Consider the following 57,671-nt stretch of genomic DNA (forward strand, 5'->3'; position numbering starts at 1 on the left):
GTGCGTTGCGGCACGCTTTGAGCAACTCGCAACTCGCTTAACATTGAGTCCTCTGCTTCGCTTAAGATAATCCGAATAGGAGCAGGCATAAATAATGGAAAACTCCGTTTAGAGAACCGCTCCCATCTTACATTTAATTAGTCCCAGCTACTTAGATATTCTTGTCCAGGTAGTAACAGGTGCATCTGGCTTTAAAAACCTCTTTTCCTAGCGAAAAGGGGTTTTCGTATTTTGTATCTCTATCGATTACCATAACCTCCCCGGCTCCTCGTTTCCTGCTTCCAGTGGCAAGGTGCGACCAAATAATTGCACAATGGAAGCAGTTTATTAATGTTGCTGCAAGACAAATGCCGACCTTACTGGCTGATGCCAAAAACTTGCTCGCCGACTTAATCGCTCGTTACTCACCTCAAGTCGATTATTTGGCAGTTCGGATAGAAGAAGCCGAAGGAACTGATATCTTTTTGCGCGGCGATAAGGTCGAAACCCTCACTGAAGGCATCTCCATTGGTGGACAAGTCCGGGCTTGTTACCAGGGCGGCTGGGGCTTTGCCAGCTTTAATCAGCTTTCTACCTTAGCAGACCGAATTGAAGAAGCGATCGCTGCCGCTCGGATTATTGGCGATGAAGAAACCCTGTTGGCTCCGATTGAGCCAGTACAGGCGACTTGCCAACTTCCCCTAGAAGGCAGCGATCCGCGAGAGATATCGCTGGAAACCAAGAAGCAATTGTGCGATCGCTACACTGAAATCCTCAAAAGCGCTAGCCCTTCAATCACCACCACCTCTGTGCGCTACAGCGACAGTTCCCAGCGAATTATCCTCGCCACCTCAGACGGAACGCTGATTGAGCAATCTTGGGTGGATATGGAAATGCGCTTTGCCGCCACTGCTCGGAATGGCGAAACCGTCCAAACCGGACGAGAAACAACTGGCTCCCGCAAAGCCTACGAAGACTTAACAAATTTGGACGATCAGGTTCGGAGTGCTGCTCTCCGTGCCGTGAACGCCCTCTCTCTGCCTCCTGTGAAAGGCAATACCTACACGGTCGTCATCGACCCCATTCTCAGCGGTTTATTTGTCCATGAAGCTTTTGGGCACCTTTCAGAAGCAGACATGGCTTATGAAAACCCGGATATTTTGGAAGTGATGACCTTGGGACGTCGATTTGGGCCAAAAGAACTGCAAATCTTTGACGGTGCTGCTCCTCCCGGTCATCGTGGCAGCTACTTATACGATGATGAAGGGACGCCTGCTACCACGACTCAGCTAATTAAGGATGGCATCTTAGTTGGACGCCTCCACTCCCGCGAAACTGCTGGAAAGCTGAGCGAAGCCCCCACTGGCAACGCCCGTTGTCTGAATTACCACTATCCCCCCCTTGTTCGGATGACGAATACTTGGATTGAGCGGGGTACAACGCCCGTGGAGGATTTATTTGCAGGGATCAAAGAAGGCGTCTACGCTCGTAACTGGCTGGGTGGTATGACGAATGGAGAAATGTTTACTTTCTCCGCCGCTGAAGCTTGGATGATCCGCGACGGCAAGATTGCTGAACCCGTTCGGGATGTGACGCTTTCGGGGAATGTTTTCAGCACCTTGGCGGATATTGAAGCAATTGGGGATGATTTCTACTGGGATGAATCCGGCGGCTGCGGGAAGGGAGGTCAGAACGGCTTGCCAGTCGGTTGTGGCGGGCCAAGTCTCCGCATTCGCAATGTCATTGTGGGAGGCGATGCAGAATAGTTAAAAATTAGAAATTTCGTCAGTGTCATGAAGTTTTCACGATTGGAATGACCTAAACCTCGGCATTCTTCCTTTCAAGAGACAGAGAAGAAGTCAAGATATAGGCGATAAAAAACTCATGACACTAACAACTCCCACATTTTTAATTTTTAATTTTTAAGTGCGTATCTACCTGTTTGAGCAAATCTTCAAGCGTAGAAGAATTATCTAAAACTACATCAGCGCGATCGCATTTCGCCTGAATGGGCATTTGGCTAGTAATCCTGGCTTGCGCTTGTTCTAAAGTTAGGCGATCTCGCTTGATTAATCTCTGAAGTTGATGTTGTTCGGAACAGTATACGACCCAAGTTTCCGTACACAGAGCCGTCATCCCCACTTCAAACAGCAAAGGCACCACCAACACTACAGTCGGATGCGAGTTGAGTGCTTGCATTTTTTCAATCATGCGATCGCGCACGTAAGGATGAATCTGTTGCTCTAGCCAACGCCGCTCTTCGGGCGAATTAAAGACAATATTGCCCAGCTTTCGGCGGTCAAGCGTCCCATCCGGTAGCAGAATATCGGCTCCGTAACGCTTAACAATTTCGCCGAGAATCGGCGAACCCACTTTTACAGCTTCTCTAGCATAAATATCCGCATCCAAAACCGGCAAATTGTAGTGACTGGCAAGATAATTTGAGACAGTTGTTTTGCCAGTACCAATGCCTCCCGTCAGACCAATAACGCGCATCATGAATTCACTTGCAACTGTGCCAAAATCAACTGTCCCGCAGCCCCATTATCTAAAGGGTTCGAGAAAAAATATCCCTGTCCTCGTTCGCATTGCAATGCCTTGAGTTGTGCCAACTGTTGAGCCGTTTCTATCCCCTCCGCCGTCACACTCATTCCTAAATTATGAGCCAACGCCACGATTGCCTTGACAATCTCTGCATCCTTGCCACCCGCTCCCATTCGGTTCACAAAAGAACGGTCAATTTTCAATGTATTAACGGGAAAGCGGTGCAGATAATTCAAGGATGAATAACCCGTACCAAAATCATCAATCGATAATTGAATATTTCGATCTCGCAATTGCCAAAGCAGGATGGCGGCAGCTTCAGCATTTTCCAGCAAGCAGCTTTCAGTAATTTCCAACTTTAAATAGTGTCCATCCAAGCCAGTCTTCCTCAAAATTCGGTCAATCTGCTCAATCAAATTTGGTTGCGAAAACTGCTTACCAGAGAGATTCACGCTAATTGCCAAACCCTGAGTCGTAGAATACTGCTGCTGCCAAACTTTTAGCTGACGGCAAGCTTCGTTCAATACCCAAGTACCCAAGGGAATAATCAGACCCGTATCTTCTGCCACAGGGATAAACTCGCTTGGGGGAACCATGCCACGAGTCGGGTGATTCCAACGCACCAGAGCCTCAAAAGCCTTAATTTTACCCGTCGCCAGCTCGACGATTGGCTGGTAGTAAAGTTGAAATTCCGTGGCGATAATCGCTCGTCGCAGATCCGTTTCTAACTGCAAATGTGCCACGGCAAGGGTATGCATGGCCCGATGGAAGACAACATAGCGACCTTTACCCTCTAACCGGGCATGATACATTGCCGTATCGGCTGCTCGTAGCAGGTCTTGCGGACGAGGCAAGAGGTTATTGTGAGAGGATGCAGAGGGACAAAGCGGCATAGGGGCAGATGCTTTCCGAACCGGCTCCCAGCCCTCTTGCCCCTTTCCGGCAAAGGCAATCCCAATGCTAGTCGTGGTGAATACTTCGCGCCCATCCAAGTTAAAAGGCGAATTCAGTTCCCCCTGGATCTGCTCGACAACGCGAATCGCATCGCTAACATCGTGAATATCCTCCAGCAGAATTGCAAATTCGTCTGTGCCAATCCGAGCTAGGGTGTCCGTAGGACGGAGGCAGGTCATCAGTTTGCCAGCTGTAGCGATGAGCAGTTGGTCGCTTACCAAGTGTCCTAGACTATATTTGACCATCTCGAAGCGATCCAAATCCAGAAACAGAACAGCAAATAAACTATCTTTGTATCGTTGGGAATGCTTAATCTGGCTGGCAAGACGTTCGAGAAATAAGGTCCGATTTGGCAAACCGCAAAGCGAATCGTAGAACGCATGGTGTCGCAGTTGCTCCTCGGCTTGCTTGCGCTCAGTAATGTCGTGGCAGTTGACGACAATCCCCTGCACCGCCGGATCGTTCAGGAGGTTAGTGGTGACTGCCTCGAAGATCCCCCAAGAGCCATTGCGATGCTGCACGCGATACTCACCGAGTCGCTGAGTCACATTGGGATTTTGAATCGAATTTTTCAGCCTTTGCTTAACCAGTAGCACATCCTCTGGGTGAATAAATGTCAAAGCATTTTTGCCTATGAGTCCATCGGGTGCGTATCCTAGAATCCGATTGACAGAAGGACTCACATAAGTCACTTGACCGCTGGCGTTAACAATGATGATGATGTCAGTCGCATTTTCGATCAGCGCTCGAAATCGTTGCTCGCTCTCTTGTAAAGCGGCGATTAATCTGGTTTTTTCCGCCTCAGACTGCCGCTTTTGGTCGCGCATTTGTTTGGCTTGTAGGGCTTGCGCTACTGCCGATCCTAGCCGCATCAGACGGTCTTTCAGTAGATAATCTGCTGCCCCCTGCTTCATGCACTCCACCACCACTTCTTCGCTCACCGTGCCCGTGATCACAATGAACGGAATATCTAAGCCGCGCTCTTGCAAAAGTTGCAGCGCTCTGAGGGCGTCAAACTGAGGCAAGCTATAGTCAGCCAAAATTAGCTCGATACCGGGATGCAGTTGGGCGAGGTAGTCGGCTTCTGTCTCTACACGCTGCCAGTCGGGTTTAAAGCCAGCCAAACGTAGTTCGTGCAAAGTTAATTCAGCATCAGCCAGGGAATCCTCAAGCAGTAAAATCTGGAGCGGAGCGGACATGATGACCTTCTTGTAAGCAAGGGAATTGAGCCGTGGGCGGGGTTACACCACTGTTCGCTTTTAGAGAGCGTGCAGTCTGAATTATGAGGTGTTGAGCGTAAATTTAATTGCGGTTTTTAGAATTTTTAGCCTCAAGAATGCTAGCTGCTAGCGGCTTGGCAGCTGGTTTAACAGCAGCCAGTACAAGCCTAATTGCTGCACTGCTTCGGTAAACTGTTCAAAGTTCACCGGCTTAACGATATAACTATTGACGCCCAACTGGTAACTTTCTACGATGTCGCGTTCTTCGTTTGACGAGGTGAGGATGACGACTGGAATCATGCGGGTTTGGGGGTCAGATTTGAGGCGTTGCAAGACTTCCAAGCCGTCTACTCTGGGGAGTTTGAGGTCGAGGAGAATGACTTTGGGGTAGTTTTCCGGATAGCGATCGCGATAGGCACCTGTCCGGAAAATGTAGTCTAAGGCTTCCGCACCGTCGCGGGCAACTTGAATGCGATCGCCAAGGTTGTGCTTTCGCAAAGCATAAAGTGCTAATTCTAGGTCGTTGGGATTGTCTTCGACCAGCAAACATTCTGCTGTGCGCTCACTCATGAATATTTCCCTCTGCCAGGGTAAAGTAAAATGTTGTGCCTTGGTTAACGCCTGACTCAGCCCAAATCCGTCCGCCGTGGCGATGGATGATGCGCTGCACAATCGCGAGTCCGACTCCGGTTCCTTCGTAATCTTCCGCACGATGCAGCCGTTGGAAGACGCCAAAGAGTTTATGAGCGTATCGCATATCAAAGCCTGCGCCGTTGTCTTTGACGAAATAAACGACAGTGGTTGAAAAGTCATTTGTCTCTAGTTCTGGGTCATTCGTAAATGACTGATGACGATAGCCAATTTCAATCTGGGCGACTTCCCGACCGCGCGTGAATTTTAGAGCGTTTGTCAGCAAGTTGACAACTACTTGCTTAAGTAAAGCAGGATCGCCTTCGCAGGCGGGTAAATTGCCGATATTTATTTCAAATTGGCGATTTTGCTGTTCGTGCCATAAGTCTGCCAGTACTTGACGTACCAAATCAGCGATCGCTACAGCTTGTTTTCTCAGTGGCTGGCGCGAAAGGCGCGAAAATGTCAGCAAGTCATCAATCAGTTGTCCCATTTGCTGAGCATTATCCCGCACCAGTTTCTGGTAACGTTGGGCTTCCGGATCGAGTTGTTCTAGATATTCTTCCAGCAAAATCCGCGAAAATCCGTTGATAGCACGCAAGGGCGATCGCAAGTCGTGAGAGATGGAATAACAGAAAGCTTCTAACTCTTGATTTGCAGCTTCCAGTTGCGCGGTTCGTTTGATGACTCGTTGTTCAAGTTCCGCGTTCAACTGTCGAATTGCTTCCTCTGCCTGGACTTTTTCGGTAATGTCGGTGCAGGTGCCGATCCACTCTCGCACATCGCCGTCTTTTGATAATACTGGAACCCCACGGACATTGAAGTAGCGGTAAATACCATCAGCACGCCGCAGCCGAAACTCAGTGTCATAGAGGCTTTTCGTTTGGATAGCGTTAGACCACTGCTCGGCAATGCGATCGCGATCGTCTGGATGGATGGCATCTAGCCAGTGCCAGCTTAGTATTTCTGCCTCGCTTTGACCCGTATAGGCTCTCCAATCCGGTTGATCCGTCACAACCTCACCTTGGGGGTTGGAAGTCCAAACCATCTGTGAGGTCGCCCGTGCCAAAGAACGATATCGTTCCTCACTCTGCCGCAACGCTTCCTCAGCCACTTTTCGTTCGGTGATGTTGCTGACTAAGGCAATAAATCCTTTGACTTCACCGTGTTCCCCAAAATGTGGCAGGTAAGTAGCATTGACCCAACGCATCCCTCCATATTCATAGGATATAGGGCTTTCGTAGGTTACTTCCTGCCCGGACAATGCTGCCTCGACATACGGCTGAATTGCCTGATAAGCCGAGTCCCCTAAAATTTTTCTAATGGGCTGTCCGATGACTTCCGCCTGAGATTTGCCGAACCATTGTTCGTAAGCCCGATTGTTAAAGTGATAGCACTGTTCCGAATCGACATAGGCAATCAGCACCGGCAAAGCATCTGTAATCAAGCGCAGTTGATCTTCACTCTGTTGCAATGCTGCCTCTGCTTGCTGGCGTTCCAGAGCAATTCCCGCAATTTGGGTCCCAATCTCGGTCAGATATAACTCATCCTGATTCGGTCGCCTCGCGTCGGGATGATACATTACAAAAACGCCTAATACCTTACCGTTACTGGAAAAAATAGGCGTAGACCAACAGCTTTGTAGTTGATGGCTTAATGCCAAATCTCGGAAATCCGCCCAAAGGCGATCGCTCTCAATATCTGAGACAATCACGGGTTTACCGAAATACGCTGCCTTACTACAGCAACCAAAACCAGGACCAATCGCGATACCATCAATCGCCTGAGTGTAGCTTTCGGGAAGGCTAGGAGCGACTCCATGTCGTAACTTGTTCTCTTTTTCGTCAACTAGCAGAATCGAACAAAAGCCCTCACCGGATTGGGTCTCGATAAACCGAGCCAAAACATCCAGAACATCACTCAGTGCTGCGCCAGTGGCAATCATTTCGAGTACCTGTTTTTGCCCGGCGATCAGCGCCTCAGCTTGCTTGCGCTCGCTGATGTCTATCATCGCGCCGATCATCCGCACTGGATTCCCCTTATCGTCATGGGCGATAAATCCCCGATTGATCGCTAAGGCATAAGAGTTGTCGGCGCGACGGTAGCGGTATTCATCCGACCAGATTTGTCTTCCACTGTCAATTGCAGCATGAATCCCACTGACAACCCGCTCTCTGTCTTCTGGATGTATATTTTCGTACCACCAACTGGCATCAAAACCTACTTCAGTTTCCGCATAGCCGAAGAGTTTTTGCAAGGATTCGTTCCACTCTACGCGGTTTGTCAGTAAATCCCAGTCCCAGATTGCATCGTTGCTGGCTTTAGCGACGAGGCGGTAACGGGTTTCGCTTTCCCGCAGCGCTTCCAGAGCGCGATTGCGTAGCGTAGCGTGCCGCAGGCTTTCGCTAATATTGGCGAAGATGCCAATGCTGCCGCTCATCTTGCCATTGACATCTTGCAGCAGGGCTGTCCAAAGGCTAACGTCAATCAAGGTGCCGTCTTTCTTTTGGCTGCGGAATTCCCTGCCACCGCTACCACGATCTCCTCCGCCCTGCAAGTCAGCCTGAAGCAAGGCATGGAACGCTTCCTGTTGATCCGGGAGGAAAATCGGCAACGGATAGCCGACAACTTCTGCCGATTTCCATTCAAAAAGACGCTCAGCCTCTGGATTCCACAGGGTGACGTTCCTATTAACATCGAGCGTCACGATCGCTAACGGTGAAGTTTCGATCAGGGTTTGCAGCGTTTGATTTGTGGTTAATAGGGCTTCTTGTGCCTGTTTTTGATCGGTAATGTCCCTCAGGGTGCCGGACGTACCGATAATCGTTCCGTCGGAAGCCAATGTTAATTTGCCGTGTCCTTCCAGCCAACGATAGTCGCCATTTGCACTCAGATATCTCGCCTGATACCGATAAGATTCTTGCTGGCGTTCAATGAGGGAGCGAAATTCTTCCAGGTGTTGTGGGCGATCGCTCGGATGAACAAAATCGATTAAATTCTTACCAATACTTTCTTCGAGGGCGAAGCCGGTAATTTCTTTCCAGGCGGGATTAAGAAATGTCCAATATCCGGCTTCATCAGTCTGGAATAGCACCTGTGGCAGGCTGTTCACCAAGGAGCGATATTTTTCCTCTTGCTCTTGCAAGGAGGTTTCTGCCGACTGGCGATCGCGCTCAGAACGTTCTAGCGACGCCGCCATCGTGTCAAAAGCACCCGCCAATTCCCTGACTCCGAAACCGTGAGTCACCCCGCTACGAACGCTCAAATCGCCTTCTGAGAGCTGCTGCATTGCCTTCAGGAGCGCCTTCACCCGACACAACATCAACACCTCGCTACCCACCCAAGTGGCAGCGATCGCTAACACGGCGACCAATCCCATGCCTGCTAGGTTGCGGTACAACTGCCGATCGGCAGCCGCAAAAGCGACGGTTTTGGGGATGCCCGCCAACACGTAGAGGTTGCAGCGATCGCCCTGATCTCTACAAGTGCCCTCCAAGGGCGCGATCGCATACAAGCTCGTTACACCATCCACGCCGGAAGCCTCCACCATGCCAGCCCTTTTTTGCGTCAGCATCGTTTTAACCAAAGGTGCTTCCGGTGCGGCTTGCCCGACCCAGGTTTCGGGGTTAGGATAGCGAGCTAAAATTATCCCTTTGCTGTCAATCAAGCGCTCTTGGTTAGCGGTAGCCACCCTAGCCATCTGTAGCGCCTCTGCCTGAATTTGAGTTGTTTGGTGTCGGCGTTCCTCAAAGTTTGTGTATATCAACGCCAATACCAGAACGACAACCAGCAGTACTAGGTAGGTGAGGTGCGATCGCAGTGAAACTGCGTATGTTTTTGCTTTTCGCAAACCCGGTTCAACAGAGTTCGGTAATTTTGATTGCGATCGCTTAGGCCAGCCCATTCTTCAACAATTTCCTTTTGTGCAGGAGCAAGGCTATACCCCGGTGAATGGCTGCCGCTTCGCTAAGGGCTTTTTAAAGCTTGGGGTGAGATGAAACATAATATAGCAATCCTATTTTAGTTTTGAGATGCTAGTGTTTCAGCTACCCAATTTTTTTACAAAAGTCGGGTATCTCGCTTCACAAATTATTTAAGACGACAATATATCAACATCAAACAGCAATTCAAGTAATATTATTTAGAAGTAAAAAAAGGCGATTGAGGCGGAGGGAGAGAGGAAAATATTTTTCCAAATCTTGAAATGCACTACTTCCCCATTTAATCCTTAGTTTTGCCTTCTGGTAATCTGTATAGCACTAACCGGCGAATCAAGGGTTCTTTATGATGACGCTGTCGTAATAAGATAAGTTTTACTAATAGCTTCCAGGCAGCAAAGGAAAATATAGTCGGGAATGCCATTTGAGACGCGATCGCCAATTTTCCTTGCCGAATCGCTAAAAACCCTGCACGCAGTTTGAAATAAGCTTGCCAGTCTTGAAGGTTGGAAATAGTAGATTGGTGTTTTTCGCTAACTAAAGCATAGATTTTTTCCATCACTAGAATATTTTTATCTAGTAAATGATTTTGGATCGGGGGCTTCTTGCTAAGAGATTGAGGAAAATCCGTTATCCCGAAAATCTTCCATGCAACTAGCGAAACGAAACCATTTACAGCCATTTTAATAGCGCTGAAAAATTCTCCCTGCTTGAAAGCAATCCGGCTACAGCGGAATTTTAGAGAGATGCGTAATTCTTGAAGCTGCGCTGTTTTAGACCGACTTTTTGGAACAATAGAGTTATGAATAGATTCCGAATAAGGAATCGACTTAGACAGCGAGTCATCGGTATCAGCTTGCTTTTGAGGCAAGAATAATTGCTGAGGATGCGATAGATTGTTAATTGCTAAAAGCTTCCATGCACTCAGTGAAAAAACTGCGGGAAATGCCATTTTGATTGCACTCAGGATTTTTCCTTGCTTAAGTGCCACCAGACTCCAATGTAGTTTAAGATAATCTTGAATATTTTTAATTGGGGGAGTTTTAGAACGGTGAGTTTCACTCACCAAAGCATAAATTTTCTCCTTCATTAAAATATTAGTATCCATCCTAATTTTAAGAGGAAATTTTTGATTATAAGCTCCAGGCCAAATTGTGCGATAAGCAAGGCACTGATTTACAAAAACAGCATCCCCAAACTGGGCAATTTTGATCCAAGAATCAATGTCATCAAAGTTCGCATCTAAGCGAGAATCCCAACCGCCTGATTTCAGAAAAGCCCAACGAGCGAAGACAACTTGAATGGGAGTACCAAAAGGGATAAGTTCTAGTAGCATCCCAAAATGAAGGTCTTCTTGGGGAATAGAGAAAGCTCTGCCAGGACCAATTTGTCTGGTTCTGTAAAGTTCGACCTCGTTGACATCAACCTGCGCCGCCTGACAAGAGGCAATGACAGCGTTTGGACACAGCGCGATCGCCCGATTCATTTCCTCTATAAAATTCGGTGCTAAATAGTCATCATCATCAACCGGCTTAATCCACTCGCCTTTAGCAAGTTGCACTCCAGCGTTCATCGTCGCCGAGTGACCCAGGTTAATCTGATTGCGGTGATAAACGAGGCGTTCGTCACCTTTGGCACGAAGCGCTGCCACTAAACCGCTTACATAGGCTTGGGTGCCATCCGAAGAGCAGTCATCCGCAACAATGACTTCACAGGGGAATGTTTGGGCAAGAGAAGTGTCAATTGCCCGTTTTAGCAAGGAAAGGCGATTATAAGTCGTAATAACGATGCTGAATTTCATCCCAGCTCCGCTTGGGATACTTCAGCCAAAGGTATCCTATCTTGATGCAAAAGAGAAGGTGGAGATTACTAGGTTTGCAAAGATTTATAGTACAGCGGTCAGCGAATTTTAGCTTTTAGAGGAGCGATCGCTCCTCCATAACCGCTTTAAAATCCAAAATTGGCTGACTAGATATCTAGTGGCTGGGCGCAAAGCAGTGGGACGTAAAGTTGCCATGCAACCCATAAGGAATATGATGCTTCAAGTGCAATCGCGCCACCGGGCCTCGATCGACGTGGGCGGCATCTAAAATAACGACATCAGAGCGGTGGTGAGAAGAGTCGTAAACTAACGTCAGCACCCAACCCTCATCTTCACGGGTAGCACCCGGACGAGGGACAAAGATCGGTTCGCTAACATAGCCTTGGGGTGCTGCACTCCAGAGTTGGCGACAATCTGATTCTAAATCCACCTTGAGGATAGCTTGGAGAGGCGCATTGCCCTCGGCAGCATGAGCTGCACCCAGATATAGATACTGATAAGGGCGTCCGACTCGTTCGGGATGAACGAAGGGAAACTCGCAGCAACGGCTTTCTAAAAGCCTCCGCCGTACCGTTTTATCTTTATCCTTTAAATTAAACTGGAACCGCCACATTTGTCCGGGGGATAGTGCCTGAAAGTCTACCTCCCGATAGTCTGATTCCGGCTCAACTTCTGGAAAAGACTCATAGCAAATTGAGTCAATACAAATTTCGTCCCCTTGCTCAAAGGCATTGGCATGGTGGAAGACAAAACCCGACTGAGTTTCAAAAATTTGCATTTTTTCCCCTGGTTGGGGGTTGCGGGGAATCACCACAATCCGGGTGAGTTGCTCCGCCTGGAACTTGACACACTCACCCGCACCGCGAAATCCCAGCAGGAAAGGCACCGGGTTGAAGGAAACGGGATTTTGGAAGAAGATGCAGTAATTGGGCGTAATCGCAAAATCGTGGATGAAGGCGAAGCCAGGAACGCTGTGAGAGTTCTGCTGCACAACTTTGCCAGCCGCGTCTAATTCATAGATGATGATGGTGCTGGAAAGACCCGGTTTAATGGCAAAGTTCACCAGGCAAGGGGCACCAGCCTGGCGATCGCATTTAGGGTCAATGCGAGGGTGGGCGGCAAAGGCGTCACCATTTTGCAAAACCCCGTCCAAATATTCTTTCCCCAGGGTTTCCAAGGTGTTGGGGTCTAAAAGATGAGGTTCGGCAGCTTCCCAAAGCGCCAGGAGTTTGCCCCCCCAGTAAATGACGTTGGTGTTGGCAATATTTTTGAGTTTCACATCAAAAGCATTGGCTAGCCAACCACCGGGCTTCTGGGTGCCAAAGACGCCGCGATAGAGAATTTTACCGGCTTTCTGTTCTTCCACATAGCCCTGTGTGCGGACAAAGCGATTGCGAAAGTGGGCGCGACCTTCTGAAAAGGCGATCTTGGCAATCATGCCATCTCCATCAAATGGGTGATGGATGCGTTGACCCTTGACATCTAGCAACCCGGGGCCATTCCGAAACAGCGTTCCTTCTAGTTCTGCGGGAATCTCCCCTTCAATGTCATCAATCCAATAATCGAATTCTTGCGGCAAAGATTCATAGCCCTTTTGCCACTTTTTAATGTGGTAGGGAAGTTGATCGGGCACCTCTGTGGGCACCGGAAAGCGTTCTGGTGTGGGTATTTGCATATTAAACGGTTCGGCTTAGAAAAACTCGTGACGCGATCGTGAACTAGGACAGACGTGTTAGCGCCGCTGCACGTTAAGTCGCACGGATGAATGATTTGTCGGATGGGATAGCGATCGCTACCCTATGCAGGTGTTGGGTTTCCTGGCGTCCCAACCGACGAAAATCTTCAATTTAATTGCATCCGCCTAGTGAGTGCAGCAGCTTTCTGATTCTCGTTTCCAGTCTGAAACGGGAAACGGAATCAGCACTGCCTACTCTCGATCCTTCCTCTTTTAGTCGGCGGGTTCGTCTACTGTGGGGATGAGTTCTGGAAGAAAGTCAGGAACAAAAGACCGTTCCCGATGCTGAATGGGGGCTGACTGAATATGTATGGCTGATGACGGTTGCAAGCTTGGCATCTCCCCAGATGGCTCGGTTTCCGGTTTGCCTGCGGGTAGCCAACCAATCAGTGGCAGCGGCAAAAGGGTTGATAGATTCGTAATCACGACCAACTGCCAGAGATGGTCAAAATTCCTTTCGGTGATGCCCAGCCAATAGGTGAGGACGGCTCCCAGTTCGTGGGACAATAACCCTGCCATATTTGTCACCGACATCAGCAGCGCAAACAAGGTTGCTTCCACTCCAGGCGGACATAGCCGCGCCGCAAGTACCAACAAGGGCATATAAGCAATCTGCCCCATCACCGTCAGGATCAGACTGTCTCCCAGGCTGAACCAGCGATCGTCGATGCCTAAAGAGCGGTTGGTATGAGTCACCAGCAGCAGCGTGGTCATTCCGAGTCCCGCGGCGATGATCGTTGTCCAGGTGAAAATGGTGCGAAAGGGGACAGCTTTGAGAAATCGTTGAAAAATTGCAATTCCGATCAGGGAGGCGAGACTGGTGACGAGACGTACCCGTCCCAAAAATTCTGGCTCAAATCCCAGTTCGTTGGTCGTGAAGTAGAAAAAGGCACTATCTGCGGTTGGTGTGGCTTGCAAAAGGAACAGAAAGGCGGTTGGTAGCCAGATTGATTTTTGGCTAACCGCTTTTCCCAGTTGTTTGATCTGGTTGGCAACGGTGGAGACATCTGGGCGATCGCTAATTGGCTCTTCTGCAATTAACCAAGCAACCGCTGACACGATTAAGGGGAAACCAGCGGTAATGGCAAAAATAGCATGGCTCCCGAAGTGTTGCAAAAGGAAACCGCTAAAATACGCAGTTACTAAGCCTCCCAGCGATGAGGCACCCCAGGAGAGGGATTGCAGGGAACCGGCATCACTCTGAGACTCTGCCCTGGCTCGTTCTACCACCAGCGAGTCTACAATTACATCGCTAACCGCTACCGAGAGGGACGAAAGCGCGATCGCCACTGTCGCCGCCCAAGCTGTATGCACAATCGTTGCCAGACTAAACCAGGAAATCGCTCCCAATAGTCCAGATAAAATCAGATAGGGTCGCCGCCGGTAGCCAAACAACGGTAGACCATCTGACAGAAAACCAAATAACGGCTTTACCACCCAAGGAATGGCAGCAATGCCCATCAAAGCCGAAACTTGAGCCGGACTTAGCGACAGTTCATCTTTGAGAAAAAAGCTGACTGCTAGACGCGCTAAACCCAAGATTCCCTGCACCAAATAGACCGTTAGAATGGCGCATAACTCAGGAGTCGGCTCATGACCAAAGAACACCTTTTTGATCGCGGAGTTCTTGATTTCGGACATACCAGAGGGGGAAAACTGCATTGATAACTTTTTTTAAGAAATATCAACATTCACCCTATGATAACCTCCCACTTTGGATGTGTTGTCTGTCCAAAGCCGGGATGATTCAGTGGTTGGTAGCCCTTAATTCCTTCCTCTCAAGAGAGTACAGATTAGGCAGGATAGGAACTTCAGAGGCTTCTAGGGAGAATGTGGAAATAACTGCATTCGGTAATCTTGTTGTGGGAAAGAAGTCGTCTATAAAGATTGACTTGTATAGGGTTGGCGATATTTGTAAGTCGTTTTCCCATCTCGATCGAACCCATTTCTAGAAATTAGCAATTTTTTCTTTTTCCATGATTCCTGACTGTTTACCCAGAATGAGGGGTATAGCCCGTCACTGTCCAAGTGCCATAATGTGGTAATGCAAAATCAGCAGTCGGTAAATTTACCAGTTTTCAATTCCCGAAATTAGCCCAAAAGCTACAGTAGAAAATGCTATGGCTCTGTCTTTGCCTCTGTTTCTCCCCATGTTAGCTCCGCTAAGGCTAGGGCGATGATGAAAGGCTTTTTTAAGTCCCAGACATCCACGCTATTAGATCTAAGCGATCGCCTCAAGATTGCGTTGTCGGAATTCACGGGTGTGCGAGTGGTCGCGATCGCTAGTCTTGTTGTGAGCGGGTTCGTTTTAGGAGTGCGTCATTTGGGCGGTCTACAACCTCTAGAACTCGTCGCTTTAGACCAACTGGTGCGGTTACATTCCGATCCAGGTCCCGACCCTCGGCTCTTAGTTGTGGGCATTACAGAAGGCGACATTCGCACTCAGAAACAATGGCCTTTATCCGACCGGACAATGGCGCAGCTATTGGCAAAGTTGCAATCATTGCAGCCTCAAGTAATTGGCTTAGATGTGTATCGGGAAATCCCGCAACAACCAGGAAATGCCGAACTTAAGGTGCAACTCCGGGAAAAAAATATCTTTGCCATTAAGAAATTTGGCGATACGGAGCTGGAACTGGTGTCGCCGCCGCCGGGATTTCCAGAGGATCGAGTTGGTTTTAACGATTTGCTGCTCGATCCGGATGGCGTTGTCCGCCGCAATCTATTGTTTGTCTCGGATGATACAAGCACTTATTTTTCATTTTCCCTACGGCTAGCGATCGCCTATTTAGAAAGTGTGGGCATCACACCAGAGTCCAGCCAACAAAATTCCGATCATATTCAACTGGCAAAAGCCGTATTTGTCCCGCTCCAGCAAAACTCTGGCGGGTATCAAAATATGGATGCGCGGGGCTACCAAGTTCTGCTGAATTACCGCTCCTCAAACGTGGCGCGGCAAGTTACGCTCACCCAAGTTTTAAAGGGACAGATTGACCCGAACTGGGTGAAAAATAAGATTGTGCTGATTGGCACAACGGCACCCAGCGCCAAAGATACTTTCTCAACCCCCTACAGCCCAGCCGAAAAGGAAACCGCCAAGATGCCCGGCGTCTTGGTTCATGCCCAGATGGTCAGCCAATTCCTTGACGCTGCCACGGGGGAGCGACCCCTATTTTGGTTCTGGGATGAACGGATAGAGGTGTTATGGATTGTCGGATGGACGCTGCTCGGCGCGATCGCGGCTTGGTGGTTGCGACATCCCGTTGTCTTAATTTTGGGCTGCGGCGTTGGGTTGGGGGTTTTGTTGGGCACCTGCTTCTATCTGTTTACTCTGCAAGGATGGGTGCCTCTGTCGGCTCCCGTACTGGGATTTATCCTCACCAGCGGAGTAGTTATCACCTACCGCTCTTATGATGCACAGCAGCAGCAACAAATTATCATGAAGCTTTTGGGACAGAATACTTCACCGGAAGTTGCCAAAGCTCTCTGGAAAGGACGCGATCGCTTGATCAAATCTGGGAAATTACCAGGAATTAAGCTAATCGCAACCATGATGTTTGCAGATATCAAAGATTTCAGTACCATTGCCGAACAAATGCCTCCGGAAGCTTTGCTGGAATGGTTAAATGAAATGCTGGATGTCGTCACCCACGAAATCATCGGCCATGAAGGCATTATCAACAAGTTTACCGGGGATGGCTTCATGGCTGTGTTTGGCGTGCCGATGGATCGCATCCACAAGGAGGAAGTCGCTCTTGATGCCCAGCGCTCGATAGAATGCGCTCTAGCAATCGGCGAAATTCTGGAGGAATTGAACCAAAACTGGAAAACTCGTGGCTTGCCAGTCATCCAGATGCGAATTGGAATTTTTACGGGTCCCGTCGTCGTTGGCAGTTTAGGAGGCAAAGACCGCCTAGAATATGGCGTCATTGGGGACAGCGTTAATACTGCCGCTCGCTTGGAAAGTTGCGAGAAACACCGCCAACCAAGCAACTGCCGCGTCCTGATCGGCAAGGAAACCCTGGTTCATCTTGATAACCAGTTTCTGGTTGAATCTTGGGGACCATTGCCACTGAAGGGCAAACAGCAAATGGTTGATGTCTATCTTGTTGTAGGGCGTCAAAGAGAAAAAGCGTCAGAAGTTTGATGAATAGCAAATTTTCTAAGAAACAGCGAGTGTAGATGCTCCTTTGACGTGTTCCGATTAATTAGGTTACAAAAATTAATGAATATTTTTTGCGCTTATTAAAGCAGTGTCATAAATCGTTAAAAATTAACGGCACTATCAGAAGTATGCTGAATGATGAAAAACTCACTTCCCAGATAAATCGGTTACTGTTGTTAGCAGTTATCACACTTTCATCAACATCTACTTCCCGATTCATTGGGTCAGAAAGCAATAAAAACAGAGCGATTTTTTCTGATAAAGAGGCATTTCGATGATTGAAAAAATTTTGTTAGCAGACTCTGGAACTGGACATTCTGAAGAGATGCTCAAGGCTTTGATAGAACTGCCTTCGATCCAACGGGCAGCAGTCACTATCTTGCACGTCGTTCCTTCTCAAATTACCACTGAGTCCATGACTTCAAAGTGGGAAGAGGGAGGCAGGATTCTCGCTACAGCCATCCAGACTCTGAACCTAGACCCAAATCACGTTAACACCATGCTGAGGCAGGGCGATCCGAAGGATACGGTTTGCCAGGTAGCAGAAGAAATAAATGCTGATTTGATCATTATGGGTTCGCGGGGGTTGAAGCGCCTAGAATCCATTTTAGAAAACTCGGTCAGCCAATATGTTTTCCAATTGTCTTCCCGCCCGATGTTGTTGGTGAAAGACGATATTTACGTCAAGAAAATTAACCGCATCATGGTTGCAATGGACGGCTCAGAATCGGCACAACAATGCTTAAATCTGGCTTTGTTTCTGTTGCGAGATAAAAAGGGTGGGCAGTTGGTTCTGGTTCACGTCAACAAAGCTCGGACAGGTTTTGAAGAAGCCGCTAACGCTGAAAAAGATCCTGTACTTGCTCCTGCGATCGCTGCCGCTAAAAAACAAGGCATTTCTTATAAGTGTGTCACCGGAAATGGTAAAGCAGGCCCAGAAATCTGTCGTTTGGCAGAGGAATCAAATGTTGATTTGTTAATGCTGGGTTCTCCCGATCGCCGTCCTTCGATTGCCAAAGGTTTACCAGATTTGGATCGCTTGCTGGGAACCTCGCTATCCGACTACGTGCGAGTTTATGCAAATTGTCCCGTTCTCTTAGGCCGCACGGCGACTACCTAAGAAACGCCAAACCTAAGCCAAGCCTAACCATAAAAAAATTCCCCTCGCCAGAAGGACATGGCAAGAGCCTTGTCCGTACTACAGCGGGGGGATTTTGTTCGATACAGATGATTAAGGATTCTTGTTGCTTTCGCGGCTAGCAGTTTGGATGTACAGAATCAACAAGAAAACTGTGGGAACCAGCACAAACAGGATGCTGGCGACAAAACCAAGATCGTTAACTTGCATTGAACCCAGCCTCTAATTAACTTTAAAGCACCACCCTTAAGCATATCATCCGGCGTCTGTCTTGAGGAGAGTGCGATCCCAAGAAGCCAAAATAGCGATCGCGCACTCTTCCCCTAAACAGTGGGATCGCTCTCCTGGAGCAGACATTGAGGCGATCGCGCTCTCACCAATATAAAAAGCGAACCGACAGGTCGGCCCTTCGCGATCGCGCTTTATTCTTAAAGGAAAGAGAAAAGCGATCGCATATTTTACGCAACAACCTTACTCAGACTCGTCACCCAAATAAGCTTGGCGACTGTGCTGAACATGAAGAACGGCTACGACATCTTGTTCGACCACAAATAGAATGGGATATTTCCTTGGTTTTCCGACCCACAATTGCCGAATTTCACGACCAATCATCGGCGCTTCTGGTGCTGCTGTGCATCGGTTGGGTAAAGTTCTGAAACGATGCGATGCGATCGCAAGATGTTCCCTTATTTTTAGGTACGACTTTTTAGGTACGACCGGGTATGCTCACATCCAACCGGGAAGATTCCAATTTATCAAAAGATCAAGCAAGAATTTTTCAAGCTAGTGCCGCTAGGAGGATGGTTCTAGGCAGTAGAGCGAGAAAACTTAAACGCAGAGGATGCAAAGGAATCGCAGAGTCCGGCAGAGAATTTATTATTGCCTTTGCGTAACTTTGCGAAATCCTTGCGATCTTTGCGTTAATAAACCTTCAATTTTTTATCGCGGCTTTGTTTTCACACTTGTTGGGCCATTTACAAGAGTTTGACAAGCTAAGCGATAGGTTTCTGGCTTTTTCTTCAGTTTGCGATTTTCCACCTCAGTGCGAGGCGAAAGATTTTCCATACCTTCCACAATTTCCACAATGCAGGTACCGCATTGACCGTAGCCCCCGCAGTTCATCATCTTTCCCCTAAAGGTATAGATATCAATGCCGTTCTGGAGGGCTTTTTCTCTTAAGTTAGCTCCATCCGCTGCGATCGCTTCTTGATTTTCATTGACAAATGTAATATTAGCCATCCGCCTTTTAACTCACCTCGCTTCTATTAACAAATCTTAAAAAATTATACAAATTTAGCAAAGCCGATCTCTACTGAAATGCCAGTGGTGTTTTGAGACACCGTAGGCTCGATTTGCTTCGCTCACCCTATTGGGGCTGATCGAAAAGTTGACTATCTGGGAGATTGCTGATCGCCCGTTCGAGAGCTGCCAGAGAGCGATTGTAATCCAGAACCGCTGTAAGACGGTTTACTCTAGCACGAGTTAGCTCGGTTTGAGCGCTAATGACATCTGTCTGGGTACCAACGCCAGATCTAAATCGTAACTCTGCCAGACGCAAGCTTTCTTCTGCCTGGGTAACGGCAAAAAAGGCAGTTTGAATATTCTCGGCATTCGACCTTAAGTTGAAATAAGCTTGTTCCACCTCCAAGCGGATTTGGTTGCGCTGGTCGGCAAATTGAGTTTCAGCGATCGCTATGTTCGTTTCTTCCTGACTGGCTCTCGCTCTGGCGGCTCCCCCATCGTAAAAATCCCATCGGAATTGCGCCCCCAGGGTTAAACCATCGGCTGGCCCGATATCGTCATTTAATACCCCTAAAACGCTGTAGTTGGCAACGAGGTTGACTTGCGGTCTGGTTGCCGCCAGGGCAATGCGCCTTTGCTCTTGGCTGATGTTCCGTCGAGCCAAGAGCTGTTCTAGCTCGGCGCGATTCTTCACGGCGAGGATAATACTCTGTTCTAGTGTTAGATTCCATTCACCAGCGACCTCAATTTCATCTGCTGCCGCCACCTCAACGGTTTCCCCTAGACTCAACAGCCTTGTTAATTGCCTGCGGGCAATGCTCTGCTGACTCCGGCTGCGAGTGAGATCCTGCACGGCATTTGCCAGCTGCACCTGCGCCCGCAGTACGTCAAATCGCGTTCCAAGTCCAGCTTGTTCTAGCAATTGAGCATCCCGGAGACTCCTGGCGGCATCTGTCACTGCTGCTTGGGAAATCTCAGTTTGGGAATCGGCTTCTTGCAGATCGTAGTAAGCATTGCTGACATCCAGGCGTAGTTGCTCGGACTGGCGTTCTACTTCTAACTGATCGAATCGCAGCTGTTCTTCTGCCGCCCGGATACGTGCCCCGCGCCGCCCGGAGGTGTAGAGTTCGTAACTCACTTGCAGGCCGGTGTCAAAGGATGTCGAAACAGTATTATCGTCGTCATTCCCCAAGAATGGGTTTAATGGCGATGACTGTTGTCGCCGATTTTGTAGCTCAGCATTCGGGGAATCTGACCTAGTAAAATTTGATTCTACGCCGATTGTTGGAAACTCAGCCGCCCGAAATTCTCGCACGGATGCCCGCGATCGCTCTAGGGTAAGAATTGCCACTTGTAAATCCCGATTGTTGCGCCGTGCCAGCTCCAGAGCTTGTTGTAGGGTAATTCGTTGGAAGTTTTGAATTTGCACTTCCTCAGATCTGGTCGGAAATTGTAGGGGATTAGCGCTGGGGTTGAGATATTCAGGGGGTAGGCTTTCCAGCGTGGTGGGTGCTTGTGGCGATTGTGCTGGAGCCGACTGGGAAACGTCTGTCTTGCCTCCCGTTGCATTTGGAGGGCTAGCTCCATCTCGGCTAACGGCTTCCTTTAGCGTCTGGGAAGAGATTGCGGGAAGCGCTGGGGTAGGGGCAACCGACGGGGTTCCCTTACTTTCAGCGGAAGTAGGATTTGGCTGAGTAAGCGGAGGCTTTTCTTGTGCAACACTGACTTTTGCACAGCTCATGGCGATCGCTGCACTCGCACCCACAGCCATGAAACCAGTTCCTACCCAGTGAAACGGATGACTAGAATTTGGCATAAGTTTTTGAATTTGGTCTGCGCTGTTAGAAAAACTTCTTTTCTTTAGCTCAAGCACCTTAAGAAGGATACTGGGTTGCGAATGTGCTTGGCAAACGAATTTTTGTGAATTGGGGCAAGAACCTGAAAATGCAGAACCCTAAGCCTGATATTGGTGCATTCTGCCAGAAATAATTGATTTCCTTAGCCCTAAAGCAGATAGCCTCTGTATTTCCCTTGACATGGCTTTGCCATTATTTGATTGCAGTATTCGATGTCTCTCAAGTGGCGATGATTTCCGCCTCTACCTGGCTTTGCCCCGAACTTCCCAGAGGGGGTTCGCTTCGTTCAGATGCCAGTCGTTCGTTCAACCATTCGATTTCGCTTTGAATCACTGCTTTACATCTGTGCCAAACTTCTGCCTGGTAAGGTTCTGCTGGCAGCGATTCTCTTTCTTGGCTTTCCAGGCGCAGCCGACAAACCATCAAGCGATGCTCCAGCAACTTAATCCGTTTGGCAGGTTCTAAGTGACCAAAAAAGAAAAACTTGATCGTGAAGCGAGAGCGAGCATTCACCCAGCTTTCATGGGGATATTCCATCATTTTGTGCATCCATCGCTCGCGCCCTCGATCCGTAATGCTGTAAATCTTGCGGATCGAACCCGCTTCTCCTTCCTCCTCTACCAGCACTGATATTGCACCCCGTTCTTCCAGGCGCTTCAAGAGCGGATAAATAGCTCCATAGTTGACGCTGATACAACCACTCATGAACAGCTCTAGTTGCTGTTTTAGGCGGTAGCCATGTAGCGGTTCGCGTTGTAGTAGACCTAAAGTAGCTAATTCCAGCATTTATATCAATCTGATACAATTAATAGTTGCATTTGATTTTAATATATGTAGATGTTATCTGCTGTCTCTCTTTCGCAATCATCCGGCTGAGGTGGGGTGGCGATGAGCGCAAGCCGATTAAGAAAACTATATAAGCCAATCGCGACGTTGTTAAAAGTCGTTTAAGTACCGCTTTGTAAGCGTAGAGCGCTTTGCTATCAAACTTAAGTAAAAGGAGAGGAAACGACAATGCCCGATCCTGATTCCCCGTCTCCAGTTCCAATTGACGCAGAACCGTCTGCGATCGCAGACGATCGTCAGGCTCTAGAAAACGATGAGTCTGCGTATCAACCAAGGAAAAGACAGCGTTGGTCTGTGGCGCTGGGAATTATCCTTTTAATTGTCGGTGCAGGTTTTGGTTGGCGGTGGTGGCATAGCCGTGCTAATGATGCACCGAATGCGACTGCGGCGGCGGCGGGTCAACCTCAAGGAGTTCCTGTCAAGCTATCAACGATAGAGACAGCGACAATTCAGGAAAGTTCCGAGTTTGTCGGTGCTTTAGAAGCGCAACGTTCAGTGGTATTAAAGCCTGAAATTGACGGACGAGTCAGTCAGATTTTTGTTGCTGAAGGCGATCGCGTTCCGGCTGGGAAGCCCTTAGTCCAACTCAGCCGCGAAAAGAGACAAGCAGAATTAGCTGGCGTCCTCCAGGCTGTTAACGCCGCCCGCGCCACCCGTGCCAATGCCGCCTCGCAAATTAAAGCCTTAGAAGCAGAACGGGCTTCTCGTGTCGCTGAAGTGGAACTACAACAGGAAAACCTCCGCCGCACTTCCACCCTCGTACAGCAAGGCGCGTTGCCCAGAGCGCAACTAGACCAAGTTACCCGCGATATCCGCGCCGCCCAAGCCGCCTTAAATGCTAGCAACCAAGGCATTCAGGCAGCTCAAGCCAGCCTTTCCGAAGCGCAAGCAGGGGTACGGCAAGCTGAAGCCAACGCCAATCTTTCCAATGAAGAACTGAAAGATGCCACAATTATCGCCCCCATTGCTGGCGTTGTCGGACTTATCCCAGTCAAGTTAGGGGACTACGTTAAGAGTGGCGATACGATTGCCACGGTTACTCAAAACCAAGCGCTAGACCTGCGGTTATCTATCCCGCTAGAACGAGGGCCAGATTTACGCTTGGGGCAGAGAGTTGAAGGGAAGGATTCTCAAGGAAAGGTGCTAGGTACAGGTCAAATTAGCTTCATTTCGCCTAGAGTAACGAGCAATTCTCAAAGCATCCAAGCAAAAGCTAGCTTTGACAATTCACAAGGACAACTGCGGGATGGACAATTTATCAAAGCCAATCTGATTTGGCAAGAACGGCCGGGAGTTTTAATCCCAACTAGCGCTATTTCTCGCTTGGGTGGAGCAACTTTTGTTTTTGTGGCGCAAACACAACAACCTCAACCAGGACAACCAGAACAATCAGGACAACCCAAACTTGTGGCTAAGCAAAAGCCCGTGAAATTGGGTCAGATCCAGAAAAATAACTATCAAGTGCTAGAAGGATTAGAACCAGGAGAAAAAGTTATCATCTCAGGCCTTCAGAATTTGTCGGATGGCGCTCCCATTCTTCCTGAGTCTAAGTAATCAGTAATGGGTAATAGGTAATGGGTAGGATAATGGAGAATCTTCTCCACAAATCTCTAATATCCAATACTTAATACCCACTAATTACCAATTACCAATTACCAACAATATGTTTGCCGATTTCTTCATTAAGCGACCAGTCTTTGCTACAGTCTGCGCCATAGTTATTTTGCTAGTGGGAGGAATTAGTATTCCCACTCTACCTATCGCCCAGTTTCCAGAAATTAGCCCGACTCAAATCAACGTTACGGCTAACTACAGCGGAGCTAGTGCTGAAGTCGTAGAAAACGCTGTGACCAACATTTTAGAAAGGCAAATTAATGGAGTCGAGGGATTAAAATATCTGAGTTCGAGCAGCAGTAACGATGGCACCAGTACAATTACAGCTACCTTTGACTCATCCCGGAACAAAGATATCGCCGCAGTCGATATTCAAAATAGAGTTTCCGTCGCCCAACCGCAGCTACCACAAGCCGTACAACAAACTGGGGTCACGGTAACAAAACAGTCCAGCAACATCCTCTTAGCAATTGGTTTGTACGCCGAAAATAAAGAGTACGACAACATATTTTTAAGCAATTACGCAGACCTCTATTTAACAGATTCTCTGAAAAGATTAAAGGGCGTTGGTGACGTGCAAATTTTCGGTGAACGCCGATATTCTATGCGTTTATGGCTAGACCCGAATCGGCTTGCTAGTCGTAGTTTAACGGCTCAAGATGTAGTCAACGCACTCCAAGAACAGAACTTACAAGTCGGTGCTGGGCGAATCGGTCAGGAACCTGCTCCAGAAGGGCAAATGTATCAAATTGACCTGCGTGCAGTCAGCCGGCTGACAGAAGCTTCTGAATTTGAGGAAATTGTCTTAAAAACGGATACTGACGGCACGCTTGTCAAACTTAAGGATGTGGGGAGAGCAGAATTAGGAGCGGAAAATTACAGCTCTTTTCTGCGATTTCGAGGCAATGATGCTGTAGGTTTGGGTATTTTTCAGCTTCCCGGTAGTAATGCTTTGGATGTTGCCAGAGCAGTGAAAGCAGAAATGGCAAAACTGGCTACCCGCTTTCCGCCTGGTTTGCAATATCGGGTGGCGTTTGACACAACTTTGTATGTTGAACAATCGCTCAAAGAAGTAGTTAAAACACTATTTGAAGCGATTGTTTTGGTCGTCTTAGTTATCTTTGTTTTTTTGCAAGATTGGCGAACAACTTTGATTCCAGCAGTGACAATTCCCATTTCCTTGATAGGAACTTTTGCTTTTATCAAGGTATTCGGGTTTTCGATTAATAGCTTGTCTCTGTTTGGTATTACATTAGCTACTGGCTTGGTGGTTGATGATGCGATCGTTGTAGTTGAGGATATCGATCGCTTGATCCAGCAAAAGGGGATGACTCCTCGTGCAGCTGCAAGTGAAGCGATGCGGGAACTTTTTAGCGCCTTAATTGCAACTTCACTGGTGCTAATGGCGGTGTTTGTTCCAGTTGCATTTTTTCCCGGAACAACGGGAGCGCTGTACAAGCAATTTGCCTTAACAATTGCTTTTTCAGTTGCTATTTCTACCTTTATTGCTATTACATTGACTCCATCTCTTTCAGCTTTGTTATTGCGTCAGGGACAAAAGCCTGGAGGATGGCTTGGCTGGATTTTTGACCGAATTAATGGAGCGATCGACTGGACGCGGCGAGGATACAAGCGATCGCTTAACTTCCTGACACGCTTTCGAGGCTTCGTCGTCGGGTTGTTTATCGTTTCTTTGGGAATAACTGCTTGGCTTTATCTGAGCGTACCTACAGCGTTTCTTCCCGAAGAAGATCAGGGTTATTTCATCACGCTTGTCCAAGGGCCAGAAGGCGTTTCCCTGCAATATACAGGCGAAGTTATGGACAAGGTAGAAAAAGAAATTCTTAAAAACCCTGAAGTAGTCGGAACTTTCGTAGTAGGTGGCTTTAGTTTTAGCGGTAATACTTCTAACAATGGGATTATATTTACTACTCTCAAACCTTGGGAAGAACGCCATAAAAAAGAGCAGTCAGTGCAAGCGATTATTGGCAGTTTATTTGGTACGCTATCAGGTATCACCGAAGCAAGAGTCTTCCCCGTTAATCCTCCATCAATTCAAGGTTTGGGCAGTTTTGGCGGCTTCCAATATCAGTTGCAAGACCAACGCGGTAATAGTCCCTTAGAGTCTTTGGTTCAGTCAATGGGTCAACTATTAGGTCGTGCTAACCAGACACCTGGATTGCAACAAGTATTTAGCACTTTTGCTGCAAATACGCCACAGCTACTAATCGAAGTTGACCGCAACAAAGCTAAGGCGTTGCAAGTTTCGGTAGACGATATTTTTAATACACTGCAAACATTCTTGGGTTCGCAATATGTAAATGATTTCAATTTACAGCAAAGAAATTATCGGGTGTACGTGCAAGCAGACAAACAGTTTCGCTCTAACCCGGAAAATATTGGTAATCTGTACGTCCGCTCCCAACAAAATCAGATGATTCCTTTGAGCAATTTGGTAAAAGTTACTCCAACGACTGGAGCGCAAACTATTAATCACTACAATCTATATCGCTCCATTGAAATCACTGGTTCTGCTGCTCCTGGCTATAGCTCAGGACAAGCAATTAAGACAATGGAGCAGGTATCCAAAGAGGTTTTACCAGCTGGCTTAGGTTATGAATGGTCGGGGACTTCACTAGAAGAAATTGAGTCTGGCGGTCAAGCACCAATAATTTTTGGTTTGGGACTTATTTTTGTGTTCTTGGTGCTGGCTGCTCAGTATGAAAATTATGTTGACCCCTTCATTATTCTGCTTTCAGTTCCGCTGGCAATTTTAGGGGCATTGTTAGCTCAATCGATGCGCGGGTTGTCTAATGATGTTTATTGCCAAATTGGTCTAGTAATGTTGATTGGTTTGGCGAGTAAAAATGCAATTTTAATTGTGGAATTTGCCAACCAACTCCGAGAAAGCGGGATGTCAGCAACCAAGGCGGTGGTTGAAGCTTCCCAAGAGCGTTTGCGACCAATTCTGATGACTACTTTCGCCTTTGTCTTGGGTATTGCTCCTCTGGTAAATCCCGAAGGAGCAGGAGCCGCCAGCCGACGTTCTCTAGGAACTGCGATCGCAGGCGGTACCATTGTCTCCACTGTCTTAAGTTTATTCATTGTGCCAGTTCTGTATATCGTAATTGTGACGGCACGCGATCGCTTAAAAGGTGGTGGGAAAAAACCCGGTGGAAAGTCTAAACTGACTAAAAAACCAGAACCGAGTCGAGAAGCTGATATTTTGCACCATCACTAAGCGCACAAATTCAAACTGGCGATCCAGAAAGGATCGCCAGTTCTGAGGGAATTTTATTCCCAACTCCAATTTTGCACTGTTATCTGTTCTAGCGTTAGGGAAGCTTTGCGCGCTCGCCCTACATTAACGATCCTCAAGCTCCCTATCTGCCTGATTAGGATGCGACCTTCGCAGTCGAACGGCGGCGGCGTCTTCCCGCAGCCTTCGCAGGTGGCTCTTCTTCCGGAGTTTGCAGTAAGAAGACGAGCAACGGGCGAGAAGACTGGAATTCGCGGCGGATCAATCGCTGGAGGGCAGACTCCATTTGAGTTTGCAGCCCTATCCAGTCAACTTCTAAAAGTTCATCATCCAAGGTGCGGGCGAATTCTGACCAGCGATCGCCCAAAAGAGATTCTAGGGTTTCGCGGACAATTCCCTGTAGGCGATCGCGTTCCATTGATGTCACAACACCGCGCAGGTGAACTTCTGGCTTAGCACTCAGTTTGCCTTCCCAGTTCACTGCCGCTGCAATCGTGACAATTCCATCCTCAGCCAACTGCTGCCGTTCCTTCAGCACATTGGCTTTCACCACGCCAGAATTATCTACCAGCTCAATGCCAGAAGGAACTTTACCTTTGACGCGGATGCCATCTTCAGACACCTCCACGACATCCCCATTGTCAATAATCACCATATTTTCCGCAGGGATGCTCATGCTCTGGGCAGTCTTGGAGTGCTGAATCAACATCCGATGCTCGCCGTGAACTGGCAAGAAGAATTTCGGACGAGTCAAAGCAATCATCAGCTTTTGGTCTTCCTGACAGCCGTGACCGGAAACGTGAATCCCCTTATCACGACCATAGATGACATTCGCACCTTGCATCATCAGCTTATCAATGGTGTTAACCACTGCAACGGTATTTCCCGGAATCGGGTTCGCCGAGAAGATCACCGTATCGCCCTTACGGACTTTAATTTGCCGGTGTTCGCCGTTGGCAATCCGCGTCATTGCTGACATTGGCTCGCCCTGCGAACCTGTAGTTAGAACGAGCACTTTGTCTTCAGGCAGCTGATGAATCGACTGCAAAGGTTGGAAGAGATTGTCCGAACACTTGATATAACCTAAATTGCGTGCTTGGGCAATCACATTCAGCATCGAACGACCCACAACGGATACTACCCGTCCGTGTTTTTGGGCGATTTCCAAAACCATATTGATCCGGTGGACGGACGAAGCGAAAGTCGTCAATAGCACTCGTCCCTTTGCTTGACTGATAAAGCGCTCAAGATTGGGATAAACTGAGCGCTCAGAAGGGGTGAACCCTGGTACTTCCGAGTTTGTAGAGTCGCTAATCAGGCATAAAACGCCTTTTTCGCCGTATTCAGCCAGCCTCTGTAAATCAAAAAACTCGCCATCTACAGGTGTGTGGTCAATCTTAAAGTCACCCGTATGGATGACGACGCCAGCTGGAGTATGGATAGCGACGGTGAAGCTATCCGCTATGGAGTGAGTGTTGCGAATAAATTCGACGAAGAAGGAAGCGCCAATTCGCACCATGTCGCGGGGTCCTACCCGTTTGAGCGTGGTGCGGTTTAAAACGCCTGCTTCTTCTAACTTGCCTTCTAGCAACGCCATTGCAAGGCGGGGACCATAGATGACTGGAATATCAAATTGTTTGAGGTGATATGCAATTCCCCCAATGTGGTCTTCATGACCGTGGGTGACGATCATGCCCTTAATCTTGTGGCGATTTTCTCGCAGATAAGTCATATCGGGCAGGACGATATTGACGCCGTGCATGGAATCGCTAGGGAAAGCCAATCCAGCATCTAATAGAACAATTTCGTCGTTGTATTCAAAAACACAAGTATTCTTTCCAATTTCATGCAGCCCGCCCAGGGGAATCACTTTCAGGGCGGGTGCGGATGATTCGTTCTTATTTAGGATGGGTGCGGATGATTCGTTCTTATTCAGGATGGGTGCAGATACTTCGTTCTTAGTCATTTGTTTCCTTCTATTAAGTCAATCAATGTCAATCAATACAAAATCGTTGAAAATTTGCATAAGATAGGGCAGCTTTGGCACGTAAAAAGCCCCAAGTAAAAAGAGAAGGTTGTGTCTTTGATCTTTTTACTTTGTCTTTTTTTGCCGTTTGCCTTTCTACTCTTGCCTTTGTGGATGTATTCAGTTTTTCAAAAAACCGTCGCCTTACATCAAAGCCATCTGAGTCATTACAGCCTCTACCATTTGCCTATCTGACTCTGAGAGATGGCAGAGTGGTGGACGAGTGGCACCTACATTCCAACCTTGCAGTTGTAGAGCCGCTTTGACGGGAATAGGATTGGTTGAACAAAACAAAACTTTAAATAAGGGAAAAAGTTTCAGGTGAATCTCGGTTGCTACCAGAGGTTGACCGTTTTCAAAGGCTTGGATCATCTGTTGGAGCTGAGTCCCTACCAGATGGCTGGCAACGCTAATAACTCCCGCAGCCCCAATGGCTAATAAAGGCAGCGTCAGGGAATCATCCCCAGCGTATATCTGAAACTCTGCGGGGGTAGTGCGTCGAATTTGACTCGCTTGGTCTAAGTTGCCACTGGCCTCCTTGATTGCCACAATATTCGGAATCTCTGCTAAACGAGTCACGGTTTCTGGCTGGAGATTCTGTCCGGTGCGACCGGGTATGTTGTAGAGGATCAGGGGCAGGTCTGGGCAGGATTGGGCGACGCGGAGGAAGTGCTGATACAACCCTTCTTGCGGGGGCTTGTTGTAGTAGGGAACAACTTGTAAAGATCCATCTAATCCTAGTTTAGCGGCTTTTTCGGTGGCTGCGATCGCTTCTTTGGTTGAATTTGACCCCGTACCTGCGATTACCTTCGCTTTGCCAGCTACCGCCCGCTGCACTACCTGAAATAACTCGTATTCCTCATCCCAAGTTAGCGTCGGAGATTCCCCCGTCGTGCCGCATACTACTAAGGCATCGCTGCCATTTTGAGCCAAATGAGCCGCCAGTTGCTCTGCAACAGCGTAATTCACACTGCCATCTTCTTTAAACGGCGTCACCATTGCGGTGAGAACGCGCCCAAAATTTACCACACTCTTTGAACTCCTCCCTGTTTTCGTGATTAGTTTTGTGATGGGTTGTTTGTTGGTAGGGGTACACAACGACTGTGCCCCCTACTGTTGTAAATCGCTTAAAAAACTATTTAGAAAAAGCTGGGGTTGTTGGTTTCAGTAGATGCCGTTCTACCAATAATTCGGCAATCTGGATGGCATTAAGAGCCGCTCCCTTGCGAATTTGGTCTCCACTCAGCCACAGTTCTAACCCACAAGGATGAGAAATATCTTGCCGAATCCGACCCACTAACACTTCATCCCGACCGCTGGCTTCAATGGGCATCGGGAAATAATTGGTCTGCCAGTTTTCGACCAACTTAACGCCAGGAGCATTCGCTAACACTTCCTTTGCCTTTGCTACCGGGAAGGGTTGTTCAAATTCTAGGTTAATCGCTTCTGAATGGGCGCGGAGTACTGGAACCCGCACGCAGGTTGCTGTCACTCGCAGATCGGGCGCACCGAAAATCTTGCGCGTCTCGTTAAGCATTTTCAGCTCTTCCTCACAATAACCCAGATCGGTCATCGGGGAATTATGGGGAAACAAATTAAACGCTAAGGTGTAGGGAAAAATGCCTGGTTTCGGGTCTTCTCCCCGTAAAATTGCTGAAGTGTGGGTTTTTACTTCTTCCATTGCCCTCGCCCCCGCACCGCTTGCCGATTGGTACGTAGCGGCAACAATGCGTTTGACTGGCTGCACTTGATGCAGGGGCCAAACCGCCACTGCCAACAAAATCGTCGTGCAGTTGGGATTGGCAATGATTCCTTGATGAGTTGCTGCTGCTTCTGGATTTACCTCTGGAACCACGAGAGGCACCCCAGGATCGAGTCGAAAGGCGCTGGAGTTATCAATCACCACTGCCCCAGCGTCTACTGCTTTCGATGCCCAAGCTTTAGAAGTAGACCCACCGGCAGAAGCTAGCACGACATCCACATTATCAAACGAGCGATCGCCTACTGCTTCTACAGGCAAATCTTCGCCTAAAAATTGCAAAGTTCGACCGGCGGAACGGGGAGAAGCCAAGAGTTTCAACTCAGCAACCGGAAAGTTACGGGATTCTAGGAGTTCTAGCAACTCCGTACCCACCGCACCCGTTGCTCCCAGAATGGCAACGCGATAGGAATCAGACAAAGATGGTTCCTCCTCTTGAATACATAGTAGGTGTCAAAAGCTTTAATGAGAGTGAGCCAAAACAGTTAAATATTTTTTTTCGTGAAATTTGAGCTTGTACGGGAAGACGCTTTTTATGGACTGTTGCTTGTTATATAACGAATATCTCTAAAGAAATTTTACACAGCTTAGCACCGACTTTGTCGAAGTTTCCAGTCCCGAACAAGCTAAATTGAATTCGCAACAGAGCGATGGCTTAGTCAATGTACTATCATCAAATATGTCAACGAGAGGGATAGGTAAGGTTTTATTTACCAAAGCTCCAACTGTTGCAAAACTAGGATATCACGGGGTTGAGACAGAAATTGTATCCATTTGGCTTGAACCGACCGTCCGAAAACGTCTGCAATACCCGCCCTCTCGAATTGTTATCAACCTTGTCGCTCTGAGTTTTGAGAGAAGTTAACTGATGAAAGTTACCCAGGAAAAGCTTCCCGCCAGCAAGATTGGCTTGGAAATTGAAATTCCAGCCGATATGTCAAAAAATGCCTACGAGCAGGTGATTCAAAAGCTCGCACGCTCAGCCAATATTCCTGGGTTTCGCAAAGGAAAGGTGCCTCGCCAGATCCTGCTACAGCAACTGGGAACGACCCGAATTAAAGCAACTGCTTTGGAAGAACTGATTCAAGATGGTCTCCAGCAGGCTCTCAAGCAAGAAGCAATTGAGGCGCTTGGTAACTATGAGCTGCGTTCTGACTTCGAGGAATTAGTCAGCCAGTTTAAACCTGGAGAACCTATCACTTTCTTAGCTGCGGTAGATGTCCAACCGCAGGTGCAGCTAAGCGATTACAACAACCTCTCTATCACAGCCGAAGAAGTCCCCTATGACTCCAGTGCGATAGAGAAGTTTTTAGAAGAGCGTCGCGTCGAGCAAGCTACGTTAATTCCAGTGGCAGGTCGTCCGGCACAGATGGGGGATGTTGCGGTAGTCGATTATACCAGCCGCTTTGTCAGCGAACAAGAAGATGAAGCACAGGAAGAAATTAGTGGGGGTCAGGCAGAAGACGCTCAAATAGAGCTGTTAGAAGGGCGGTTCTTGAGGGAATTTATCGATGGGATTGTGGGAATGAATCCCGGAGACAGCAAAGAAGTAGAAGTAAAGTTTCCGGAAGATTATCGCCAAGATTTAGCCGGTCGCACAGCGATGTTTACCATCACGCTCAAAGACCTCAAGGAAAAAGAGTTACCGGCGGTGGATGATGACTTTGCCCAAGAAGTCAGCGAGTTTGAAACCCTGGCTGAATTGCAAGCTGACTTAGAGAAGAAATTCCGAGAGAAGGCCGATCAAGAAATGTCAGCCAATAAAGAGCAAGCGCTTGTCAAGGAACTTTTGAAAAGAGTTGAAATTGACCTGCCGGAAACCCTGATTCAGCGGGAAGTTGAAACCATGCTTCGTCAAACCATCATCCAGATGGGGCAGATGGGGATGGATGTCAAGAAAGTGTTTACTCCCGACATGGTAAAACAAATGGGCGTGCGATCGCGTCCGGAAGCCATCGAGCGGATCAAACAAACTCTGGCACTTGAGGAGATTGCTCAGCGCGAATCCCTCAAAACCGAGCCGCAAGAGGTGACAGACAGAGTCAATGAGCTACTCCAGCAGTTCCCCGATCAAGAGATCGACCTAGAACGGTTGCGTACCATTGTCGAAGGCGATTTGCTCAAAGAAAAAGCGATTAAGTGGCTGGAAGAACACGCCACGATTGAACTGGTTCCCCAAGGCTCTCTCGCACCTGAGGAGACGGAGGAACAGGCTGAAACAAACACTCCAGAAGCAATAGAAGCGGCACAAGCGGAAGATTCGGAAGTAGAAGCAACCGCTACTGAATCCGTACTAGAAGCTGAGGTGTCTGAGGTTGAATAAACCTTGTGTCGGGGCAATTTAAAAATTGCCCCAACATCTGCACACGCAGTCCTGAATGGTCAAATACAGCGGATTCGGATATAACGGAAGTATGTGGTGACAAGCCACTCGCCAGTTCACCTGATAGTGCAGCGTTTAAATATAAGTTTCGCTCGTTATGGATTTATCTCTGTCCCGGAATTACGAAATCACAAACCTGAGGAAGAGTAATATTTACTCGCAACTCCCCAGCAACGTCGTCCCTATGGTGGTGGAACAGTCCGGAATGGGGGAACGGGCGTTTGATATCTACTCGCGGCTGTTGCGAGAGCGCATCATTTTCTTGGGGACGCCGGTTGATGATAATGTGGCTGACTCGATTGTGGCTCAGATGCTCTTTTTAGACGCCGAAGATCCAGAAAAAGATATTCAGCTATACATCAACTCCCCCGGTGGCTCAGTGACAGCTGGGATGGCGATCTATGACACGATGCAACAAATACGCCCTGATGTTGCTACCATATGCTATGGTTTAGCAGCCAGTATGGGTGCGTTTTTGCTAGCAGGTGGAGCGCAGGGTAAGCGTATGGCTTTGCCCAGTTCCAGGATTATGATTCACCAGCCCCTGGGAGGCGCTCAGGGACAAGCGGTTGATATAGAAATTCAAGCAAGAGAAATTCTCTATCATAAGCAAAAGCTGAACGAGCTACTAGCTCAAAATACTGGTCAGCCGTTTGATAAAATTTCGGCAGATACCGAACGCGACTTCTTCATGTCATCTGCTGAAGCAAAAGATTACGGTTTGATCGATCAGGTCATCTCCAGACAGAACCTTCCCCACTCGGAAGCAACTGTTACTTCACTCAGGTAAGAGGCAAGTATGTCTAAGTACGACTCCCATCTAAAATGCTCATTTTGCGGCAAGTCCCAAGAACAGGTACGCAAGTTAATTGCAGGGCCGGGAGTCTACATCTGTGATGAATGCGTTGACCTATGTAATGAAATTTTAGATGAGGAGTTGCTGGACTCTGGGGCACCCGCACCCCAACCAGTACCTCGCGCCGAACCTCCCCAGAAGCGTCGAACCCGTTCGGGGAATATTTCTTTAAGTCAAATTCCTAAACCGAGAGAACTGAAAAAGTATCTCGATGAACACGTCATTGGTCAGGATGAAGCCAAAAAAGTGCTTTCTGTAGCGGTCTACAACCATTACAAGCGCCTGAGTTTTATCCAGTCTAAAGGCAGTGGCAAAGGTGGGCAGGAAGATCAAGTAGAGCTGCAAAAATCTAACATTCTTCTGATTGGCCCGACGGGATGCGGAAAAACCCTGCTAGCGCAAACGCTGGCGAGTATTCTGGATGTACCCTTTGCAGTAGCGGATGCTACCACGCTTACAGAAGCGGGGTATGTGGGGGAGGACGTAGAAAATATCCTACTGCGACTGCTACAGGTGGCAGACCTCGACGTTGAGGAAGCCCAGCGGGGGATTATTTACATAGATGAAATTGATAAGATTGCCCGAAAGAGCGAGAACCCCTCAATTACGCGGGATGTTTCCGGTGAGGGCGTTCAGCAAGCTTTGCTGAAAATGTTGGAAGGGACGATTGCTAATGTGCCGCCGCAGGGTGGACGCAAGCATCCCTACCAGGACTGCATCCAGATTGACACCAGCAACATCATGTTTATTTGTGGTGGTGCTTTTGTCGGTCTGGAAAAAGTAGTAGAGCAGAGAACTGGGAAAAAGTCAATAGGCTTTGTCCAAGGTGGCGAAGGGCAACCGCGAGAAAAGCGGACAGCAGATATTGTGCGGAACCTGGAGCCGGACGACTTGGTGAAGTTTGGGATGATCCCAGAGTTTATCGGTCGGGTGCCCGTGGTGGCGGTCGTCGATCCGCTGGATGAAGAGGCGCTAATGGCAATTCTGACAGAGCCTCGGAATGCTTTGGCGAAGCAGTATCAGAAGCTGCTGAAGATGGATAACGTGCAACTGGAGTTCAAGCCGGATGCGCTGCGAGCGATCGCGCAAGAAGCATATCGGCGGAAAACAGGCGCACGGGCACTGCGCGGCATTGTTGAAGAACTGATGCTGGATGTGATGTATGAGTTGCCGTCCCGCAAGGATGTGACTCGCTGCATGATTACGCGGGAAATGGTCGAGAAGCGATCGACTGCCGAACTCATCGTACATCCCTCCTCGATGCCAAAGCCCGAATCTGCCTAAAGCTTGTATTCGCCCTAGGGACAAAAAAGCTGAAAATAATATAGAAACCCGTTTTCTTTCTCGAAGACGGGTTTTTTACATAATAAGCATCACTCAAAACTCAAAAATTTCAACATGGCTCATATTCAAGTTCGCGGCATCGCCCATTATTACGAGTGGATTAAGACACCCAGCGAGGAAGGTAAAAATAAGCCGGTGATGGTCTTCGTACACGGCTGGGGGGGGTCTTCTCGATACTGGGAAAGTCCTGCAAAAGGCCTTTCAGATACGTTTGACTGTTTGCTGTACGATATGCGAGGATTCGGGCGATCGCGTAAACTTTCGCCTGTGGGGAACGGTAGCGCCTTAGCAGAAGAAATCTCGTCTCCACTAGCAGACGAACCTGCGACAGCGGAAGAGTTTACTTACGAAATGGAAGAATACGCAGATGACCTAGCAAGCTTATTAGATGCCTTAGAACTGGAGCGCGTATACATCAATGCTCATTCTATGGGCGCATCTGTCGGCGTCTTTTTTCTAAACAGCTACCCAGAACGAGTATTCAAGGCAATCTTAACCTGTAGCGGCGTTTTTGAATACGACGAAAAATCATTTAAAGCCTTTCATAAATTTGGCGGTTACGTCGTCAAATTCCGTCCCCGTTGGCTGTATCAACTTCCGTTTGTTGACCGAATGTTTATGGCGCGATTCTTGCATCGCCCGCTACCCGGTGCTATCAGTCGTGCTTTCTTAGATGACTTTCTCATGGCAGATTACCAAGCTGCTGTAGGCACCATGATTACCTCAGTTAGCGAAAAAGCTTCTGAAGTGATGCCTAATGAGTTCGTCAAGCTTACCGTTCCAACACTTTTAGTTGCTGGCGAATACGACATTATCATTCCCGCAGCAATGGGGCGACAAGCAGCAGGATTAAGTGAGAAAGTCGAGTATGTTGAGATTCCCGATACCGCTCACTTCCCCATGCTAGAGGCACCGGAAGCTTACCTGAAGGTAGTGCGAGAGTTTCTGGGAACCCCAGCTTTAAATGAATAGAACACGCATTCTGTCTTTTTGGCGATCGCAGGAGATGATTTTGAACAGTTTACCTTTATTTTCAAACTGCATTCTACTGTGCCATTCGCTCTGCCATGCGAGACTTGAACGCTTCCATTAGCTCTGGTGTAGCCTCAGTCGCTTGCCACGTCTCTCGTGCGATTAGGCGATCGCACCAAGCACTCAGCTTTGGATAGTCACTCAAGGATACGCCCCCTCTCGGCAACCAGGGTATTACACTTCCAGCAACAACCTCGGCTAGAGTTAGGTTTGGACTACCAAAGTAAGAGCGATCGCCAGCATGAGAAAACCTCACAGCTTTATGAGTAGGGCTGGCATTGCCAATCTTACACCCTATACTCAATTGAATTGTTATAAAAGTGTCTCAACACTGACGTTTCAATTCAGGAGAGCCAAAATTATTACCTGTGCCAGTTTAAAGAGCGCGTGTGTAGGTTGAAAATTCACAGCAGGTTGTACTTCATTACGTCGCAACCTGCTGTAGTTGCTGATAAAAACTACTTTCTTCCTAGTATTAGATTACCAACATTTAGTAGGCCACTTTTGAGAAACGAAAGAAAGCAAAAAAAGTTAAGTTAAGCGCTTTTAATTATTTAATCTACGGATACAGATTCTAGAAAACTCAGCCAGGTTTAAAGCGCAGCAAGCCAATTAGGGCAACGCCTGTAATGGCAGCGACAACAAGCCATGCCACGGCTAAACCTACTACCTCACTAACGAATAAGCGCGTCGCTTCGCGCAACAGTCCGCCAACAGCCCAACCCATCCCTAGCCCCATTGCCCAGCTGACAGAACTGACCAAGATCCATATCCAGGCCTTTTGCACCTGCTCAAACAGGACAAGCCCTTGCAGCAGCCCCAGCAAAGCGCCTGCCAGTGCTCCATTAAGGATTCCAAAGATCATCCTGGCTTCAAATAGTAACGTTCTGGGTGCCACCCAGCCGATGGCTCCGATACCACTGCCGCCAATGAACCCCCAACTCAATACGCTGGTGAGTACCCACCAACCCGCGATCGCATTTGGCATCCCTTTGCCCACCTCAACTCGTTGTCTGAGAACTAACGCTTGTGCCAAACCAACCGCAACCCCGCCGATTGCACCCTCTACAACGCCAATATCGGGTCTTTCACCCACCTCAATCCACAACAAACTGACTAAAAATCCTACGAGGGTGACAGATACCCACTGGAACCAAAAAATGTAGTAATTGGTAATCGGCGATTGGTCATTGGTCATTGCTAATTGCGGATGGCTAATTGCTAATTGTTCATCACCGATTACCGGATGGCAAAACCTGGGGTCGTGTAGCGCTGGCAGGAAAAAGTGCCCGGAATGCCTCTCGGCGTCGCTTTGGTGGCTCTGGAGACATATAACCCCACAAGCTTTCCCAGTAGAAGAAGGATACCCCACTAAAACCGCGATCGCGCACCGCCTGAACTTGCTGCTGAATCTGCTTCATGTCAACCGGACGACTCACTAAGCCTGATAAGATCCCGACACCCACTGGAATCTGACGACGCGCGATCTGCACAGAGGGTTGCGACAATTCAGCCAAAAAACTTTTTAGGTCATCTCGATACACTTGCAGTACCAACTCCTCCACCAAACCCCGTTGTACCCAAGTCTGCCAATCTTGAAGATAGAATCTGTAAGCAAAAGAGTAGGGGTTAGGAGACAAAGACACCAAGCAGCCAGGTTTGACAGACTTAATAGACTGAAAGAGGCGCTGCATAAAATCAGTAATCTTGTTTGCTCTCCAGCTCATCCACTCAGCATCTTTGGGGTTGGTGGGAGGGCTTTTACCCTGGTGTTCTTGCCGATAAAGCTCGACTGTAAAAGGGTCGTAGCCAAACTCAACCGGCAAGCCAAAGTGATCGTCCATCTGAATGCCAGCTACATCATACTCAGTGACGACTTCAACCATCAGATTTAGGATAAACTGCTGCACTTCTGGATGCAGGGGGTTAAGCCATACGACTTTCCTGGCAAACTGGTTGCGGATAAATTGTTCTACTTTTCGAGAAGCAGGCTGAACATTTGGCTTTGCCGGGTCGCGCAAGCCCTGTTCCAGAATCTCCGGCAAGATATTCTTGGTGCCGTCTTGACGAAGTGAGATCCAGTCTGGGTGGCGCTTCGCCAGTTCTGAACTCGCAGGAGCCATAAACCCATACTCAAACCAAGGAATCACTCGAATTTGCTGTCGATTTCCCTGCTTGATTATCTCAGCGAGGACATCTCGCCCCAGCCCCAGAAGCTCTAACCCTTGGTCTTGAGGGCGACCCGTCTTCCGTCTTGCCACAGTGCTGGGGTAAAAAGTGTGTCCCCGATTCCAGACTACAGGGTAGACGGTATTGAAATGTAGTTGAGATAACTGGTGCATCGCCCGGTTGACTCCCCAGGGCATAAATAGCACGGAACTAGCAACATTGGTCAACCAAACGCCCCGCAATTCAGTGGAAGCTACAGAAGGCGGGGAGTTGGTTCTAAACTGGGGAGAATAAATGGAGAACGCGATCGCTAGCCCCAAACAGAGCAAAGAAATGAACCAAGTATGAATCCCCTTCCTTTTTCGGCGGCGCGACCTCCTTAAACCATTGGGCTTTGAACTTGCATAATTTCTAACCACGAAAAATACCTGCTAGATTGCTTCGGTCAATCCAACATCCAAAATGGCATAAGTTGAGTCCACCTCAGCTGAAATTTTTGTTCAAAAATTTGAAATTGAACCGCAACGCTGCCATTTGCTGAGTAAATCCGAATTTAAAATGCCTGATCGGGAACTCTAATATCCAATCACCTAGCATTGAGCCAGTCATGGCATGATTAATCTAATTGTCGCGAACTTGACTGTTCTCGAAACATCCTTGTAGTTTTTCAAGCGGCTCGTGAAAAATCGATCTAGTATGAAGCATTTTCTCCGACTAACAGCATTGGTTTTAGCACTCGTGCTTATCTGTTTTTCCCCTTCAGCACTCGCCGCTAGCTCTTCTTCCATTTCCCGTTCAGCTAGTCAAGGGGAACTTACGGGTAAGGATTTCTCCGGTCAAAACTTACAAGCAATTGAGTTTTCCAATGCCAACCTGGAAAATATTAACTTTAGCAATGCCGACTTACGGGGTGTGGTGTTTAATGGTTCAGTGTTGAGCAAGGCGAATCTACATGGAGCAGACTTTACCAATGGAATCGCCTATTTAGCTGACTTCACAAATGCAGATTTAACTGATGCAGTGTTTGAAGACGCGATGATGTTGCGATCGCGCTTTAACGATGCGGACATCACAGGTGCCGACTTTTCTAATGCGATTTTAGATGGTGTCCAAGTAAAAAAACTGTGTGCCAGAGCAACAGGTGTTAATTCAAAGACGAAAGTGGTAACTCGCGAATCTTTAGGCTGTCGGTAAAAGGCGGTTTATCTGGATATTCGGGGCTGTCGGTTTTCATGCCCAAAGTTGCTGACATATCAAAAACCCGTTTTCTTCGAGAAAACGGGTTTTTTAAGCTAAAAAATTAGGTTAGCAGACTATCAGCCACTCAGCAGGGCTTCTACAAATTCGTAGCTAGAAAAGGGACGTAAATCTTCTATACCTTCCCCTGCACCGATGAAGCGGATGGGCAAGCCAAGCTGTTGCACTACCGCTAGAGCCACGCCTCCCTTTGCCGTTCCATCTAGTTTTGTCAAGACGACGCCGCTGAGTTTTGCGGCTTCTGAGAAGACTTGTGCTTGACGTAAGCCATTTTGACCGAGGGTAGCATCAAGCACCAAGAGGGCTTCTACTTGGGCGTCGGGAGCTTTTTTATCGACAATACGGCGGATTTTGCTCAGTTCGTCCATCAGATTTTTCTTGTTCTGGAGACGCCCTGCGGTGTCGATGAGGAGTAATTCTGTACCCCGTGCCTGGGCTGCCGCGATCGCGTCAAACACAACAGCAGCCGGATCGGTATTCTGCCCTGGGTTGGCGATCACCTCAACGCCACTGCGCTGTCCCCAAATCTTGACCTGTTCTACAGCAGCGGCACGGAAGGTATCGGCAGCGCCAATTAAGCAGTTATAGCCGGATTTTTGGGCTAAATGGGAAATTTTGCCAATCGTAGTTGTTTTACCTGCACCATTCACCCCAGTCATCAGCCAGATATTCAGGGTGTCTTTTGTCGGGACAAAGGTGGGGCTGTAGGATTCCTGAATGGGTTGGTCGAGTAAGTCGCGCAAGATTTGCTTGAGGTAGGCGATCGCTTGTTCTGGCGGTAACACCTCATCTCGCAGCCTCTTTTGGAGCGTATTGATGATAGAGTCTGTCGCCTCAACGCCAGCATCTGCCTGCAACAGCAGCGCCTCAATCTCCATCACCGCGTCTTGATTCAACGGCCCTTGACCGACAATTGCCTTCAGTCGGTTGATCAAGCTGCGACGAGTTTTATCCAAGCCTTGCCGCAGCCGCTTCAGCCAAGTAATTTCTTCAATTGAAACATCCTCCACCCGACGCCCTTGAGCTGCCAGCACTTGCGCTGACCACATGAAGCCCTCATCGAAGGTAAGTCCGGGTATCGATCCAGTCTCCACGGTTGCCGCTGCTGGCTGCACGGGTGCCCTGACAGGTTCTGGTTCTTGCGTCTCTATCGCCGTTGCCTTGAGGCGTTCTAGCCGCGCCTGTCGGTCTTCCCTTGCCCAGAAAGGCACCGGGGCAGTGGCAGTCTCATCTGTCTGAGATTCAGTCGCTGCTGGCTCTGGTGACGCCTCTGAGGGTACGGCTTCTAAATTAATCCCGGTTTCGGCGATCGCTGTCTCGACCTCTGGTTCCGCTGATTCTAATTCTGGGGGGGCGGCTTCTTCTGGGGGGGTGGCTTCTAAATTAATCCCGGTTTCGGCGATCGCTGTCTCGACTTCTGGCTCCCCAGACTCATCTGTCGTCGGTGCTTCTGCCTCAACTACGGGTTCAAGCGTTTGAGTCGGTTCTGCTTCTGTTTGTTGGACTGTTTCTACCGGGGATGCTTCTGCCAGTGTCGGAGTTTCAGAAGTTTCCGCTGCCTCAGCTTCAACCGTCGTTGTTGCAGGTGCCTCAACTGATTGAGCCGTTTCAGCCTCCACGCTGACTTCTGCCGTTTCTACTTCTGCCGTTTCTGCAACAGTCTCTAATTTGCTGGGTTTCGCTGCCGAAGTGGCGGGTGACTCAGCCACCGCTGGAGCCGTTTCTCCCTGGGATTGTTGCTGTTTTTGCTGAATATTTTTGTAGGCTGCCTTAGCGTAGCTGAGCAGGTCTTCAGCAACCTGCTGTGACTGAGCCTCTGTTGTTGATTCTGACGTTTGGGTTTCGGCTTCCGGTTGTAGAGACGCAATATCTGGCGTCTCTACATCGGTTTTTTCCCGTTCAACTTGGGAATCACTTGTTTTATCGCTAAACTGACGACGGAACCAATTAAAAACCATTGCACCTACAAAACTCAGCAGCAATTAAGGAGCTATTACTGCTACTAACTATAGAGAACTTTTCTAGGTCGTGGGCGATTGAGCCTTAAGCTGGTCAGTGACTCGGCGCAGGACGCCTTGAATAAACCGATGCCCTTCTTCATCACTGTACCGTTTAGCTAACTCTATCGCTTCATTGACGGCAACTCTGTCTGGCACGCCAATATACATAATTTCTACCACTGCCACCCGCAAGATATCCCGGTCAATCCGAGGCAGGCGGTTTAACTGCCAATTCACCATTGCTTCGTCGAGCTGTTGATCGATTTCTTTCCGCTTGGCGTTTACTTTGGTAATAATTTCTAAGGCGTAGGCGCGAACCTCCTGCTGGTTTGACAGTTGAATAAATTCTGGCAGTTCTAGAGCAGTTCCCACGCGGTTGATAGCTGCCTGAGTTAGCTCAATGGCTTCGTTTATCATCACCTTTGCACTCTGAACATCCGAGGCGCGGGTTTCGCTACTAAGCAAGCGCTCGCTGGAGCGTTGAACTTCTGCTGCGGCAACCTCTAAAGTCTCTTGAACTTCAGAGCTGAGGGCGCGAATGGCAGCAGTGACTAAGCTGGACATTTGCTGGGTCGCCAGTCCTTCTACAGTCCCACTGAGCTGGCTAAGGCTGAGGAGAGCTAATTCACGGGCAATTCGGCGGGGTTGGCGGTTTTGCATGACAAATTCTAATGGGTAATCGGGAATGAGTAATCGGTAATCGGTCGTTGGTCAAAAGCTCATTTGTCATTGGTCATTAGCCAGTAGCAACAAACCAAGGACTAAGGACTAAGAACTACTAACAATTACCGATTGCCCATTACTCATTCCCTCGTGATTTTTTAATCTTCCTCTGTGGGTAAAACCTGCCATCTCCCTTCAGAAACTAAGGGTTCTAGTTGGCGATCGCTACCAGTCGGAACCGGCACTAAGGGTAAGGGATTGGGACTGACAATTCCTCCCGAAACCACGACCTTGAAGGCATCTTCAATCGACATGGAGAGATTCAGCACTTCTTCTTCCGGGACAACCGCATACCAGCCAGTGGTTGGGTTGGGCGTGGTTGGAATGAAAACGCTGAGCATGGGACGAGTCATCTGACATTGAATTTCGCTGCTCATCACACCTGTAACAAAAGCGATCGCCCAGACTCCTCGACGAGGATACTCTACCAAAACAACGCGGCGAAACTTGCCGTTTGTATCCCTTAGAATCGTTTCTAGTAATTGTTTGAGCGTTTTATAAACCGATCCGGCTAATGGAATCGCTTGCAACAGTCGCTCCCCAAAATCTAGAAGCCACCGTCCGGCAATATTGCGTGCCATTAAGCCAATCAGCATAATACACAGCAATGGAACTGCCAGTCCCACCAGCAGATTTAGGACATTCACCAGGATGGGATGCAGGCCATCGAAGGGATTTACCTGCTTTGGAATGCGGGTCAAAAAGTTGATCACCCAGCTGGCAATTGTAATTGTCAGCCAGATTGTGGTAGCCAAAGGAATGACAACCAGGAGACCTGCAATCAGGTCATTCTTTAAGTCCTGCTTGAAGCGTTGGATCACAGATTGCCCAATCTCCTTACAACTGGCGGTGCTTTCTTTATATCGGGATACCAATCTCACTCGGTGAGTGTTGGCTGAAAAAGTTCGTCAATCAACCCCAGAAGACACGCCTGCAAAATTGGAACCGGGCATTCTCTAAAAGATTGCTGCTCCTTCATGCATGACTTACCTGCCGCAACAGCGTAGGTTTGATTCTGGAATTGTTTCTTTTCTATCTTTATTTGTAAGACTTGTGAAGAATTGTTGCAACTCCCCAGGGATCTAGTATCACACTTTACACTTTAGCATTTACAAGTCCGTTACCTTTATCGAGGAGAGGAACTGACTGTCGTCGCATCCACATTCGTATCGTCTGGAGGAATTGGCTGACTTGGGTCATCCAGCGGGGACTGGGGAAGATGCTTAAGCTCCCAGACCTTGAGTAAGATGAGATATTCATAGAATGCCTGCAAAGTACACCAGGCAAATCCTCCTCGCCCGTCCAGAAAGCCACCCAGAAAGAAATACATATATACGAAGCGCACGAGCGGACGGAAGGGCAGCCTTAAAGACAAATCTTTGAGGGCGCGGCGTTTTTCTACTTCCGAACGACCCAAGAATAATTCTCGCCAGTTGACACTTCCTTTGTCTAACTGACGCAGGGTTTCAACGGCTTCGTCTGTAGAATAGCGGTTGTGCTTGTCGATCCAGCGACTCAATCCCTTACTACAGGTGTAGTGGGGATAGGTTTCTTTCAAGAAGCTGGTAGCTCCTTCGCAAACTTCCCGTTCGGTATGACCGTAGTCGCTAAACCAGACTTTGCCCGGTTTTAACAGACGCATCTGGTAGCGGGGATATTGGGTGCTGCGGCGAATCCAACTGCCCATGAACATGACGCGCTCTGCTGCATAGTAGCCGACATATTCAGTCGTTTTAATTGCTTCCAGGCATTCCTGAAACAGCTCTTTTGTCATCCGCTCATCAGCTTCTAGGATATAAATCCATTCGTGTTTGGCGGGGACTTCTTGAAGCATCCAGGTTCTCTGTCGTCCGTGACTTTCAAACCGATGCTTCACCACCCGCACATCGTAGTGACTGGCGATTTCGAGGGTGCGATCGCTACTGTACGAATCCACCACAATCACATCATCCGATAACATTGCCGACTCAATACAAGCGGCAATATCAATTTCTTCGTTATAGGTCAGGATGTAAATTGAAAACATGCGATGCCGTTCGTGAGAGGAAATAACCAATCCCTGCTTTAGGATGCACTTCAGAAAGGGAAATCCCAATCGCGTTGGGTTCCTTGGGGCGTTGTGACTTCAAAGAGTAGAAGTCTGTTCGGGGATGCTTTCTTCGCCGGATGAAGGATGAGAAATTGCAGCCTTCATCCTAGCCTACTCAACAGGCAGCAGCTTCGTCACCACTTCGCTGAGGGAAAAACCTACAGCTTTTTGGCTACTGACCCCTAGCTACTTACCGTTCGCGAGTCCTTACCGCGCCTGAGCTTTCCGTCGGCTTCCTCCCGAACCTGTCAACCCCAGTGCCGCAATGCTAAGGTAGCCAATCGCTAAGAGTAAACTGCTCAGACCATTCCGGATACTCGTCTTCAATAACTCGCCTTGAGCTTGTTTTTGGGCTTCTAGTTTGCCGCCTCGAACTTGGGTTTTAGCTGCATCGACTTGTGCGTTCAAAGCTTTTGGGTCTTGCTTTAACTTTTGTAGTTGATCTTTGAGTGCTTGCAATCTCGCCTGTTGCTCCCCTTGAACTTGACCGCTCTTGAGCGCCTGATCTAGTTCCGCAAGCTTCTTACTATCTTCAAGCAGGGCGGTAACTTGGGCTGACTGGCTGGCGATTTGAGTTTCAACTTGAGTCGCTCTTTGGTTAATTCGGGCGACCGCTTCCTGGTTCAGCAGACGCAGGCTATTGATGTTCAGTAAGGGCACTGGCAGCAGGAAGCTCAAACCTAAAATAACAGAGAGTATCAACGCTCCGATTCTTACTAGATCTTCCCAACCTTTTCGAGCTACTCCAGAGTTATTGTCAATCCAATATCCAGCGAACAGCAGCGCCAGACCTACCATTGGAATCACACCTCTGTCAATTAGCTGCCCTGTAACGCCCTGTTGCCACTGTAGGAAGTTCAGCCGCCACTGGGGATCGTCCACACCGCTAGGTCTATTTGGCGGAATTAGAAAAACCGCATAGTCAACCAGTGAGGACACAATTAGGATCACTCCGACCAACTTGAGGATTTTGGAGGCAACGGAGGAAGGTTGACGGCTATTAGCTGCTTTCATGGTTTTCGTCGTGAGTTATGAATTTTTTACTTCAAACTTAACTGAATAACATACTGAGTGACCTATCTGCCCACCGGATAATTACGCATTTATCAAGGTTTAGAAGACTCAGTAAAGGAAGGGAAGTTTTCTTAGATTCACCCGTTGGCTTCAGGGAAGTTAACCCAGAGGACTTCTACTCAGTTGTCGGTACGCGGTAACTATCTTCAGTTTAAAGCTGCTGATTTTCCAGAGACTTTCTTAGCAAGTTCCACATCTTACATCAACTGGGTCTACCACTGTTAAATAATCACAATTTGCAACTAAAAGTATAAAACTTTGTAAGCATCGCAATCTTTATGTTCATCGTCCAAAAAATTCGCGTCCAGAGCGTGAGGAACTGTTAAAAATCAGTTGTTTTGCTTTTGCTCTAATAAATCTTAGCCGTTTTTTTAAAAGATGGCTATCGAAGAATGCAAGGCTAAAAAAAATAATAATATTTCAGGAAAGCGAGTTAACAGAAAAATAAAATTTATAAGAAAAATACATTGACATCGTCAATGTAAAAATTGCTCCCGCTACTCCTTTAAGTTCGGAGAGAGAAAAGTTCAGACATCACTTGCTTTGCTGCAAATTGCCTTCATTAACTCAATCCGATAAACCAGAATCGGTGCATCCAATCCTTTAAGACTCATCGCGTTACCCAGCCGGGGGCAATCCTTGACAGCACTGGCAGCGTCTGCGTCCATGAGTACAGTTTCGGTACAAGCAATGTCGTTGCCTTGGCTTGTCGCCTGCACCCGTGCTGCTGTATTCACCGTCGTGCCGAAGTAGTCAAGCCGCTCGTTTAGGGTGACACTAATACAAGGGCCGACATCAATGCCAATTTTGAGGATGAGCCGATCTTCTGCGGTTAGTTGCAACTGTTGATTCAAAGCTTCCATCTGCTGATGCATGGCGATCGCGCTTCTCGTCGCATCAGCAGGCGCAGTGAATGCTGCCATCACCGCATCCCCAATCGTCTTGACAACCACACCATTGTGGGAATCTACTACCTGAAACAGCAGATCGAAGTGTCGGCGTACCAGATGATAAGCCCGCGAATCTCCTCGCCTTGCGTAGAGTGCCGTCGAACCAGCCAGATCCGAAAATAAAATTGCTACCCGCCGAATCGTTAAACTCTCATTAGGCGGAATCGTCTCGCGGGGAAAAAAGTCGCGGAAAGTTTGCAGCGTCAGCATCTGGTGTCCGGAAACTACCCCATATTGAGCATCGACTTTAGCGCGGAAATTCGGATCGTCTGCTTCCCTTCCCAAGCGGCGCAATCGTTCATCAATACTAAACGTAATCCGCACCTGCTCATCAGCATCAGTGGCGTGGACAGTGTGACACCTTGGGCAGGTATGGTTTGTCCGCAGATCGTACAGACTTTTCGGATTGAAGTCGATGCCCCGACACATGGGACATTGAATGTCCCAGTTGAGAGATAGGATGCCTTCTTTCAACGCGGTGACTAACACTCGCAGCGCCTCCCGTTCGCTTAAGTGCAATCGTTCGGCAATTCGACGGGGGTTAGCATGGTAGAGTTCTCGGCTGTCGCTTTCCTGCAAAAATGCCGTCAGATGCTGCCGTACTGCTGGTTTAACCCCATAAGCTTCCAATGTAGCGGCAGCTTTGGCGATCGCGCTTTGGCGTCTAGGAAAAAAGTTAAGCACTGCCCGGTTTATCCTCTATATCGCTAGGTTGATTGAGAATTTTGGTAGCGTGCAACCCTGAGTGTAATCCCAATACAATGATGATTAGCGATTCAGTTTTAGCAAGATGAATGGGTGCCAAGAGTTATCTTAGTACCAGCTTAGAACATTACTAGGAAGACCCCTTTGTCTTTGTTTAGAAAAAAACACCAATCACAATTGGTTCTCTCAATACAAAAAACTAAGCTGTGCAAATTCCCCGGCTGCATCCAGACACGATTGAGGAAGTAAAGCAACGGGCTGACATCGTAGATGTCATCTCGGAATACGTCCTATTGCGGAAGCAGGGCAAAGATTTTGTGGGTTTGTGCCCTTTTCATGAGGAAAAAAGCCCTAGTTTTAGTGTCAGTTCCAGCAAGCAGATGTATTACTGCTTTGGCTGTCAAGCTGGGGGAAATGTAATTACCTTCCTGAAGGAACATTCTAAGCGTTCTCTGGGCGAAGTCGTGCTGGATTTGGCGCGGCGCTATCAAGTTCCGGTGCAGATGCTGGAACCAGAACAGCGACAGGAATTGCAGCGCCAAATTACGCTGCGAGAGCAGCTGCATGAGATTTTGGCAGTGACTGCAAGCTTTTATCAGCACGCCCTCCGGCAAGCTCAAGGAGAGGTGGCTTTAGAGTATTTACGCTCGAAGCGGCAACTCTCGGAAGAAACCATCCAACAATTTCATCTAGGCTATGCACCAGCGGGTTGGGAAACCCTCTATCGCTACTTGGTGGAACAGAAACACCACCCGGTGCAGTTGGTAGAACAAGCGGGGTTGATTGTTCCTCGGAAGACGGGCAGCGGTTATGTAGATCGATTCCGCGATCGCTTGATGATTCCGATCCACGACAGTCAAGGGCGCGTCATTGCCTTTGGCGGTAGAACCTTGGGGGATGAGCAACCCAAGTATCTCAACTCCCCCGAAACTGAGTTATTTCATAAAGGCAAAACTTTATTTGCTTTGGATAAAGCTCGTGACGCGATTGGCAAGCAGGATCAAGCCGTCGTGGTAGAGGGATATTTTGATGCGATCGCGCTCCATGCAGCAGGGATTTCCAACGTCGTCGCTTCTCTGGGCACTGCTCTCAGCTTAGAACAAGTGCGGCTGCTGCTGCGATACACCGAATCCAAGCAGATTATCTTCAACTTCGACGCCGACGCCGCTGGGACAAAAGCAACTCAACGAGCGATTGGAGAAATTGCCAATCTCGCTTACCAAGGGCAAGTTAATCTCCGAATTCTCAACCTTCCAGATGGGAAAGATGCCGACGAATTTATCCGCAAAGGTGGCACTCAAACCTATCGGGAACTGCTGCTCAATGCCCCGCTGTGGCTTGATTGGCAGATTCAGCAAATCTTAGTCGGAAAAAGCCTCAAACAAGCAGATCAATTTCAGCAAGTTACAGGAGAATTGGTGAAGTTACTCAACAACCTCACCAACGACGATCAAATTACTTACTACATCAATCACTGTGCGGAAATCCTTAGTCAGGGGGATTCTCGGCGGGTAGGGTTGCTATCAGATAATCTTCTCAATAAAGTTGTCCGTCACTGGGAAGAACTCCTCAATCAAGATAGTTCCCTACAAGTGCCGCTGCTAATTAACAATCTTCTCAAGCAAAGTCAGCCCAAGCAGAATAAACGTCTCCAGTCGCGCCGTACTGGTAGCAATAATAAACGCCAACAGCCAGTTGTATCGGGTTCTTCGGAACGCAGTCTTTTAGAACGAGCAGAAGCTTTACTCCTACGTTTTTACCTCCATTGCCCCGAATACCGGCAGGCGGTTATTGATGTGCTAGAGGAACGAGATTTGTTTTTTAGCCTTCCCCACTACCGATTTTTATGGCTAAAAATTTTAGATATACAAAGAAATTCTGAGGCGTCTATAGTAGAAACGCCAGAACTAATATCTTCCCTACAAAACTTGTTAATTGAGTTTCCTGAGGATTTGGCTCAGGTTTCTCCACTGTTTCATCTCGATGAGAATACACAGCGAGATATTCTCTCCCCTGAATTGATTAAATCAGCTGCTGCTTGTATGGAACGGGTAATGTGTGAAAACATCGCCCGCCGCTTTTTGGATTTATGGAAAAACCCCGACACCTCTATCGAGCCTGAAAAACGAGAATACTACTGCCAAGAATTTTATAAGGCTAAACAGCGAATCAAAGAGTTAGATGGGCAACTGCAATTTTCGTATTTTTATCGTTAATTAAGCTTGCGAAGCGAGGACGGCAACAGACGGTGTAGCTGGTATTGTCAGGTTAACGGTTCTAGGAATTACGCCTTGAAGACGATCGCGGGATCGACGCGAGTGACTTTTTGAATGGCAAAGATGGCAGAACCGACGCACATGACAACCGTAATTCCCAAGGCAGCGATCGCAGTCGCCGGAGTGATTAAAATGATGATTCCCTGACTGGAAAATGTCCAGGCTACCACTCCTAAGCAAAGAACCATGCTGGGAATATAGCCTAGAATTGCCATCCACAGTGCCTGTTCGATGATTGCACAGTAGATAACCCAATCGGACGCGCCCATCGCTTTGAGGGTGCCAAATTCCTTGATGTGATCGGATACTGACGAGTAGAGGATCTGACCGACAACGATCGCCCCGACAATTATACCCACCGCTGCACCAAGACCCAGAAGGAACCCAATTCCCGTTCGCTTTTGCCAATAAGCCTGAGTCATTTCAATCATTTCAGCGTGAGTGTACGCACGGGTATCGGGTAAGGTGGCTTCTAACTTCTGCTTAAGTGCCTCTAAATCCTGACCAGGCTTGGCTTGAATCAACACATAAGTGATGGGATCTGATGCAGCTAACGGTCTGGGTACAGAAGTAACAGCGGGATCGAGCTTCTCATAAGTGTTAGTACACTGGATTCCCCTCGATCCCGATTGCAATCGGCAAGACAAATTAGAAGTCTGACCAGAATTTAAGTAAGCATTGGCACTCTCCAATGAGGTAAACATATAAGCATTTGATGCAATTGAGCGATTTCTTTGGGTGAAACCAACTAACCGAGCTGGTAAAGTACCTACTTCAGCGACATCACCGATCTTTCGTACCTTTAGGGAGTCCAGGTTAGTGACATCCACCATTACGGTGTAAGGTTCTTTTAGGGCACTCACACTTCCTTGGGTGATATTTGTTGGTACAAACAATTGTCCGTTTGGGTTAAATCCGATGACTCTGACTGGAGCAATCTCACCTGAGGGATGACGCCATACGGAACCCCTAGCAATGAGTGCTTCGGCTCGCTCTACGCCTGCCACCTCTTGAGCCAGAACGACGTGCGCCTGGGGGATTGGCAACGTCAAGTCAAGGTACACCATACTCTTGGATGCCACCCAAATATCGGCTTGGGAATTGTCAATTAATTTAGCAGCGGAGCGACTAAAGCCATTGAAGATACCCGTTTGAATTGTTACCAGGCTAACGGCAAACATAATCCCTGCCTGAGCCACAAGTAAACGAGGAATGTCTTCGAGCAAGTGCTTCCGAGCTAGTGAAACCATAAGAAAAGATTTACGATTACTTGCAAGTTTGACCAAAAGTTAGGCTAAAGACTTAAACGGATAAGTGCTTCTCAAATTAACTCTACTGTGTTTAAAAAGAGCCAAATCCAGGATGATTCTACCGCAAGAGAATTTAATAATCGTCAAATGGGAGCGATTGTTGCCAAAGGGGTAGAGATGGCATTCCCTTCAGGGCGACAGTCTTATCAAGTTCTTAAAGGGATTGACTTAGAAATCTGTAGGGGCGATATCCAACTCTTGATGGGACCATCTGGATCGGGAAAAACTACCCTGCTGTCAATCTTAGCTGGACTGCTGACACCCTCTGCTGGAAAGGTGTACTTACTCGGAGACGAGATTACAGGAATGTCTAGGGCAAAGCTAGCACGGTTCCGACTACACAATATTGGCTTTATTTTTCAGGGTTTCAACTTGTTTCCCGCACTAACAGCATCTGAAAATATTGAAATCGTGCTGAATGTTAAAGGCATTCGGTATAGGGTCGCCCGACAGCAAGCAAGAGTGTTGTTGGAACAGGTGGGATTAGGGGATAAAGCGAACCAGAAGCCGGGTGATTTGTCTGGAGGACAAAAACAGCGGGTAGCGATCGCGCGGGCTTTAGCAGGCAATCCCCAATTGATTATGGCAGATGAGCCAACCGCTGCCTTAGACTCCCATAGTGGGCATACCGTAATTGAGTTACTGCGTCAGTTGGCGAAGGAAGGCGGCTGCACGGTACTGATGGTGACGCACGATCCTCGGATTGTCGATGTTGCCGACCGAGTCGCTTATCTGGAAGATGGGGTTCTCAAGAAAGAATAGTGTAAATCGGGCAACATTCACGATGCAGCTTGCATGGTTCGGACAATCTCACTCAAGGTTTGTGATACTGAGCGGGGATGCCAACCGAGTTCCTGACAAGCTTTGGTGGCATCTACCCGGACGCAGCGGTCGTAAATGTAGTGAACGCGCTCCCGACTGAGGGGTGGCTGCCATTTGAGCAGGCGTCCGACTGGATCGAGTAAGTTTCCCAAAAGTCTCACGAGGGGCTTAGGAGCTTCAGTGGGGGCGGGAATGCGGGTTTCCTGGCTGAAAATCTCAAACATTTCGCGGGTAGTCAGCTCACCAGCAGAAATAATGTAGTGTTCTCCAGGTTTGCTTTTTGCTGCTGCTAGAATCATCGCCGCAGCTAAGTCGTCCACATGGACAATGCCGGTAATGCGATCGCCTCCTGCCCACACTTTTAGCCGTCCTTTGAGAAATTGTTGCATCACGGGGCCAAAATGGGGATCGTCTGCCCCAAAAATCCCGGAAGGCAGAAGACTAACAACCGGAAGTCCTTGCGCCGCAAATCGATCCACCCATTCTTGCGCTTGGTATTTAGTGCGATCGTAGGCAGAGGAAAAGTTAGTTTGTGTCCGCTTAAAAGTTTCATTTACAAGTTTGCCCCCCGTATCGCCAAACACGCCAATGGTGCTGCAATAGACGACTTTGGAGACGCCGGCGGCTTGGGCAATTTCTAACACGCAGCGGGTTCCTTCCACATTTACCCGCTCCATTTCTGCCTCATCGACGATGCCCAGTTCTACATAGGCAGCCGTGTGAAAAACTGTATCTACCCCAGCCATTGCCCTTCGCAGGGCATCCCGATCGGTGATATCTCCGTAAACCAACTGCACGTTGCAATTAGAAAGACGCGCTAGATTGCTCGATTTTCGGACTAGCCCCACCACCAAGTCGCCCTGCTGCTCTAAAGCCCGCACTAAGTGAGAACCTGTAAATCCGCTGGCTCCAGTAACTAGCGCCTTCATAATGCTTTTTCGTAAATGCGGTAAGTTTTATAAATCTTGCCCCCCGCTGCTTCAATTAGCTTGCGGGAGGGAAAATTATCTTCATAGACCCAGGAAAGTTCCGCTTGCTTATAGGGCTTACCTTTTTGAATTCCCCCCTGCATTCCCAAATAAATCAAGGCAAGAGGCACCATTTTTCGGCGATATTCCGGCAGCGAACAAATAGCAATTACTCGTCCTCGATCAATTTGACGGCGATACCAAAGGAACTTAAGAATTCCCAGCCAATTTAACTTTCCATTGACGTGTTTTAGAGGAATATTATAGTCGGGTAATCCCATCCAAAACCCAATCATTTCCCCGTTATATTCAGCAATTGGAAAGACATCCGGATCTACTAAAGTCTGTAGTTCTTTCGCTTCTTCTAAAAATTCTTCCTGGCTGCGCGGGGTTGAACTCCAGTTATTAGCGAAAGCGCGGTTAAAAAGATGATAAAGGCTGATACAATCTTGCTCAAATCCTTCTCCCTCCGTTCTTAACGGACGAAAGGTAACACCTGATTTACAAGCAATCCGGTAAGCTTTCTCAAATTCTGCTGATAAGGGTTTATCTAAAGAAAAATTATAGGCGTAAGCATCCTTCGCTTTATGCCAGCCATCTTTCTCTATAAATTCTGGATAGTAGGACGGATTATAGGGCATCATCACCATTGGTGGCGAGTCAAATCCGTCTACTAAAAATAAACAATTATTGTGAGTTGAGAGATCGATGGGACCCCGAACAACTGTCATGCCTTGCTCGCGTAACCAGTTGCAAGCAGTCTCAAATAAGGATTGCGCGATCGCAAAATCTTGGACACACTCAAAAAAACCGAATAAACCAACATTTTGTCCTTCTCGTTCAATCAACCGATGATTGACTGCGGCAACAATGCGTCCTACTGCCTGAGAACTGTTTGCTCCCTCAGAGATAGCAATAAACTGTTGAAGTTTCCCATACTGAAGGAACGGATTACTAGGAGTGAACTGCTTGGCAATACTGCTGCGAATTGGCGCTACCCAGTGAGGGTCGTTCGCATAAACTCGCTCCGGAACATCCAAAAACATTTTAGTTTCTTCCGGAGTTGTTACTGCTCGAATTTGAATCTTTTTTGTTTGATTCTCCACCATTTTTATAGTTTTAAAAGTGTTTAATGAAACAACTTTTATTTAACTCTCCAAATTCATTGGTAAAGTCAATCCATTGAATGACTTAGCTTGCCAGAACCTTTTCTTGAGGAGTTTCTGTTCCCTTGTTCGCTAGATATTCGGTAAGCTGAGCTTCGATTTCGTCGCGCACAATTTGACGGTACTCGATGAAATGCTCAATATGGGCGCAATTAATCAAATAAGACTCAAATACACCCGGATTGTGCTGGATGATAGAGAACATCTGACGCCAGAACTGGAAACGGGTATTGCGTTTCAGTCCTTGTCGCCAACAAATAATAAATAATGCCTTGATATCACTGAATCCCGGCATTCGGAACTTCTTCTTGTGAGGAGTCGGCTTCATCTGTATAAAGTGCCGATAGACTCGTGCTAGATAGCGAGATGGTTCATACAGTTCCCAGAAGCAACTGACGTATTCACGAGCCAATTCTTCTAAAGGACGGCTGGGGATAAAATTGGTCAGTGTTGTCTGATGGATATTCGCCTCTTCACTCCCCTCCAGCAAACGACCCTCTTTTTGAAGTCGATGCCACAGAGCTGTATTCGGCAAAGCCTGAAGCATACTGAACAGTGCTTGAGGAATTGCTGTCGCTTCCACAAAATCAATGATCCGCCGCCCTGCCCCAGCCTTTTCACCATCAAAGCCAATGATGAAACCAGCCATTACGCGCAAACCCACCCGATTGATTTTCTGAACCGATTCCATCAGGGAATTGCGCGTATTTTGGAATTTCTGAGTCATCGCCAGGCTCTCTGTGTCCGGTGTTTCGATGCCCAAAAACACTGCACTGAAGTTGGCAGCGACCATCAAATCCAGCAATTCCTCATCCTGTGCTAAGTCTACCGAGGCTTCCGTCGAAAGGCGGAAGGGGTAGCCGCGAGCTGCCATCCAGGGACCGAGTTCGCGCAGCAAGAGCTTGACGTTGCGCTTGTTGCCGATGAAGTTGTCATCAACCACAAAAATAGAGCGCCGCCAGCCTAAATCATACAGAGCTTGTAACTCAGCGAGCAGTTGCGCGGGGGTTTTCGTGCGTGGCTTGCGCCCATAGAGAACAATGATGTCGCAGAACTCGCACTGGAACGGGCAACCCCGCGAAAACTGCACCGACATATCGTTGTAGGCAGTTAGATCCAGCAGGTCGAATCTGGGAATGGGTGTGTTCGTGACATCCGGCTTTTCGCCATTGGAACGGAATACCCCCTCGGTTTCACCCCGTTCTAAAGCCTCGACTAAGAGCGGCAGGGTAATCTCGCCTTCGTCTAAAACCAGAAAGTCTACTCCGGCTTCCTGTGCCGCATTTGGAACTGAGGTAACGTAGGGACCACCGACCGCTACCAATTTGCCGCGCTGCTTCGCTTCGCGGATCAGGTGTAGCATATCGGGTTTCTGGACAATCATCCCGGAGATGATGACGAGGTCTGCCCAAGCCCAGTCTGCTTCAGTCTCACATCGAACATTGCGGTCTATTAAGCGGAACTCCCAAGTTTGGGGCAGAATCGCTGCGACTGTAATCATTCCCAGCGGAGGAAGCGATACCTTCCGTCCGATTAGTTCTAGCGCTTTGTCAAAAGACCAGAACGATTTGGGAAATTGTGGATAGAGGAGCAGTACACGCATCACGCACTCCAAAAAAGGGGTTAAGCAAACGGCTAGTCATAGGGCAATCTCAGCTTAAGCCTGGTATTGCTATGCACTAATCGTTGGTTTATACAATAAGTCCCGAACGGCTACCATTCCTGCCACCAAACGATCCATTTCCTCGTGAGTGTGGAGAGCGTTGACGGTAATGCGGAGGCGGGGTTTGGCAATAAACCAAATCGGAGAGACCCAAAGACCGCGCTCTTGCAAAAGTTGTCTGCCAAAGACCTTGGGATTAATCTCCGACGGTAAAATGACTGGGACAACGTTGGTCTCGCCAATTGCGGCAAAATCATTTTCAGCTAAGCGCGATCGCAAGTATCGGGTATTTTCCTGTAGCTTTTGGACTCGTTCTGGCTGTTGACGAACGATACGGATGCTTTCTAAGGCAGCCGCCGTGGTTGGGGGCGGTAAAGAAATGGTTCCAATTGAGGTAGGAGAAACATTCAGCAGGGGTTTTAACTCTGCGACGTGGCTGCTAATGGCGGCTCCGGCTGAGGCGGCAAACTTCGAGAAAGTCGTCATAATCAGCGGCACGACGCCCCGCTCAATCGCATAACTGGGCAAAATGCCAAAATGCTCGTAGATCCCTCTTCCCGTGGCTCCAATGGCACCGCTGGCATGAGCTTCATCCATTACCAGCACGCTGCCCTCGTATTTTTGCAGCACACCGATCATGTCGAGCAGCGGCGCGATATCCCCATCCATTGAGAATACGGCATCGGATACAACCAGAATGCGATCGCCAGGTCGGGCATATCGATGGAGTTTCCGCGCTAAATCCTCCATATTACAATGGCGGTAAGCTTTTACACGGGTGCGGGGGCTGTTGCCAAACACTTTTCCGGAACGAGTCCCGGCATTGACGACGGCTGAGACAATGCAGCCATGATTGAGGACATCGGTGAGAATTAAAGTTTCGCGAGTGTTCTGAAATCCCGGCACGGGAATTGCCAAGTGGCAGAAGGCATCCATTAAGGCTTGCATCGCCATCCAAGCATTCAGAAATAGCTGGGTATGGGGCAGATGCTTAAAGGCTGAAATCTCGTCCTCTAGCTGTCGATGCAGATCGATTCGACCGCTCAAGACGGAGCAGGAGCTGTTTGACGTTCCGTATTTCAGGATGGCATCAATGGCACCTTGCTTAACGGCTTCTTCGTGAACTAACCCTAAAACATCATTGGTGCAGAAGCTGAGAACGGTTTGACGCTCACCCGTCGCCGCGTCTTCAATCTCGACTGTATTCCCCTGCTTCTGATGACAGATATATTCATCGGGGTCAAGTCCGCTCTCGTACCAATGCTGGACATATTCTTTGACAATTTGCACAAGTTGACTCCTCTCAGCTTTTACCAGATCGGCGATCGCCTCTGGCTCAACAGTAATATTTGCCAGACTCGGTTTCTGCTATCCAGGTCTGACGAAACGCCCAAAGGAATAAGACCTCATAGTGTTTATGAATATATTGCTCCAGCTCACTTGACCGCAGGACTGAGAAAGGGCTAGAGGATACGCCGCTGCTAAGATTGCCTTCATCCGAGTGAATTTTCTTGGGTTAGTTCAGATGGCTCTCTTGCAATCGCCTCACGAGAGAGAAATAGACTTTTCTGAATTCCCCTGATGATTTTGCGATTGACTAGATTTTTGCACAAATTTCTCATGTTGCCGGACAATTAGCCGCTGGATAGCAATAATCGCTGGATTTATTTCTACATAACGTCGCTGGGGATCGGCTAAATAGGTTCGCTGCTCGCTTTCGATCATCTCGATGTCTTGGGCGAGAAATTTCAACAACACAAAGCGCGGGAGCAGGTTTTGCAACAAAGGTCTGAGCGGGTTGAGTACCCATTTGGGCAGGCGGACTTTGAAAAAGAAAAAGGCAAAAGAGCGGCTCTCAGTTAAGCCCACGGGCAATCGCATCAAGTATAGGGCGGAAACTCCCTGGAGAACGGTATAAAAATGAGGGTATCGATACTGAATCGAGATCGGTAAGGTGGTGACTTGGTCAGCGCGATCGCTCAATCCGAGAAACTGAGCCATGCGACCTTTGTAGGAAACATTGTATTCGGCGCAGACTGCGGCGTCCGTCTCTCGCAGACTTGTTAGCACCGGATCGAACCAACCCTGCAATTTTTGGTGCAGGAAACCATGAAAAACGTCCATCGTGTTCTCATTGCAGATGGAAAAATGGGCTTG

41 protein-coding genes and 1 pseudogene (1 of these 42 running past the window's edge) are annotated in these 57,671 nt (G+C 48.2%); 12 read left to right on the forward strand and 30 right to left on the reverse strand.

Going from position 1 to position 57,671, the window contains the following annotated elements; all coding sequences use genetic code 11:
* Nucleotides 1-347 precede the first annotated feature (347 nt).
* Nucleotides 348-1,745: a TldD/PmbA family protein gene (locus tag H6F52_RS19900; RefSeq protein ID WP_190434077.1), complete on the forward strand. Its 1,398-nt coding sequence runs from the start codon at nucleotides 348-350 to the stop codon at nucleotides 1,743-1,745.
* Nucleotides 1,746-1,887: 142 nt separating this feature from the next.
* Here the strand turns inward: H6F52_RS19900 and coaE are convergent, their stop codons facing one another.
* From coaE to H6F52_RS19950, 7 genes and pseudogenes are all read right to left on the reverse strand, one after another.
* The gene (coaE, locus tag H6F52_RS19905) at nucleotides 1,888-2,478 is read right to left on the reverse strand and encodes a dephospho-CoA kinase (RefSeq protein WP_190536524.1); all 591 of its coding nucleotides are present in this window, start codon (nucleotides 2,476-2,478) and stop codon (nucleotides 1,888-1,890) included.
* Nucleotides 2,475-4,676 carry an EAL domain-containing protein gene (locus tag H6F52_RS19910; protein ID WP_190536525.1) on the reverse strand — a complete coding sequence of 734 codons (2,202 nt, stop codon included), beginning with the start codon at nucleotides 4,674-4,676 and terminating at the stop codon, nucleotides 2,475-2,477. Before H6F52_RS19910 ends, coaE begins: the two co-directional genes overlap by 4 nt.
* Nucleotides 4,677-4,823: 147 nt before the next feature.
* On the reverse strand, nucleotides 4,824-5,267 hold the full coding sequence (locus H6F52_RS19915) for a response regulator (RefSeq protein WP_190413703.1): 444 nt from the start codon (nucleotides 5,265-5,267) through the stop codon (nucleotides 4,824-4,826).
* The gene (locus H6F52_RS25350; protein ID WP_199300648.1) at nucleotides 5,260-9,231 is read right to left on the reverse strand and encodes a PAS domain S-box protein; all 3,972 of its coding nucleotides are present in this window, start codon (nucleotides 9,229-9,231) and stop codon (nucleotides 5,260-5,262) included. The genes H6F52_RS19915 and H6F52_RS25350 overlap by 8 nt, the downstream gene beginning before the upstream one ends.
* 941 nt (nucleotides 9,232-10,172) lie before the next feature.
* A pseudogene (locus H6F52_RS26520) lies at nucleotides 10,173-11,066 on the reverse strand (glycosyltransferase family A protein); the annotation flags it as partial.
* A 175-nt stretch (nucleotides 11,067-11,241) separates the two neighbouring features.
* A complete protein-coding gene (locus H6F52_RS19945) occupies nucleotides 11,242-12,762 on the reverse strand; it encodes a carotenoid oxygenase family protein (RefSeq protein WP_190536527.1) in 1,521 nt (506 codons plus the stop codon).
* Nucleotides 12,763-13,035: 273 nt separating this feature from the next.
* On the reverse strand, nucleotides 13,036-14,484 hold the full coding sequence (locus H6F52_RS19950; RefSeq protein WP_190536528.1) for a folate/biopterin family MFS transporter: 1,449 nt from the start codon (nucleotides 14,482-14,484) through the stop codon (nucleotides 13,036-13,038).
* Nucleotides 14,485-14,998: 514 nt separating this feature from the next.
* Here H6F52_RS19950 and H6F52_RS19955 point away from each other — a divergent pair.
* Both H6F52_RS19955 and H6F52_RS19960 read left to right on the forward strand, forming a co-directional pair.
* Nucleotides 14,999-16,969 carry an adenylate/guanylate cyclase domain-containing protein gene (locus tag H6F52_RS19955; protein WP_242034006.1) on the forward strand — a complete coding sequence of 657 codons (1,971 nt, stop codon included), beginning with the start codon at nucleotides 14,999-15,001 and terminating at the stop codon, nucleotides 16,967-16,969.
* Between the two features lie 292 nt (nucleotides 16,970-17,261).
* Nucleotides 17,262-18,107, forward strand: coding sequence for a universal stress protein (locus tag H6F52_RS19960; protein WP_190414684.1), 846 nt, complete (start codon nucleotides 17,262-17,264; stop codon nucleotides 18,105-18,107).
* Between the two features lie 111 nt (nucleotides 18,108-18,218).
* Here H6F52_RS19960 and psbM read toward each other — a convergent pair whose 3' ends face one another.
* From psbM to H6F52_RS19985, 5 genes are all read right to left on the reverse strand, one after another.
* Nucleotides 18,219-18,335 (reverse strand): photosystem II reaction center protein PsbM, encoded by a 117-nt coding sequence (psbM, locus tag H6F52_RS19965; RefSeq protein ID WP_190414683.1) that lies wholly within the window; start codon nucleotides 18,333-18,335, stop codon nucleotides 18,219-18,221.
* A gap of 261 nt (nucleotides 18,336-18,596) precedes the next feature.
* Entirely contained in the window at nucleotides 18,597-18,737 is a 141-nt protein-coding gene (locus H6F52_RS19970) for a hypothetical protein (RefSeq protein ID WP_190536529.1), read from the reverse strand.
* Between the two features lie 327 nt (nucleotides 18,738-19,064).
* A complete protein-coding gene (locus H6F52_RS19975) occupies nucleotides 19,065-19,364 on the reverse strand; it encodes a 2Fe-2S iron-sulfur cluster-binding protein (protein WP_190414681.1) in 300 nt (99 codons plus the stop codon).
* A 127-nt stretch (nucleotides 19,365-19,491) separates the two neighbouring features.
* Entirely contained in the window at nucleotides 19,492-21,183 is a 1,692-nt protein-coding gene (locus tag H6F52_RS19980; RefSeq protein ID WP_242031402.1) for a TolC family protein, read from the reverse strand.
* A gap of 259 nt (nucleotides 21,184-21,442) precedes the next feature.
* Nucleotides 21,443-22,009, reverse strand: coding sequence for a PadR family transcriptional regulator (locus H6F52_RS19985; protein WP_190536530.1), 567 nt, complete (start codon nucleotides 22,007-22,009; stop codon nucleotides 21,443-21,445).
* A gap of 228 nt (nucleotides 22,010-22,237) precedes the next feature.
* Here H6F52_RS19985 and H6F52_RS19990 point away from each other — a divergent pair, with 228 nt between their 5' ends.
* Nucleotides 22,238-23,623: an efflux RND transporter periplasmic adaptor subunit gene (locus H6F52_RS19990; protein WP_190429053.1), complete on the forward strand. Its 1,386-nt coding sequence runs from the start codon at nucleotides 22,238-22,240 to the stop codon at nucleotides 23,621-23,623.
* Nucleotides 23,624-23,732: 109 nt separating this feature from the next.
* A complete protein-coding gene (locus H6F52_RS19995) occupies nucleotides 23,733-26,924 on the forward strand; it encodes an efflux RND transporter permease subunit (protein WP_190536531.1) in 3,192 nt (1,063 codons plus the stop codon).
* A 154-nt stretch (nucleotides 26,925-27,078) separates the two neighbouring features.
* Here H6F52_RS19995 and H6F52_RS20000 read toward each other — a convergent pair whose 3' ends face one another.
* The 3 genes from H6F52_RS20000 to H6F52_RS20010 form a co-directional block, all read right to left on the reverse strand.
* On the reverse strand, nucleotides 27,079-28,908 hold the full coding sequence (locus H6F52_RS20000; protein ID WP_190536532.1) for a ribonuclease J: 1,830 nt from the start codon (nucleotides 28,906-28,908) through the stop codon (nucleotides 27,079-27,081).
* A 204-nt stretch (nucleotides 28,909-29,112) separates the two neighbouring features.
* A complete protein-coding gene (gene dapA / locus H6F52_RS20005; RefSeq protein WP_190536533.1) occupies nucleotides 29,113-29,997 on the reverse strand; it encodes a 4-hydroxy-tetrahydrodipicolinate synthase in 885 nt (294 codons plus the stop codon).
* Between the two features lie 106 nt (nucleotides 29,998-30,103).
* A complete protein-coding gene (locus H6F52_RS20010) occupies nucleotides 30,104-31,147 on the reverse strand; it encodes an aspartate-semialdehyde dehydrogenase (protein WP_190414675.1) in 1,044 nt (347 codons plus the stop codon).
* Between the two features lie 448 nt (nucleotides 31,148-31,595).
* Between H6F52_RS20010 and tig the strand changes: the two genes are divergently transcribed.
* The 4 genes from tig to H6F52_RS20030 all read left to right on the forward strand — a co-directional run bounded on the left by tig (nucleotide 31,596) and on the right by H6F52_RS20030 (nucleotide 36,282).
* On the forward strand, nucleotides 31,596-33,050 hold the full coding sequence (gene tig / locus H6F52_RS20015) for a trigger factor (RefSeq protein ID WP_190414674.1): 1,455 nt from the start codon (nucleotides 31,596-31,598) through the stop codon (nucleotides 33,048-33,050).
* 157 nt (nucleotides 33,051-33,207) lie between these two features.
* Nucleotides 33,208-33,900 carry an ATP-dependent Clp endopeptidase proteolytic subunit ClpP gene (gene clpP / locus H6F52_RS20020; protein WP_190528165.1) on the forward strand — a complete coding sequence of 231 codons (693 nt, stop codon included), beginning with the start codon at nucleotides 33,208-33,210 and terminating at the stop codon, nucleotides 33,898-33,900.
* 9 nt (nucleotides 33,901-33,909) lie between these two features.
* Nucleotides 33,910-35,250, forward strand: a complete 1,341-nt coding sequence (gene clpX / locus H6F52_RS20025) for an ATP-dependent protease ATP-binding subunit ClpX (protein ID WP_190414672.1) — start codon at nucleotides 33,910-33,912, stop codon at nucleotides 35,248-35,250.
* Between the two features lie 114 nt (nucleotides 35,251-35,364).
* Nucleotides 35,365-36,282, forward strand: a complete 918-nt coding sequence (locus tag H6F52_RS20030; RefSeq protein WP_190536534.1) for an alpha/beta hydrolase — start codon at nucleotides 35,365-35,367, stop codon at nucleotides 36,280-36,282.
* Between the two features lie 73 nt (nucleotides 36,283-36,355).
* On the opposite strand, the gene H6F52_RS20035 is transcribed toward H6F52_RS20030, so the two are convergent.
* The 3 genes from H6F52_RS20035 to H6F52_RS20045 form a co-directional block, all read right to left on the reverse strand.
* Nucleotides 36,356-36,598, reverse strand: coding sequence for a glutathione binding-like protein (locus H6F52_RS20035; RefSeq protein ID WP_339380768.1), 243 nt, complete (start codon nucleotides 36,596-36,598; stop codon nucleotides 36,356-36,358).
* 327 nt (nucleotides 36,599-36,925) lie between these two features.
* A complete protein-coding gene (locus H6F52_RS20040; protein WP_190536535.1) occupies nucleotides 36,926-37,540 on the reverse strand; it encodes a hypothetical protein in 615 nt (204 codons plus the stop codon).
* Nucleotides 37,541-37,574: 34 nt separating this feature from the next.
* Nucleotides 37,575-38,930, reverse strand: coding sequence for a glycoside hydrolase family 10 protein (locus tag H6F52_RS20045; RefSeq protein ID WP_347276235.1), 1,356 nt, complete (start codon nucleotides 38,928-38,930; stop codon nucleotides 37,575-37,577).
* Nucleotides 38,931-39,207: 277 nt separating this feature from the next.
* Here H6F52_RS20045 and H6F52_RS20050 point away from each other — a divergent pair, with 277 nt between their 5' ends.
* Nucleotides 39,208-39,705, forward strand: coding sequence for a pentapeptide repeat-containing protein (locus H6F52_RS20050; protein WP_190536536.1), 498 nt, complete (start codon nucleotides 39,208-39,210; stop codon nucleotides 39,703-39,705).
* A gap of 122 nt (nucleotides 39,706-39,827) precedes the next feature.
* On the opposite strand, the gene ftsY is transcribed toward H6F52_RS20050, so the two are convergent.
* The 6 genes from ftsY to H6F52_RS20080 form a co-directional block, all read right to left on the reverse strand.
* On the reverse strand, nucleotides 39,828-41,726 hold the full coding sequence (gene ftsY, locus H6F52_RS20055) for a signal recognition particle-docking protein FtsY (RefSeq protein WP_190536537.1): 1,899 nt from the start codon (nucleotides 41,724-41,726) through the stop codon (nucleotides 39,828-39,830).
* Nucleotides 41,727-41,789: 63 nt separating this feature from the next.
* On the reverse strand, nucleotides 41,790-42,428 hold the full coding sequence (nusB, locus tag H6F52_RS20060) for a transcription antitermination factor NusB (RefSeq protein WP_190536538.1): 639 nt from the start codon (nucleotides 42,426-42,428) through the stop codon (nucleotides 41,790-41,792).
* A 161-nt stretch (nucleotides 42,429-42,589) separates the two neighbouring features.
* Entirely contained in the window at nucleotides 42,590-43,312 is a 723-nt protein-coding gene (locus H6F52_RS20065) for a DUF502 domain-containing protein (protein ID WP_190414695.1), read from the reverse strand.
* A 305-nt stretch (nucleotides 43,313-43,617) separates the two neighbouring features.
* Complete coding sequence (locus tag H6F52_RS20070; RefSeq protein ID WP_190536539.1) at nucleotides 43,618-44,517, reverse strand: glycosyltransferase family 2 protein; 900 nt, start codon at nucleotides 44,515-44,517, stop codon at nucleotides 43,618-43,620.
* Between the two features lie 270 nt (nucleotides 44,518-44,787).
* A complete protein-coding gene (locus tag H6F52_RS20075) occupies nucleotides 44,788-45,594 on the reverse strand; it encodes an HpsJ family protein (protein WP_206754045.1) in 807 nt (268 codons plus the stop codon).
* Nucleotides 45,595-46,181: 587 nt separating this feature from the next.
* The gene (locus H6F52_RS20080; RefSeq protein WP_190536540.1) at nucleotides 46,182-47,288 is read right to left on the reverse strand and encodes an adenylate/guanylate cyclase domain-containing protein; all 1,107 of its coding nucleotides are present in this window, start codon (nucleotides 47,286-47,288) and stop codon (nucleotides 46,182-46,184) included.
* Between the two features lie 227 nt (nucleotides 47,289-47,515).
* Here H6F52_RS20080 and dnaG point away from each other — a divergent pair, with 227 nt between their 5' ends.
* Complete coding sequence (gene dnaG / locus H6F52_RS20085; protein WP_190536541.1) at nucleotides 47,516-49,525, forward strand: DNA primase; 2,010 nt, start codon at nucleotides 47,516-47,518, stop codon at nucleotides 49,523-49,525.
* A 68-nt stretch (nucleotides 49,526-49,593) separates the two neighbouring features.
* On the opposite strand, the gene H6F52_RS20090 is transcribed toward dnaG, so the two are convergent.
* On the reverse strand, nucleotides 49,594-50,835 hold the full coding sequence (locus H6F52_RS20090; RefSeq protein ID WP_190536542.1) for an FtsX-like permease family protein: 1,242 nt from the start codon (nucleotides 50,833-50,835) through the stop codon (nucleotides 49,594-49,596).
* Nucleotides 50,836-50,982: 147 nt separating this feature from the next.
* On the opposite strand from H6F52_RS20090, the gene H6F52_RS20095 reads away from it, so the two are divergent.
* Entirely contained in the window at nucleotides 50,983-51,657 is a 675-nt protein-coding gene (locus tag H6F52_RS20095) for an ABC transporter ATP-binding protein (protein WP_190536608.1), read from the forward strand.
* A gap of 17 nt (nucleotides 51,658-51,674) precedes the next feature.
* Here H6F52_RS20095 and H6F52_RS20100 read toward each other — a convergent pair whose 3' ends face one another.
* From H6F52_RS20100 to H6F52_RS20120, 5 genes are all read right to left on the reverse strand, one after another.
* Complete coding sequence (locus tag H6F52_RS20100) at nucleotides 51,675-52,646, reverse strand: NAD-dependent epimerase/dehydratase family protein (protein WP_190536543.1); 972 nt, start codon at nucleotides 52,644-52,646, stop codon at nucleotides 51,675-51,677.
* A complete protein-coding gene (locus tag H6F52_RS20105; protein ID WP_190536544.1) occupies nucleotides 52,643-53,794 on the reverse strand; it encodes a hypothetical protein in 1,152 nt (383 codons plus the stop codon). The genes H6F52_RS20100 and H6F52_RS20105 overlap by 4 nt, the downstream gene beginning before the upstream one ends.
* Nucleotides 53,795-53,876: 82 nt before the next feature.
* Nucleotides 53,877-55,454, reverse strand: a complete 1,578-nt coding sequence (locus H6F52_RS20110; protein ID WP_190536545.1) for a B12-binding domain-containing radical SAM protein — start codon at nucleotides 55,452-55,454, stop codon at nucleotides 53,877-53,879.
* A gap of 69 nt (nucleotides 55,455-55,523) precedes the next feature.
* Entirely contained in the window at nucleotides 55,524-56,804 is a 1,281-nt protein-coding gene (locus tag H6F52_RS20115) for an aminotransferase class I/II-fold pyridoxal phosphate-dependent enzyme (RefSeq protein ID WP_190536546.1), read from the reverse strand.
* 255 nt (nucleotides 56,805-57,059) lie between these two features.
* Nucleotides 57,060-57,671 carry the 3' portion of an aromatic ring-hydroxylating dioxygenase subunit alpha gene (locus H6F52_RS20120; protein ID WP_190536609.1) on the reverse strand. The gene runs 489 nt beyond the window's last position, so only the last 612 of its 1,101 coding nucleotides appear in the window; the start codon falls outside the window, past its right edge; the stop codon is at nucleotides 57,060-57,062.

Origin of the sequence: Coleofasciculus sp. FACHB-542 (assembly GCF_014695825.1) — a bacterium.
GTDB lineage: Bacteria > Cyanobacteriota > Cyanobacteriia > Cyanobacteriales > FACHB-T130 > FACHB-T130.

Bases quoted from the DNA above. Each gene is read 5' to 3' on its own strand.
- H6F52_RS19955 (WP_242034006.1), top strand. From the start codon at position 14,999: ATGATGAAAGGCTTTTTTAAGTCCCAGACATCCACGCTATTAGATCTA.
- H6F52_RS20100 (WP_190536543.1), bottom strand. From the start codon at position 52,646: ATGAAGGCGCTAGTTACTGGAGCCAGCGGATTTACAGGTTCTCACTTA.
- H6F52_RS19910 (WP_190536525.1), bottom strand. From the start codon at position 4,676: ATGTCCGCTCCGCTCCAGATTTTACTGCTTGAGGATTCCCTGGCTGAT.
- H6F52_RS20050 (WP_190536536.1), top strand. From the start codon at position 39,208: ATGAAGCATTTTCTCCGACTAACAGCATTGGTTTTAGCACTCGTGCTT.
- H6F52_RS20105 (WP_190536544.1), bottom strand. From the start codon at position 53,794: ATGGTGGAGAATCAAACAAAAAAGATTCAAATTCGAGCAGTAACAACT.
- H6F52_RS25350 (WP_199300648.1), bottom strand. From the start codon at position 9,231: ATGGGCTGGCCTAAGCGATCGCAATCAAAATTACCGAACTCTGTTGAA.
- H6F52_RS19995 (WP_190536531.1), top strand. From the start codon at position 23,733: ATGTTTGCCGATTTCTTCATTAAGCGACCAGTCTTTGCTACAGTCTGC.
- H6F52_RS20040 (WP_190536535.1), bottom strand. From the start codon at position 37,540: ATGACCAATGACCAATCGCCGATTACCAATTACTACATTTTTTGGTTC.
- H6F52_RS19980 (WP_242031402.1), bottom strand. From the start codon at position 21,183: ATGCCAAATTCTAGTCATCCGTTTCACTGGGTAGGAACTGGTTTCATG.
- H6F52_RS19970 (WP_190536529.1), bottom strand. From the start codon at position 18,737: ATGATTGGTCGTGAAATTCGGCAATTGTGGGTCGGAAAACCAAGGAAA.
- H6F52_RS20070 (WP_190536539.1), bottom strand. From the start codon at position 44,517: ATGTTTTCAATTTACATCCTGACCTATAACGAAGAAATTGATATTGCC.
- H6F52_RS20090 (WP_190536542.1), bottom strand. From the start codon at position 50,835: ATGGTTTCACTAGCTCGGAAGCACTTGCTCGAAGACATTCCTCGTTTA.
- H6F52_RS19960 (WP_190414684.1), top strand. From the start codon at position 17,262: ATGATTGAAAAAATTTTGTTAGCAGACTCTGGAACTGGACATTCTGAA.
- H6F52_RS19950 (WP_190536528.1), bottom strand. From the start codon at position 14,484: ATGCAGTTTTCCCCCTCTGGTATGTCCGAAATCAAGAACTCCGCGATC.
- H6F52_RS20030 (WP_190536534.1), top strand. From the start codon at position 35,365: ATGGCTCATATTCAAGTTCGCGGCATCGCCCATTATTACGAGTGGATT.
- H6F52_RS19945 (WP_190536527.1), bottom strand. From the start codon at position 12,762: ATGCAAATACCCACACCAGAACGCTTTCCGGTGCCCACAGAGGTGCCC.
- psbM (WP_190414683.1), bottom strand. From the start codon at position 18,335: ATGCAAGTTAACGATCTTGGTTTTGTCGCCAGCATCCTGTTTGTGCTG.
- clpX (WP_190414672.1), top strand. From the start codon at position 33,910: ATGTCTAAGTACGACTCCCATCTAAAATGCTCATTTTGCGGCAAGTCC.
- H6F52_RS19900 (WP_190434077.1), top strand. From the start codon at position 348: ATGCCGACCTTACTGGCTGATGCCAAAAACTTGCTCGCCGACTTAATC.
- nusB (WP_190536538.1), bottom strand. From the start codon at position 42,428: ATGCAAAACCGCCAACCCCGCCGAATTGCCCGTGAATTAGCTCTCCTC.
- H6F52_RS19990 (WP_190429053.1), top strand. From the start codon at position 22,238: ATGCCCGATCCTGATTCCCCGTCTCCAGTTCCAATTGACGCAGAACCG.
- tig (WP_190414674.1), top strand. From the start codon at position 31,596: ATGAAAGTTACCCAGGAAAAGCTTCCCGCCAGCAAGATTGGCTTGGAA.
- H6F52_RS20095 (WP_190536608.1), top strand. From the start codon at position 50,983: ATGGGAGCGATTGTTGCCAAAGGGGTAGAGATGGCATTCCCTTCAGGG.
- H6F52_RS20110 (WP_190536545.1), bottom strand. From the start codon at position 55,454: ATGCGTGTACTGCTCCTCTATCCACAATTTCCCAAATCGTTCTGGTCT.
- H6F52_RS20075 (WP_206754045.1), bottom strand. From the start codon at position 45,594: ATGAAAGCAGCTAATAGCCGTCAACCTTCCTCCGTTGCCTCCAAAATC.
- coaE (WP_190536524.1), bottom strand. From the start codon at position 2,478: ATGATGCGCGTTATTGGTCTGACGGGAGGCATTGGTACTGGCAAAACA.
- H6F52_RS19985 (WP_190536530.1), bottom strand. From the start codon at position 22,009: ATGCTGGAATTAGCTACTTTAGGTCTACTACAACGCGAACCGCTACAT.
- H6F52_RS19915 (WP_190413703.1), bottom strand. From the start codon at position 5,267: ATGAGTGAGCGCACAGCAGAATGTTTGCTGGTCGAAGACAATCCCAAC.
- H6F52_RS20000 (WP_190536532.1), bottom strand. From the start codon at position 28,908: ATGACTAAGAACGAAGTATCTGCACCCATCCTGAATAAGAACGAATCA.
- clpP (WP_190528165.1), top strand. From the start codon at position 33,208: ATGGATTTATCTCTGTCCCGGAATTACGAAATCACAAACCTGAGGAAG.
- ftsY (WP_190536537.1), bottom strand. From the start codon at position 41,726: ATGGTTTTTAATTGGTTCCGTCGTCAGTTTAGCGATAAAACAAGTGAT.
- H6F52_RS19975 (WP_190414681.1), bottom strand. From the start codon at position 19,364: ATGGCTAATATTACATTTGTCAATGAAAATCAAGAAGCGATCGCAGCG.